Genomic DNA, 57,671 nt, shown 5'->3' with positions numbered 1-57,671 from the left:
CCCTCGGGGTTCGCCAGGCGCAGGCGCACCGTGTCGGTGGGCGGCGGGGCGTGCCCCGTCCCGAAGGCGTACTTGCCGAAGAGGCCGAGGTGGATGTGGATCCGGTCGCCGCCGCCGAAGTCGAGGAAGAGGTGCTTGCCGTGGGCCTCGGCGGTCTCCAGGGGGCGGCCGTCGAGGAGGGCGGCGCCGTCGGAGAACTTCCCCTGGGGGCTGGTCACGCGGACGGTACGGCCCGCGAACATGGCGCGGTGGTCAGCCGCGAGGCGGTGGATCGTATGCCCTTCGGGCAAGGCGGTGCCTCCTGTGCGCTTCCGCGGGCGGGCCTCTTTCTTCCCCGACCCGCCCCTTCCCGCTGCGTCCGATATGCGGCTTCCGCCGCATGGCGCTTCCGGGCGCCGGGCGGGCTGGGATTCCAGCTCGCCCGGCGCCCGGAAGGAAAGGGTCAGTCCTGCTGCGGGTGGTGGGCCGGGATCGCCGGGAGCTCGCCCGTCGTCTCGTAACGGGCCAGCATCTCGATGCGGCGGGTGTGCCGCTCCTCGCCGGAGTACGGCGTCGCCAGGAAGATCTCGACGAACTTCGTCGCCTCCTCCTGGGTGTGCATCCGGCCGCCGATGCTGATCACGTTGGCGTCGTTGTGCTCACGGCCGAGCGCCGCGGTCTGCTCGCTCCAGGCGAGGGCCGCCCGGACGCCCTTGACCTTGTTCGCGGCGATCTGCTCGCCGTTTCCGGAGCCGCCGATGACGATGCCGAGGCTGTCGGGGTCCGCGGCGGTCTTCTCCGCGGCGCGGAGGCAGAACGGCGGATAGTCGTCCTGGGCGTCGTAGATGTGCGGACCGCAGTCGACGGGCTCGTGGCCGTGGGCCTTGAGCCACTCGACGAGGTGGTTCTTGAGTTCGTAGCCGGCATGGTCGGAGCCGAGATACACGCGCATGCGACCGAGTGTGGCACGACTCCGGACCCGGATCCGCCACAGGGCGCCCCCAAGTGCAGGTGAACGTCAGGCAACGTCAGCCGATCACAACGATACGGATTCGGACCTTCCTAAACACGCCATCGAAAAGTTCTAATGCGGGGGCTCGTAACCCGAGAACCTAAGGAACGTGCACATGGGCGCGACACCGCCGACTATGACAAAGGCGTCGACCTCCGGCGACCCCGGGCAGGCCGCCGCGTCTGGCCAGGACGGCCTCAAGGCCGGGCTCAAGAACCGCCACCTGTCGATGATCGCCATCGGCGGTGTGATCGGCGCCGGTCTCTTCGTGGGTTCCAAGAGCGGCATCGCCGCCGCCGGTCCCGCCATCCTGATCTCGTACGCACTCGTCGGCGCGATGGTCGTCTTCGTGATGCGGATGCTCGGCGAGATGGCCGCCGCGAACCCGACCTCCGGCTCCTTCTCCGCCTACGCGGACCGGGCGCTGGGCCGCTGGGCCGGTTTCACCATCGGCTGGCTGTACTGGTTCTTCTGGGTCGTCGTGCTGGCGGTCGAGGCGACCGCGGGCGCGGAGATCCTCGAGGGCTGGATACCGGCCGTGCCGCAGTGGGCCTGGGCGCTGATCGTCATGGTGGTCCTCACCGTCACCAACCTCGGCTCGGTGAGCTCCTACGGTGAGTTCGAGTTCTGGTTCGCGGGCATCAAGGTCGTCGCCATCTCCGCGTTCGTCGTGATCGGCGGGCTGGCCATGTTCGGCCTGCTGCCGGGCTCGGACAACCCGGGCGCCGGCCTGGACAACCTGACCGCGCACGGCGGGTTCCTGCCCAACGGGCCGGGCGCGATCCTCGCCGGTGTGCTGATGGTCGTCTTCTCCTTCATGGGCAGCGAGATCGTCACCCTGGCCGCCGGTGAGTCCGAGGACCCGCAGCGCGCGGTCACCAAGGCCACCAACAGCGTGATCTGGCGCATCGGCGTCTTCTACCTGGGCTCGATCCTCGTCGTGGTCTCCCTGCTCCCGTGGGACTCCAAGGAGATCGCCGAGAAGGGCAGCTACGTCGCGGCCCTCGACTCGATCGGCATCCCGCACGCCGGCCAGATCATGAACGTCATCGTCCTGACCGCCGTGCTGTCCTGCCTGAACTCGGGCCTCTACACCGCCTCCCGCATGGCCTTCTCGCTCGGCCAGCGCGGGGACGCGCCGAAGTCCTTCGCCCGTGCCAACAAGAAGGGCGTGCCGCAGGCCGCGATCCTCGGCTCGGTCGTCTTCGGCTTTCTGTCGGTGTTCTTCAACTACATGTGGCCGGACACCGTCTTCAAGTTCCTGCTGAACGCCTCGGGCGCCGTCGCGCTCTTCGTCTGGCTGGTGATCTGCTTCACGCAGCTGAAGATGCGGGGCATCATCCAGCGCGAGACGCCGGAGCGGCACGTCGTGAAGATGTGGCTCTTCCCGTACCTGACCTGGGCCACCATCGGCATGATCACCTTCGTTCTGGGCTACATGGTCTACGACGGCGGCGACAACCGTCAGCAGGTCCTGCTGTCGACGGGCCTGGGCGCGCTCGTCCTGGTCATCGGCCTCGTCCTGGACCGCCGCCGGCGGGCGCAGGGCGCCGCTCAGCGGTAACCACCTCCCGGCGGGCGCGTCAGGAGGTCTCGAAGGACTTCTTGGCGCGCTCGTACACCGCGAGGGCGGTGGACTCGGCGGAGTCGGCGTACCAGACGCTCACCTGGTACGTCCGGCCCCCCTTCTCGAAGCCGAGCTGCCGCCCCTGGCGGGGCTTCCCGCCCTGGAGGAACGCGTACTCCCAGACCACCGCCGGATCACCGGAGAAGGTGGTCTTCTCCAGTTTCCGCTTCCGGTAGCCCGGGGTGCCGTGGAAGCCCTGCTCGAACCGCTCCCAGTGGGTCAGCAGGTCCTCCGTCGTACGGCCCTGCTTGGCGGAGAGCTCGATCGCGCCGTCCTTCGAGGTGTAGGTCACGTCGCTGGGCGTCTGCTGTGTGCGGTTCCAGTCGGCCGGCGGTTCCCAGCTGAAGCCGTCCTCGGTACGGCGCTCCCCCCGCGCGGCCCCACCGGTCCCCTTCCCTCCGGACCCCTTCTCCCCTGTCTCTTCGCGTCCGGTCGCCGGGTCCGCCGGTGCGGAGCTGGCGGGCGGCCTGTCCGTACCGCCCGCCGTGGTGTCCCCTCCCTCTCCTCCCCCGGGGCCGCGCGCCACCAGGACGATCCCCACGGCCACGGCCGACACGGTCACGACCGCCCCGGCGGCGAGCAGCGCGGCCCGGCGGCGCGGCGGGCCGCCTCCCGGCGTGCCCCGAGCGGGTGCCTCCGGGGGCGGTACGGGCGCGGGGTCCGGCGGCGGCGCGGGCACCACCGGCGGCGGCCGCTCGGCGAGGACCGTCGGCGGGTGCGGGACCGGCTCGGCGAGGGCGGCCAGGGCCGCTTCCACCGCGTCGAGGGACGGCCGCCGTCCCGCTTCCTTGAGCAGCAGTCCGGCCAGCAGTTCCCGCAGCGGCCCGGCGGCGGCCGGGATCTCCGGCTGTTCGTAGAGGACGGCGTGCAGGGTGGCCAGGGTCGTCGCCCGGGTGAAGGGCGACCGGCCGGCGACCGCGGCGCACAGGGTCGCGCCGAGCGACCACAGGTCGGACGGCGGGCCCTGCTGCCTGCCCTCGATCCGCTCCGGGGCCATGTACTCCGGCGAGCCGACCAGGGTGCCCGCCATGGTGAGGGCCGCGGCGTCCTGCATGGCGGCGATGCCGAAGTCGGTGAGGACGATCCGGCCGCCCGCGGTGAGCAGGACGTTGCCCGGCTTGATGTCGCGGTGCAGCACCCCGACGGCGTGCACCGCGCGCAGGGCGCGGACCAGGCCCAGCCCGATCCGGGCGGCCTCGCGCGGGGTGACCGGGCCGTCGTGGCCCAGCGCCTGTTCCAGGGAGCGGCCGTCGACGAGCTCCATGACGATCCACAGCCGGTCGTCCTCCTCGGCGACGTCGTAGACCCGCACGACGTTCGGGTGGTCGATCCGGGCGGTGGCGCGGGCCTCGCGCAGACTGCGTTCCCGCTGGACGGCGCTGGCCTCTCCGACGAGCCCGTCGATACGGATCTCCTTGGCCGCCACGAGCCTGCCGAGGATCCGGTCGTCGGCCCGCCACACCCGGCCCATTCCACCGCGCCCGATCAATTCCAGCAGCCGGTAGCGCCCCACCACCAGGCGCTGCCCCCGCACCTCGTCGCTCGAATTCCCCACCAGGCCCGCCCCCATTGCGGAATTACCGTTCCGCACCCTCGGACATTGGAATCTTGTGGTACCTATTCAAATACCTCCGCAGGGAGCGGAGATAGGGGGGAGCGAAAATGTTCCGAAGTATTCGACGGAGGCGTCGCCGGGTGCCGCCGGCGCTTCCGGTGCCGGTGGCGCTGGCCGCTTCGGCGTCCTTGGCGGCGGCGCTGCTGCTGCCGTCCGTCGCCGCCGCTCAGGGCGCGGCCGAGCCCACGCCCGGCAGCAGCCAGGGCGGCAGCCCCGGTCCGAGCGTGCCGTCCGGGTACAAGGTCACGACCGGTCTGCCGGCCAAGATATCCGTGGACAAAAAGACGGGGAACACCAGTCTGAATGCCACTGTTCGTAATGGCGAGGCCAAGGAACTCGGGGCGGTCCGGCTGAAGGTGGTCGGGTTCGAGGGAATGCAGATCACCTCGGTCGAGGGCTGCTCCCGCATCCCGTCCGGAGAGCTGCCGGAGGGTTCGAACAGCGGATTCTCCTGCGCCGTCGACAAACTGGGCGCGGGTCAGAGCCGGGAATACCGGGTCACGGCGCGCTTCGACCTGGGGAAGACGGGCCGGATCTGTCTCCCGGTCACCTTGGGCGACACGAAGACGCTGCTGTGGCAGCAGGGCCCGGTCCACTTCGGGACCACCGACACCAGCTCCGACGCGCCGGACACCCCGCTGCTGCTGGGCACCAAGAACGTCCCGTCCGGCGGGGCGGCCACCCCGGGCGGCGGCACGGCGAGCGCCCCGCCGGCGGCCGGGAAGTCCGGCGGCCCGGGCGGCGGCACGGTGAGCTCCTCGCCGTCGACGGGCAAGGGCGAGGACGGCCACAAGGGCAAGGGCAAGGACACGGCCCCGACACGGAGCGCGGACGGCGCGGCGCCCGCGACGAGCGAGTCGCCGGGCGAGCTGCCCCGTACGGGCTCCCCGTCGGCGCTGCCGCTGGCGGGCGCGCTGGCCGGCGCGCTGCTGGCCGCCGGCGCGGCCGGGATCTGGGTGACCACCCGCAGGCGGGGCCGCCACTGAGCTCCCGCCCGCCCTGGACGCGAACCGGGCCCGCACCCCCGCTAGAGGGGTGCGGGCCCGGCCCGTGCGGCGGAAGGCGGCGTCAGCCGCGCCGGCCCAGCAGCTTCCAGGCCGCGGGCAGGGCGCCCATGGCCAGGGCCGCCTTCAGGGCGTCACCGATGAGGAAGGGCGTCAGGCCCGCCGCGACCGCCTCGGTCAGGGAGATGTGGGCGTACAGGGCGAGGTAGGGGACGCCGACCGCGTAGATGATCGCGGAGCCGAGCGCCATGGTGCCCGCGGTGCGCAGGACGGAGCGGTCGGCGCCGCGACGGGCGAGCGCGCCGACGACGGTGGTGGCCAGCAGCATGCCGAGGACGTAGCCGAAGGAAGCGAAGGACGCGCCGGAGCGGCCCTCGGCGAACCACGGCACGCCGACCATGCCGACCACCGCGTACAGGGCGAGGGAGAGGAAGCCGCGACGGGCGCCGAAGGCGGTGCCGACCAGGAGCGCGGCGAAGGTCTGGCCGCTGACCGGGACCGGGGAACCGGGGACCGGGATCGCGATCTGGGCGGTCAGACCGGTCAGCGCGGCACCGCCGAGGATCAGGGCGGCGTCGCGGGCGCGGGCGCGCCCGGCGGAGGTGGCGGGGAGCAGATCGGCGAGGACCGTACCGGTCCGGGTGACAGAAGCAACGGCGGTGGCCATCGGTACTCCGCGAGATAGAGGTATAGGACAAGTAAGTAGGGACCAGGGCGACGTTAGCCGAGCGTCGCCGCCCGGGCACCGGGTGGCGATGACAAAGGCGGGGCGTCCGGGTTGGAGGCTTCCCCGTGTGGGCAGGATGGCGCGTGATGCTCGTCACTGGAGAGCGGCGAGGCTTGGCTCAGAGGACTCCGCCGGGAGAATGTGGAGTCACCTATACCTCTTTGCGCCCCGTGCGCAGCCCCCATGCGCCTCGTGCGCAGATCCGGAAGTACGAGCCCCATGCACGACGCACCGCCAGCCGCTGACACCCTCACCGGCGAGAGAGAACCGCTGTCGGCCGGGCTGAAGCAGCGGCATCTGACGATGCTGGGTCTGGGCGGCGTGATCGGCGCCGGCCTGTTCGTGGGCTCGGGCGCCGGCATCGCCGTGGCCGGCCCGGGGATCATCGTGTCCTATCTGATCGCGGGCGCGCTCGCGATGCTGGTGATGCGGATGCTCGGCGAGATGTCCTCGGCGATGCCCGCGTCGGGCGCGTTCTCCGTGCACGCGGAGCGGGCCCTGGGCCGCTGGGCGGGCTTCACGGTGGGCTGGCTGTACTGGTTCCTGCTGGTGGTCGTGCTGGCCGTGGAGGCGACGGGCGCGGCCCAGATCGCGAACGGCTGGGTGCCGTCGGTGCCCCAGTGGGGCTGGGTGCTGATCTTCATGGTGGTCTTCACGGCCGCCAACCTCGCCGCGGTGAAGAACTTCGGCGAGTTCGAGTTCTGGTTCGCCACGCTGAAGGTCGGCGCGATCGTCCTGTTCCTGGGGCTCAGCCTGCTGGCCATCTTCGGGGTGCTGCCGGACACCAGCGCGGTGGGCATGTCCAACCTCACCGGCCAGGGCGGCTTCCTGCCGCACGGCTGGAGCGGTGTGGTCTCCGGTGTGCTTGCGGTCGTCTTCGCCTTCGGCGGCCTGGAGGTCGTCACCATCGCGGCCGCCGAGTCCGACGACCCCGCGCGGGCCGTGGGCCGGGCGGTGCGCAGCGCCGTGTGGCGGATCCTCTTCTTCTACGTGGGCTCGATGCTGGTCATCGTGACCCTGCTGCCGTGGTCGTCCATGGAGCCGGGCAAGAGCCCCTACGTGGCGGTGCTGGACCACATCGGGGTGCCCGGGGCCGGGCAGATCATGAACATCGTGGTCTTCGTGGCGCTGCTGTCCGCCCTGAACGCCAACCTCTACGGCTCGTCGCGGATGGTGTTCTCGCTGGCCGAGCGGGGCGAGGCGCCGCGCTCGCTGCTCAAGGTGTCGGGCGGCGGCGTGCCGCGCCGGGCCGTGCTCGCCTCGGTCGCCTTCGGTTTCGCCTCGGTGATACTGAACCTCAAGTGGCCGGATTCGATCTTCCACTACTTGCTGAACGCCGTGGGTGCGGTACTGCTCTTCGTCTGGGGCCTGATCGCCGCCTCGCAGCTGCGGCTGCGGCGCCGGATCGAGCGGGAGATGCCGGACCGGCTGACGCTGCGGATGTGGGGCTTCCCCTATCTGACCTGGGTCGCTCTGGCCGCGATGGCCGCCGTGCTGGTCCTGATGCTCACCGACGAGGGCGCGCGTCCGCAGCTGCTGTGGTCCGCCGCGGCGACGGGCGCGGTGCTCCTGGTCGCCGGTGTGCGGGAGCTCCGGCTCCGCCGGGACCGCTGAGAAACCCTCTCCGGCTCTCTCTCAGGCCGCTGAAACCGCGGATTCGCATCGGTTCTGGCGAGACGTCAGGCACGTACAGTCACACTCTCGTCTGAATATCGGACAGGCGTGTCACAGGTGTTGTCCTGAGCGAACATGAACCCCACACTGAGGCCACTTTTCCGCTCTCACCCCACGGGACACACACGATCATGACTCGGACACCTGCGACCTCCGCGCCCTCGCGCGACGGGGTCACCCCCCAGGAGCCGGGCGGCACGGATCTGTCGCACGGCCTCAAGCAGCGCCATCTGTCGATGATCGCCCTCGGTGGTGTGATCGGCGCCGGTCTGTTCGTCGGGTCGGGCGCCGGTATCGCCGCCGCCGGTCCCGCCATCGTCCTCGCTTACGCGGTCTCCGGGCTTCTGGTGATGCTCGTGATGCGCATGCTGGGCGAGATGTCGGCGGCCAACCCGGCCTCGGGCACCTTCTCCGTCCACGCCAACCGGGCGATCGGCCCCTGGGCGGGGTTCGCCGCCGGCTGGATGTTCTGGGTGGAGCTCTGTGTGGGCATCGCCGCCGAGGCGATCGGCGCGGCGGCGATCATGCAGTCGTGGTTCCCGTCGACGGACTCCTGGATGTGGGTCCTCCTCTTCATGGCGCTCTTCTGCGGCACGAACCTGGCGGCGGTCGGCAATTTCGGTGAGTTCGAGTTCTGGTTCGCCGCGCTGAAGGTCGGTGCGATCGGCATCTTCCTGGCGCTGGGCGTGCTGGCCATCCTCGGTGTGCTGCCGGGCACCGAGGCACCGGGCAGCTCCAACCTCACCGGTCACGGCGGCTTCATACCCAACGGCGCCAACGGCCTGGTCGTGGGCCTGCTGGCCTCGGTCTTCGCCTACGGCGGCCTGGAGACGGTGACGATCGCGGCGGCCGAGTCCGAGCACCCGGTCAAGGGCGTCGCCCAGGCGGTCCGCACGGCGATGTGGCGCATCGCCCTCTTCTACGTCGGCTCGATGCTCGTGATCGTCACGGTGATCCCGTGGAACGACGAGTCGCTCACCGCCGACGGCCCGTACGTGGCCGTCCTGAAGTACCTCGACATCCCGGCCGCCGGGCAGATCATGAACGTGATCGTGCTGATCGCCCTGCTCTCCGCGATGAACGCCAACATCTACGGCGCCTCCCGGATGTCGCACTCCCTGGTGCTGCGCGGCCAGGGCCCCCGCTTCCTGGCCCGGACCAGCGGCGGCGTGCCCCGGCTGACGGTGCTGGCCTCCTCCGCCTTCGGTTTCTTCGCGGTGCTGCTGAGCTACTGGTGGCCCGACACCGTCTTCAAGTGGCTGCTGTACGTGACCGGCGCGGCCGTGCTGGTGGTGTGGCTGTTCATCGCCGTCACCCAGCTGGCCCTGCGGCGGAAGCTGGAGCGCGAGGAGCCGGAGAAGCTGGTCGTGAGGATGTGGGCCTACCCCGCTCTGACGTGGGTGGCCATCGCCGCGATCCTCGCGGTGCTCGGTCTGATGCTGCGGCAGGACGAGACCCGGGTGCAGCTGTTCGCCACGGCCGGCCTCACCGTCGCCCTCTGCCTCGTCGGGTACCTGCGCCAGCGCGCGGTGGCCGCCAAGGAGTCCGCCCGGAACTGACGCTCCACCATCACACCCCCCACGGAGGCGGGGTAGGTCCTGATCTTCTGGACCTACCCCGCCTCGGTCTTTGGTCGGAGACTCGTCAAATTAGGTAACCCTTCACCGCGCGTCGCAGGTTGTTACTGGTAGCGTCTACCTGCAAGTTAATTGCAATAAGCAGTCGGAGGGCTCGGCATGGCCATCTACACACTTCCTGAACTCCCCTACGATTACGCGGCGCTGCAGCCGGTCATCGATGCGAAGATCATCGAGCTGCACCACGACAAGCACCACGCCGCGTACGTCAAGGGCGCGAACGACACGCTGGAGCAGCTCGCCGAGGCCCGCGACAAGGACCAGTGGGGCGCGATCAACGGCCTCGAGAAGAACCTGGCCTTCCACCTGTCCGGCCACATCCTGCACAGCATCTACTGGCAGAACATGACCGGCGACGGCGGCGGCGAGCCCCTGGACAAGGACGGCGTGGGCGAGCTGGCGGACGCCATCGCCGAGTCGTTCGGCTCCTTCGCGAAGTTCAAGGCCCAGCTGACCAAGGCCTCCGCGACCACCCAGGGCTCCGGCTGGGGCGTCCTCGCCTACGAGCCGATCAGCGGCAAGCTGATCGTCGAGCAGGTCTACGACCACCAGGGCAACGTCGGCCAGGGCTCGGTCCCGATCCTGGTCTTCGACGCCTGGGAGCACGCCTTCTACCTGCAGTACAAGAACCAGAAGGTCGACTTCATCGACGCCATGTGGGCCGTCGTCAACTGGCAGGACGTGGCCAAGCGCTTCGCCGCCGCCAAGGAGCGCGGCAACCTGCTGCTGGTTCCGTAACACCCTGGACGCCCTGCTCGTGATCGTCTTCTCAACCTTCACGGGACAGGTGCCCGAGAGGCCCCCGCGCGGTCGATTCGCGCGGGGGCCTCTCCCTGTCTATCAGAGCTGTCGGCACCTCAGGGTCCCACTGCCGTAACGCACTTCTCAGACGTGTCCGAACGCCTCACCGGTGACCGTGAATTCCCGGGCGAGACCCGTCTCATGGAGCCGCGCGAACACAGCGAACGGAATCCCGTATTCGGATTCCCCTCGTGAGAAGTTACCGCTCTTACACACGGCAAAGCGATAGTCGACGTTCGTCGCGCCGTCGGCGGCCACCCGGACCGTGCCGGTCAGCCGGAATTCGACCCCGCGCAGGGCGAGCCACCAGTCCGCGCTCCCGCGCCGGGCCAGCCGCACCCCGCGCCATCCGCTGTCGGCGGGGTAGGCGGCCCGGGTGCGGGGCCCGCGCCGCCAGCGGGCCTGCGCCTCGGCGCGCCAGCGCGCGAGCTGCTCCTCGGCGGCGGACCGGACGGCCGGCAGGGCGAGCAGCTCCGCGGCGTCCACCCGGTAGGGCGCGCCGGTGCCGCGCAGATAGTGCCGCAGGACGTCCGCGGCCCGGCGCATGCCGAGCAGCGACCACAGCGCCGCCACGACCCGGCAGGCGATCTTGAGCAGCAGGTCGTACGGGCGCACGGGCAGCGCGGCGTAGCGGGCGCCGGCGTCCGACGGCCGCTCGTCGGCCCGGCCGCCGTCGCGGCCGAGCGGACGGGAGAGGTCGGTGCGGCCCATACCGGGACATTAAGGGACCTTGCCCCAGGGCGCCCGTCGAACCGCACCGACCGGTGCGGGCTAGTCGAAGACCGGGCCCTGCGTACGGGTGCGCTTGATCTCGTAGAACCCCGGCGTGGAGGCGACCAGCAGGGTGCCGTCCCACAGCCTCGCCGCCGCCTCGCCCTTGGGCGCGGGGGTGACGACCGGACCGAAGAAGGCGATCTGCTCGCCGTCGGCGCCCGGCACCGCGATGACCGGCGTGCCGACGTCCTGGCCGACCTTGTCGATGCCCTCCTGGTGCGAGGCGCGCAGCTCCGCGTCGAAGGCGTCGCTGAAGGCGGCGTCCGCCAGCTCCACGGGGAGGCCGGCCTCCTCCAGGGCGGCGGCGATGGTCTCGCGGTCGCGCGGCAGGCCCTGGAGGTGGAAGCGGTTGCCCAGCGCGGTGTAGAGCGGGCCGAGGACCTCCGGCCCGTGCTTGAGCTCGGCGGCGATGCAGACCCGCACCGGGCCCCATGCCTCGGTGCGCAGGACCTCGCGGATCTCCTCGGGCAGCTCGTCCAGCTTGTTCTCGTTCAGGACGGCCAGGCTCATCACGTGCCAGCGCACCTCGACGGGGCGCACCTTCTCGACCTCCAGCATCCAGCGGGAGGTCATCCACGCCCAGGGGCACAGCGGGTCGAACCAGAAGTCCGCGACGGTCTTCTCGGGAGCGGTCACAAGAATCTCCTCAAACGAGCTGATCACTGAGCGATTCAACAACGGCACCCCGTGCCATGATTCCTGATGTGTCCGAAATACGAGACGAAGTCGAGGGAGTCCGCGTCGTGCCCGGTGAGAACCTGACCCGTGAAGAGGCCCGCGAGCGGGCCCGGCTGCTTGCCGTGGACGCCTACGACGTGGCGCTCGATCTGCGGTCGGCGGTGGGAGCGGGGCCGGAGCCCCGGACGTTCCGGTCGGTGACGACGGTCCGGTTCCGGTGCGCCGAACCGGGCGCCGCCACCTTCGCCGACCTGATCGCGCCGTCGGTCGACACCGTCACGCTCAACGGCAGGGAGCTCGACCCGAAGACCGTCTTCGACGGCGCGCGCCTCGCGCTCGACGCGCTGGAGGCCGAGAACGTCCTGGTGGTCGACGCCCGCTGCGCCTACAGCCGCACCGGCGAGGGCATGCACCGCTTCGTGGACCCCGAGGACGGCGAGGTCTACCTCTACACGCAGTACGAGCCGGCCGACGCCCGCCGGGTCTTCGCGAACTTCGAGCAGCCGGACCTGAAGGCGCCCTTCACCTTCACCGTGACGGCCCCCGACGGCTGGACCGTGCTCGGCAACGGCGAGCGCACGGGCGACCCCGAGCCCGCCGAGGGCGGCGGCGCCACCTGGCGGTTCGTCCCCACGAAGCCCATCTCCACCTACATCACGGCCGTCGTCGCCGGCCCGTACCACGTCGTCCGCGACCACTACAGCCGTACGCTCGCCGACGGCACGGTCCTGGAGATCCCGCTCGGCGCGCTCTGCCGCAAGGGCCTGGCCCGGCACTTCGACGCCGACGACATCTTCACCGTCACCAAGCAGGGCCTGGACTTCTTCCACGACAACTTCGACTACCCGTACCCGTTCGGCAAGTACGACCAGGCGTTCGTCCCCGAGTACAACCTCGGCGCGATGGAGAACCCGGGGTGCGTCACCTTCCGGGAGGAGTTCGTCTTCCGCGGCAAGGTCACACAGTCCTCGTACGAGCGCCGGGCCAACGTGATCATGCACGAGATGGCGCACATGTGGTTCGGCGACCTGGTGACCATGGAGTGGTGGGACGACCTGTGGCTCAAGGAGTCCTTCGCCGACTTCATGGGCTCCTTCGCGACGGTCGAGGCGACCCGCTTCGAGAACGCCTGGATCACCTTCGCCAACCAGCGCAAGTCCTGGGCCTACCGCGCCGACCAACTGCCGTCCACCCACCCGGTCACCGCCGACATCCGTGACCTGGAGGACGCCAAGCTCAACTTCGACGGCATCACCTACGCCAAGGGCGCCTCCGTCCTCAAGCAGCTCGTCGCCTACGTGGGCCGGGACGCCTTCCTGGAGGGCGCGCGCCGCTACTTCAAGCGCCACGCCTACGGCAACACCCGCCTGGGCGACCTGCTGTCGGTGCTGGAGGAGACCTCCGGGCGCGACATGAAGGCGTGGTCCGCCGCCTGGCTCCAGACCGCGGGCGTCAACGCGCTGACGCCGCTGGTGACGTACGACGCGAGCGACCGGATCACCGAGCTGGCGATCCTCCAGGAGGCCGCCGACTCCCACCCGCGGCTGCGCCCGCACCGGGTGGCCGTGGGCCTCTACCGCCGCGCCGAGGCCGACGGGGCGCTGGTGCGCTACGCCCGTGCCGAGGTCGACGTCGACGGCGCCCGTACGGTCGTCACGGAGCTCGCGGGGGCCGAGCGGCCCGAGCTGGTCCTGGTCAACGACGAGGACCTCACGTACTGCAAGATCCGCTTCGACGAGGGCTCGCTGGCCACCCTGCGCAAGCACCTGGGCGACCTCACCGACCCGCTCGCGCGGGCCCTGTGCTGGTCGGCGCTGTGGAACCTCACCCGCGACGGCCTGATGCCCGCCCGCGACTTCCTGGACCTCGTGGAGCGCTTCGCCGGCGCCGAGACCGAGATCGGCGTCCTCCAGATGGTGCAGACGTGGGCGCAGACCGCCCTCGTCCACTACGCGGCGCCCGAGTCGCGCGCCCGGGCCGGCCGGTCGCTGGGCGGCGCCGCGCTGCGCGAACTGCGGCTGGCCGAGCCGGGCGGCGGCCACCAGCTGGCGTGGGCGCGGTTCTTCGCCCAGCTGGCCACCACCGACGCCGACCTCCAGCTGCTGCGCGGGCTGCTGGACGGCTCCGGGAAGATCGACGGGCTGGAGGTCGACCAGGAGCTGCGCTGGGCGTTCCTGGCGACGCTCGCGGCCCGGGGCGCGGCCGACGAGTCGGCGATCACCGCCGAGCTGGGCCGGGACAACACCGCCTCCGGCAAGCGGCACCAGGTGCGCTGTCTGTCCTCGCGGCCGTCCGCCGAGGTCAAGGCGGAGGCGTGGGCGGCGGTCGTGGAGTCCGACACGCTCTCCAACGCGCTGGCCGAGGCGACCATCGCGGGCTTCGACCAGCCGGGGCAGCGGGAGCTGCTGGCGCCGTACGCGCGGCCCTACTTCGAGGTGATCGAGCGCGTGTGGCGCGAGCGGTCCATCGAGATCGGCATGGCCGTGGTCCGGGGCCTGTACCCGGCGCTCCAGGACGACACCCGGACGCTGGACGCGACGGACGCCTGGCTGGCGGAGCACGAGGACGCCGCTCCGGCGCTGCGGCGACTGGTGCTGGAGGCCCGGGACGACCTGGCGCGGGCGCTGCGTGCGCAGGCCGCCGACGTGGCCGCCGCGGGCTGACCGCCCTCACCCGGGAGTGTCCTCCACCGCCGGGCGGGCGTGAAGGCCCGCCCGGCGGGGCACCCTCCGGCGGTGGGGAGCGGCGGCCGGGCCGCTCCTCCCCCGGCCGAAACCTTCCCTCGGCCGTTCAACCCTCCGTCTTGAGGGCGAAGTTGTCCGGGTTTGCCTACGGGCCTGTAACAGCGGTTAGGGGGCGGGCGCGGGGCGGGAATGGGGCGGGCATGAACCCCGACACCCCGCTCTCGCCGCGCCCCCTGCACCACCTCTCCGACGTCCGGACCCGGGTACTGACCTCCCGTCAACTGCGGGAACACGGTGTGCCGGGGGCGGCCGTGACGGAGCGCTGCCGCCCGGGAGGACCCTGGCAGCAGCTGCTCCCCGGCGTCTTCCTGCTCCGCACCGGCCCGGCCACCAGCGAGGAGCGGCTGCACGCCGCGCTGCTGTACACCGTGCCGCGCACCCAGGGCCCGCCCGCCCAGGCCGGGCCGGGCACGGCCACGGCCGCCGCGCGGGCGGCGGCCGGCGACCCCTACGGCGAGGCGATGATCACCGGGCCGGCCGCGCTGGCCCTGCACCGCTTCACCTCCGTGCCGCCGCTGCTCTCGCTCGACCGCATCGACGTGCTGGTGCCGCGCACCCGCCGGCTGCGGACGACCGGCTTCGTACGGCTGGTGCGGGCCCCCGCCCTGCCGCGGGCCGGACGGCTGACGGGGATCCCGGTGGCGCCCGTGCCGCGCGCGGTCGCCGACACCGTGGCCCTGCTGACCGACGCCGCCGCGGTGCGCCGGGTGCTGACCGAGGCGGTGCGCGGCGGGCACTGCGAAGCGGCGGCCGTGGTACGGGAGTTGACGCGCGCCCGGCTGCTGGGGCGGGCGCATGTGACGGAGGCCGTGGACGCGCTGCTGACCGAGAGCCGGGCGGTGGCCGAGGGCCGGCTGTACGACCTGGTGCGCGAGCACCGGCTGCCCGCGCCGCTGTGGAACGTGGACCTGCGGCTGCCCGGCGGGCCGCACCTCGGCCGGGTGGACGCCTTCTGGCCGGAGCACAGCGTGGCGCTGGAGATCGACTCACGGGCGCCGCGGGAGGACGACGAGGCGCTGTGGTCGGAGCAGTACCGCAAGCGGGAGCACCTGGAGCGGCTGGGCATCACGGTCGTGCACGTCACGCCCAAGAAGCTGCGCGACACCCCCGAGCAGCAGGCCGCGGTGGTCCGGACCGCCCTGATGGCGTCGGCCGACCGCGACCCGGCCGCTTATCTCGTCGTCCTGCCCAGGTGAGCGCCGGGCGGCGGGGCGCCGGGGGCGCCCGGGCCGGTCAGCGCCTGGGGAGCAGCAGCTCGGTGTTGCGGTCGCCGGCGGCTCCGGCGAGGGAGCCGTCGGCGCCCGGGGCGTTGTAGGCCAGCTCCCGGTAGAGGGAGGCGAGGCCGGTCTGGGAGAGGTCGCCGAAGTCGGTGCGGTAGGGGGCGGCGGACTCGATGAGGGTGGTGAAGAGCGAGACCGTGCCGTCGTGGTTGTCGGTGACCTCGATGACGCGGGCCAGCTGCGGGTAGTCCACGTGGGAGGCGGTGGCGATCTCCCAGAAGGTGCCGCGCGGCCTGATGCGGTTGCGGTGGCTGTGGCCGTTGATCCAGGCCAGGACGTTGTTGTGGTTCTGGAGGACGGAGATCAGCTCGTTGCCGTCGTGCCGGTCCTCGCCGGGGCGGGCGGGGTCGGGGGTGAGGTTGTCCATGCTCCAGCTGGGGTGGTGGCTGAAGACGAGCGCGTACTTGTCCTCGTAGCGCTTCAGGGTCCGCTCCAGCCAGCGGATCTGGCCGGTGCCCAGGGAGCCCTGGTAGTGGCCGCCCGGGTCGGTCGAGTCGAGGCTGATGCCGACGACGCGGTCGGAGATCCGGAAGGAGTAGTAGAGGCTGCCCGTGTCGAGGTTGTCGCGGGTGTAGCCGTGGCCGACGGGGCCGCGGCCCTTGTAGCGCGGGTCGAGGTGGGCGGAGATGTACTGGCGGGCGGTGAGCGGGGCGCGGCGGGGGTCGGGGGTGACGGTGCGCATCTCCTTGCGGTGCGCGCGCAGCATCTCCCGGATCCGCTCGCCCTTGGGGTCGTCGCCCTTGGCCTCGCCCTCCATCAGCCATTTCGCCTCGGCGGCGGGGATGATCTGGAGCTTCTTGTTCCCCACGGCGACGTCGTGGAGGAAGGTTCCGGCGGCGGGGTAACAGCCGCCCGAGAGCAGGTCGTGGTTGCCGAAGGTGGAGTACCAGGGGATGTTGAGGCCGGGGCTGGTCACGCGGCGATTGGCAGCGTCGAGGTAGCCGTCGATGCGCGGGAAGCCGCGCTGCTTGTCGTCGTCGCGCAGGGCCGTGTCGGGGTGCCAGTAGAGCTTGAGGCCGCTGTTCTGCACCCCTTCGTAGTGGCGCGGGTCACCGGTGTTGGGGTCCATCCGGCCGCCGCTGAGGGCGGTGAGGAACCACTCGACCTCGATCCGGGCGTTCTCGTCGCCGTTGTCGCCGGTGGTGATGGCGAAGCCCAGCGGGGCGCCGGTGGCGGGGCCGCGGCGCAGCTTGTTGACGCGCTCGACGAGGGAGACGACGCCGGGCAGGGTGAGCGCCTCGTGCGGCCGCCAGGCGCCGGGCTCGCCGGCGCGGAAGAACTCGTAGCGCAGCGGGTGCTGGACGTCGGTCAGGTGGATGTCGGTGAACTGCACGAAGGAGGCCAGGGCGGTGCGCCGGTCCTGCCGGCCGCCCTGGGCGGCGGCCAGCTCGGAGCGGACGAGCCGGGGCCAGCCGGGGCCGTCGCCGAGCCGCCGGTAGCCGCCGGTGCCCCGGGGGGCCGCGACGGAGGCGAGGGTGGTGCCGGCGGGGGACGGTGCGCCCGCCGCGGCCTTGGCGGCGGCGACGTCCTCCGGGCCGGCGGCGGTGGCCGGCCGGTCGGGGCCCAGGGCCATGCCGATGCCGGTGGCGGTGGTCACGGCACCCGCCGCGGCGAGGAACGTACGGCGGTCGAGGCCGGAGGCGACGGATCTGTCAGATCTGCGATTCATGCGGTCTCCCCGAGTGCGAACGCGAAGGGCGAGCGGGCAGCTGTGGTGCGGTGCGGTCCGTGCCGGCAGTGCTTCTGTCACTGAGGATCGTTGGCAGGACGGATGACCTGGGCGTGAACACGGCCGCAACGGCCGCCACCGATCACCTCACATCGATCTTGGCGAATGCGAACGGACATAAAGCACTCGTCCCCTGGCGGGCTGACGCTCACTCAGCGTTCACTCTCGGGGGAAAGCCCTGCCGGTCCTGGGGCCGCTGGTGTAGTCCGTTTGCTCTACACCCTCTGAGCTGCGGGAACGCCTCTGACCGCTTCACGCCCTTCGGCACGCTTCCTCCCGAGTGGCGGATGGCGGGTTTACGCCATCCTTACGTTCCCTCTCCGACAACTCTCCCCAAACCCCCGTCACTTCCATAAAAGTGATCGGTCATCCGGCTCCGATTTCCGGACGCCCGCAGTTCAGCGGGGCTTTACCGTCAACCCAGCTAGGGATGTTCATGACCCCCGAATCCCCCAACGCGCCGTTCGGCGGCGGCAGACGCGCCGTGCGAATAGCCGTCGCGGCCGGTCTGGTGGCCGCGCTCACCGCCGCGGGCGCCGCGCCCGCCCTCGCCGACGGACCCACCCCCGCCCCGGGGTCCGTCCCGCCGCCCAACTCGGCGGCCGCCAAGCTCGGTTCGCAGGACGCCTCCCTGCTCGCCGAGGCCAAGGCGGACGGCGACAAGACCGTCACGATGATGATCGCGACCGCCCCGGGCCGGACCGGCCAGGTCGCCGAGAAGCTCGACGCCATCAAGGGCGCCTCCATCGGCCAGGCCTACGACAAGCTCGGCTACGTCCGGGCCACTGTGCCGACCGCCAAGGCCGACGCCGCGATCGCCGAGGCGCAGAAGCTTGACTCCGTGCACGGCATCGACCTCAAGCAGGAGATACCGCTCCCGGACCCGACGCCGCGGGCCGACTCCGTCCCCGGCGCGCGGGGCGCGAAGGCGGGCGCCTACCCCGCCCCGGGCAAGGGCACCCCGGCGAAGAACCCCTACCAGCCGGCCTTCGAGACCGGCGCCGTCGACTTCGTCGAGGACCACCCGAAGGCCGACGGCCGCGGCGTGACCATCGGCATCCTCGACTCCGGCATCGACCTCGGGCACCCGGCGCTCCAGAAGACCACCACCGGCGAGCGCAAGATCGTCGACTGGGTCACCGCGACCGACCCGCTCGCGGACAAGGACGGCACCTGGCTGCCGATGACCACCGACGCGGCCGGCCCGTCCTTCTCCTTCAACGGCCGCGCGTACACCGCGCCCACCGGCTCGTACCAGGTCTCCCTCTTCCGCGAGAGCGAGACCGCGGGCGGCGACATGAAGGGCGACCTCAACCGCGACGGCGACACCACCGACAGCTGGGCGGTCCTCTACGACAAGGCCCGGGGCACCGTCCGCGTCGATCTCGACGACGACGGGAACTTCGGCGACGACGAGGAGCTGAAGCCGTACAAGGACGGCTTCCAGGTCGCCTACTTCGGCAAGGACAACCCCGACACCCCGATCGCCGAGCGCATCCCCTTCGTCGTGCAGATCCGCAAGGACGTGCCGATGGACCCGAAGGGCGGCGACTGGATCGGCAAGAAGGCCGACTTCGTCAGCATCGGTGTCATCGAGTCCGAGCACGGCACGCACGTGGCCGGCATCACCGCCGCCAACGGCCTGTTCGGCGGGAAGATGAACGGCGCGGCGCCCGGCGCCAAGCTCGTCTCCTCGCGCGCCTGCACCTGGACCGGCGGCTGCACCAACGTCGCGCTCACCGAGGGCATGATCGACCTGGTGGTCAACCGCGGCGTCGACATCGTCAACATGTCGATCGGCGGCCTGCCGGCGCTCAACGACGGCAACAACGCCCGCTCGGAGCTCTACACCCGTCTGATCGACACCTACGGCGTCCAGCTGGTGATATCCGCCGGCAACAGCGGCCCCGGCGTCAACACCATCGGTGACCCCGCCCTGGCCGACAAGGTCGTCAGCGTGGGCGCGTCGATCTCCAAGGACACCTGGGCCGCGAACTACGGCTCGGAGGTGAAGACCAAGTACGCGATGATGCCCTTCTCCTCCCGCGGCCCGCGCGAGGACGGCGGCTTCACCCCGACCCTCACCGCCCCCGGCGCCTCGGTCAACACCACGCCGACCTGGGAGCCCGGCGCCCCCGTCAAGGAGTCCGGCTACGAGCTGCCGCCCGGCTACGGCATGCTCCAGGGCACCTCGATGGCCTCCCCGCAGGCCACCGGCGCCTCCGCGCTGCTGATCTCGGCCGCCAAGCAGAAGCGCGTGAAGCTCACCCCGGCCGATCTGCGGACGGCGCTGACCAGCACCGCCAAGCAGATCAAGGGCGCACAGGCGTACGAGCAGGGCGCCGGTCTGATCAACATCGAGGACGCCTGGGACGCGCTGCGCGACCGCGCGACCGCCCACGAGTACGCCGTCGAGGCACCCGTCTCGACGATGCTCTCGGGCCGGCTCAAGAAGCCCGGCTTCGGCACCGGCGTCTACGACCGCGAGGGCGGCCTGAAGGCCGGCGAGACCCGGACGTACGACGTCACGATCACCCGTACCTCCGGCCCGGACAAGGCCGTGTGGCACGAGCTGAAGTGGAAGAACAACGACGGCACCTTCAAGCTCGCCGGTGACGACGAGGTGAAGCTGCCGCTGAACAAGCCCGTGACCGTCAAGGTCAAGGCCAAGGCGAAGACCGGCGGCCTGCACAGCGCCGTCCTCACCGTCGACGACGACCGCACCGAGGGCGTCGACAAGCAGATCCTCACCACGGTCGTGGTCGCCGAGCCGCTCACCGGCCCGGCGTACACGCTCGAGAAGTCCGGCAAGGCCACGCGCAACGCGACGACCTCGTACTTCGTGACCGTGCCCAAGGGCGCGAAGTCGCTGGAGCTGGCCATGGGCGGCCTCACGGCGGGCAGCCAGACCCGCTTCATCGCCATCAGCCCCTACGGCCTCCCGGCCGACCCGACCTCCACGATCAACTGCTACCCGAACTACCCGAACCCGGAGAACACGTGCCGCCCCGACCTGCGCACGTACAAGAACCCGCTGCCGGGCGTCTGGGAGATCGAGGTGGAGTCGCGGCGCACCTCGCCGCTGCTGGAGAACCCGTACACCCTGAAGATCAAGGCGGACGGCGTCACCGGCTGATCACCGGCTGACCCGTGACGGACGGGCGGGGCGGGCACACGGTATGGGCGCCCGCCCCGCTCTCTGTTCGGCTGCCGCACCCGGCGCGGATCCCGCCGGGTGCGGCAGACTGGCATGAAGCGTGGCCGCCGGTGGATACCGAAGGAGACCCAGCTTCGTGAGCGCACAGCCCGTACACCGTCACGATCCCGACGAACCGCTGTTCCCCATGCCCCCGCTGACGGAGGCGGCGCTGCGCGTGGCCGTCACCACCCTCGACCTGTCCTCCGCCGTACGTTTCGAGCGGGAGTTCCACGCGGCCTGGCAGGAAGCCGTACAGACGGACAGCACCGTCCCCATGCACACCTTCCTGCACCGGTGGGGGGTGTTCGTGGCACTGCGACGACACCCGGCCCGCGCCGCCAGGCTCGCCGAGCTGGAAAGGGCCGTGGCCCGGGCGGGCGACCGCGAGGAGGCCCGCGCCCTGTCCTCGGAGATCGCCGCCCTGCTGGACGAAGCGGCGCGCGAGGTCACCGGATGACCGACTGGACGTGGGAGTACCTGCCCGATGCCGAGCAGGTGGTCGGCGGCCTCGACCCCGAGGTGAAACAGGACGTCGAACGCCTGGCGGGCAGGCTGGCCGATGCCGCCTCGGTGAGACATCTCGGCGACCCCCGCATCGAGGAGTCAGGGGTCTCACGCCTGCTGGACCACGCGGAGGGCCGTCTCATCGTCTGGTACCAGGAGCACCGCCGCCTGGCCGTGGTCTTCGTCGTCAGGGTGCAGCACTGGCCCGCCGATCCCCGGCCGTGATCCCGGCCGCGCCCGCCCGCGTCCCGGCCACCGGACAATGGATTGGACTTTTGGTGCGGGTAGCACCACATGATGGAACTGTGCGGTCAGGTGACCCCGTCCCTGGCAGTGACAGATGTGGTGTACATGAGTAAGGGAGCCCCCGTGAGGATCGGAATCGTCGGAGCCACCGGCCAGGTCGGCGGAGTAGTGCGCAAGATCCTCGCGGAGCGCGAGTTCCCGGTGACGCGGCTGCGGCTGTTCGCCTCGGCGCGCTCCGCCGGTTCCACGCTGCCCTGGGCGGGCACGGAGATCACCGTCGAGGACGCCTCCACCGCCGACTACACCGGCCTGGACATAGTGATCTTCTCGGCCGGCGGCGCCACCTCCCGCGCGCTCGCGGAGAAGGTCGCAGGCCAGGGCGCCGTCGTGATCGACAACTCCTCCGCCTGGCGGATGGACCCCGAGGTCCCGCTGGTCGTCTCCGAGGTGAACCCGCACGCGGTGGCCGACCGCCCCAAGGGCATCATCGCCAACCCGAACTGCACCACCATGGCCGCCATGCCCGTGCTGCGCCCGCTGCACGAGGAGGCCGGCCTCACCGCCCTCGTCGCCACCACCTACCAGGCCGTGTCCGGCTCCGGCGTGGCCGGCGTCGCCGAGCTCGACGGCCAGGTCCGCGCGGTCGCCGACCGGGCCACCGAGCTCACCCACGACGGCGAGGCCGTCGAGTTCCCCGAGCCCGGCGTCTACAAGCGCACCATCGCCTTCAACGTGCTGCCGCTGGCCGGCAACATCGTCGACGACGGCAGCTTCGAGACCGACGAGGAGCAGAAGCTCCGCAACGAGTCCCGCAAGATCCTGGAGATCCCGGAGCTCAAGGTCTCCGGCACCTGCGTCCGCGTCCCCGTCTTCTCCGGCCACTCCCTCCAGGTCAACGCCCGCTTCGCGCGCCCGATCGGCGTCGAGCGCGCCTACGAGCTGCTGAAGGGCGCCCCGGGCGTCGAGCTGTCCGAGATCCCCACCCCGCTCCAGGCCGCCGGCAAGGACGCCTCGTACGTCGGCCGCATCCGCGTCGACGAGACCGTCGAGCACGGCCTCTCGCTGTTCCTCTCCAACGACAACCTCCGCAAGGGCGCGGCGCTCAACGCCGTCCAGATCGCGGAGCTGGTCGCGGCGGAGCTGCGCGGCTGATCCCGGCCCTCCCCGGCGCCAGGCCGTGCCCGGCCGCGCGTACACGGCGCGGCCGGGCACGGCGCTGTTTTCTGCTGGCGGAATCCGGTCATCGTGCGCCATTTCGGTGGCAGAGTTCGATCATGACCCGGATAGCAAAGGGCGCCAATCTGCCCGTACCCGTCGAACTCCTGCACATCGCCGTCAGCTGGCGTGCCGACGCCGGGGTGCCCGACGTGGATCTCTCCGCACTGCTCCTCGACGCGACCGGCAAGGTCCGCGGCGACGCCGACCTCGTCTTCTACAACCAGCCCGCGCACCCGTCGGGCGCGGTGCGCCACCTGGGCAAGTCGGACGGCGCGGGCGGCGTCCGGGCCGACTGGCTGACCCTGGACCCGGCCGTGGTGGAGCCCGGCGTCGAGCGGATCGTGGTCTCGGCCTCGGCGGACGGGGGCGCCTTCGGGCGGGTGCCCGACCTGGACATCCGGGTGGCGACCGCCGCCGGCGCGGCCGTCGCGCACTTCCCGGTCGGTGACGCGACGACCGAGACGGCCTTCGTCTTCGGCGAGTTCTACCGGCGCGCGGGCGGCTGGAAGTTCCGGGCCGTCGGGCAGGGGTACGCGTCCGGGCTGGCCGGGCTCGCGACGGACTTCGGCATCGTCGTGGACGGCGACGAACCGCGGGACGCCGCGCCGCAGCCGCCCGTGCCGCCCGTGCCCGCCGCGCCGCAGCACCTCCCGACCTTCGCGCCGCCCGTCGCCGAGGTGCCGCGCTTCCCCACCTTCGCCCCCGTGGTGCGCCACGGCCGCGGCAACGAGACCGTCACCTTCGACCGGACGCTGCCGCCGGGCCGGGTCCTCCTCCAGATGGAGACCCGCGACAACATCTCCGTAACCGTCTCGGACTGCGACGCCTACGGCCGCACCGACAACTCCCTGCTCTTCTACTACGCCGACGCCCCGCTCCGCGGCCGCACGGTCGCGGAAGTGCCCGCCGACCGCCCGCTGACCCTGCGGATCGAGGCCGAGCGGGCCTGGACCCTCGCGGTGCTCCCCGTCGACGCCGCCCGGCAGCTGACCACCGCCCCCGTCGAGGGCCGCGGCCCCGACGTCCTGGTCCACCACGGCGCCGAGGGCGTCGGCTCCTTCGCCCACCGCGGCGAGCACAACTTCACGGTCGAACACCTCCCGCACGATCCCGAAGGCTGGGACGACCTGCTCGTCAACGAGATCGGCCGGATCGAGGTCGGCGCCCCGCTGCCCGGCCCGGGGCTGCTGAAGATCGAGGCGGACGGCCCCTGGACGTGCGCCCTCCGCCGCTGAACCCCCTGCCCGTTGATCCACACCCGTCCGGCCGCCGTGGAAGGATGGCCGGAAAGTCACGATGTCAAGGAGATGCCCAGGTGCCTGGAACGAACCTGACCCGCGAAGAGGCGCAGCGGCGCGCGCGCCTGCTCACCGTCGACTCCTACGAGATCGACCTCGACCTCTCCGGCGCCCAGCAGGGCGGTACGTACCGCTCCGAGACCGTGGTGCGGTTCGAGGCGGCCGAGGCGGCGGAGTCCTTCATCGACCTGGTGGCGCCCGCCGTGCACGAGGTCGTGCTGAACGGGACCGCCCTGGACGCCGCCGAGGTGTTCCGGGACAGCCGCATCGCGCTGCCCGGTCTGCTGCCCGGACGCAACGAGCTGAAGGTCGTCGCGGACTGCGCGTACACCAATACGGGTGAGGGTCTGCACCGCTTCGTCGACCCGGTCGACCAGCAGGCCTACCTCTACACGCAGTTCGAGGTGCCGGACGCGCGACGCGTCTTCGCCTCGTTCGAGCAGCCCGACCTGAAGGCGACGTTCCGGTTCACCGTGAAGGCGCCGGAGGGCTGGACGGTCATCTCCAACTCGCCCACGCCCGAGCGCCCGGCCGACAACGTCTGGCGCTTCGAGCCGACCCAGCGCATCTCCACCTACATCACCGCGCTGATCGCCGGCCCGTACCACAGCGTGCACAGCTCTTACGAGAAGGACGGCCGCAGCATCCCGCTGGGCATCTACTGCCGTCCCTCGCTGGCCGAGTTCCTCGACGCCGACGCGATCTTCGAGGTGACGCGGCAGGGCTTCGAGTGGTTCGAGGAGAAGTTCGCCTACGACTACCCCTTCCCCAAGTACGACCAGCTGTTCGTGCCGGAGTTCAACGCGGGCGCGATGGAGAACGCCGGCGCGGTCACCATCCGCGACCAGTACGTCTTCCGGTCGAAGGTGACGGACGCGGCCTACGAGACGCGGGCCGAGACCATCCTCCACGAGCTGGCCCACATGTGGTTCGGCGACCTGGTCACCATGGAGTGGTGGAACGACCTCTGGCTGAACGAGTCGTTCGCCACGTACACCTCCATCGCCTGCCAGGCCGCGGCACCGGGCTCGAAGTGGCCCCACTCCTGGACCACCTTCGCCAACTCCATGAAGACCTGGGCCTACCGGCAGGACCAGCTGCCGTCGACCCACCCGATCATGGCGGAGATCCGCGACCTCGACGACGTGCTCGTCAACTTCGACGGCATCACCTACGCCAAGGGCGCGTCCGTCCTCAAGCAGCTCGTCGCCTATGTGGGCGAGGACGCCTTCTTCCGGGGCGTCCAGACCTACTTCAAGGCGCACGCCTTCGGCAACACCCGCCTCACCGACCTGCTGGGCGCGCTGGAGGACACCTCCGGGCGCGACCTGAAGACGTGGTCGAAGGCGTGGCTGGAGACGGCCGGCATCAACATCCTGCGCCCCGAGATCGAGGTCGACGGGGAGGGCGTCATCACGTCCTTCGCCGTCAAGCAGGAGGCCCCGGCGCTGCCCGCCGGCGCCAAGGGCGAGCCCACGCTGCGCCCGCACCGCATCGCCGTCGGCCTCTACGAGCTCCAGGACGGCAAGCTCGTCCGCACGGACCGCGTCGAGCTGGACGTCGACGGCGAGCTGACGGCCGTCGAGGAGCTCGTCGGCCGCAAGCGCCCGGCGGTCGTCCTCCTCAACGACGACGACCTGTCGTACGCCAAGGTGCGTCTGGACGAGGAGTCGCTGCGGGTCGTCACCGCGCACCTGGGCGACTTCGAGGCGTCGCTGCCGCGCGCCCTGTGCTGGGCCTCGGCCTGGGACATGACCCGCGACGGCGAGCTGGCCACCCGTGACTACCTCGCGCTCGTCCTCTCGGGCGTCGCCAAGGAGTCGGACATCGGCGTCGTCCAGTCCCTCCAGCGGCAGGCGAAGCTCGCCCTGGACCTCTACGCGGCCCCCGAGTGGCGCGAGAGCGGTCTGGCCCGGTGGACGGAGGCGACGCTCGCACAGCTGCGCGCCGCCGAGCCGGGCAGCGACCACCAGCTGGCCTGGGCGCGCGCCTTCGCGGCCACGGCCCGCACGGAGGAGCAGCTCGACCTGCTGGCCGCGCTCCTCGACGGCACCGAGACCATCGAGGGCCTGGCCGTGGACACGGACCTGCGCTGGTCGCTGCTGTCCCGCCTCGCGGCGACCGGCCGCGCGGACGAGCCGGCGATCGCGGCCGAGCTGGAGCGCGACAAGACCTCCGCGGGCGAGCGGTACGCCGCCTCGGCGCGGGCCGCGCGGCCGACCGCCGACGCCAAGGCCGAGGCGTGGAAGGCCGTCGTCGACTCCGGTGACCTGCCCAACGCGGTGCAGGAGGCCGTCATCGGCGGCTTCGTCCAGGCCGACCAGCGCGAGCTGCTGGCACCGTACGCGGAGAAGTACTTCGCCGTCGTGAAGTCGATCTGGGAGTCGCGCAGCCACGAGATCGCCCAGCAGATCGCGGTGGGCCTCTACCCGTCGCTGCTGGTCTCCCAGGAGACCCTGGACGCCACGGACGCCTGGCTGGCCTCGGCCGAGCCGAACGCGGCCCTGCGCCGGCTGGTGACGGAGGCCCGCGCGGGCGTGGAGCGTGCCCTGAAGGCCCAGGCCGCGGACGCGGCCGCCGCCTGACGCCCCTCCTGACACACGGGGGTGCCCCCGGCCGTTCGTGCGGCCGGGGGCACCCCTGTCTTTCGTTCCCGGTGCGCTCAGGCCTTCTCGGCCCGCGCCTTGCGGCGGGCCAGCAGGGCCTCCCGGCGCTCGTCGAACCGCGTCGCCTCGCCGTCCAGGCCGTTCATGAACATGCCGAGCTCCTCCTGGGCCCGCAGGCCGTCCGGGCCCAGCCCGGTGATCTCCAGGACCTTGAGGAAGCGGAGGACGGGCTGGAGCACGTCGTCGTGGTGGATGCGCAGGTTGTAGATCCCGCCGATGGCCATCTGGGCCGCGGCCCGCTCGAAGCCGGGGATGCCGTGGCCGGGCATCCGGAAGCCGACGACCACATCGCGCACCGCGGCCATGGTCTGGTCGGGCGCCAGCTCGAAGGCCTTCCCGAGCAGATTGCGGTAGAAGACCATGTGCAGGTTCTCGTCCGTGGCGATCCGGGCGAGCATGCGCTCGCAGACCGGGTCGCCGGAGTGCTTGCCGGTGTTCCGGTGCGAGATGCGGGTGGCCAGCTCCTGGAAGGCCACGTAGGCGACCGAGTGCAGCATGCTGTGCCGGTTGTCGGACTCGAAGCCCTCGGACATGTGCTGCATCCGGAACCGCTCCAGCGCCACCGGGTCCACGGCCCGCGACGTCAGCAGGTAGTCCCGCATGACGATGCCGTGCCGGCCCTCCTCCGCCGTCCAGCGGTGCACCCAGGTGCCCCAGGCGCCGTCGCGGCCGAAGAGAGTGGCGATCTCGTGGTGGTAACTGGGGAGGTTGTCCTCGGTCAGCAGGTTGACGATGAGGGCGGTACGCCCGATGTCGGTCACCTTGGACTGCTCCGGCGCCCACGCCTCGCCGCCCATCACCCCGTCGAAGTCGCGCCCGTCGCTCCAGGGCACGTACTCGTGCGGCATCCACTCCTTGGCGACCTTCAGATGCCGGTTGATCTCGGTCTCGACGACCTCTTCCAGCGCGTACAGCAGGCGGCTGTCGCTCCATACGGCCCGAGCGTGGTGACGAAGGGGGGCGATGGTCACAGACAGCTCCTGATGGGGGGACGATCTTACTTACGGCTCCGTAGGTTACGACACCGTAGGTTAAGCGGACCGTAAACGCCAAACGCCCCAGGTCGCGACCGGTGTCACTCGGCCCCCGCGCCCGCGAGCGGCGGGCACGGGGGCCGGGATACTTCCGGGTGCGGGCCGGTGCGGCCGCTCACCGAGCGGAGTCGGCGGGCCGCGCATACGTGTACGCACCGGCGCCCCTATATAGGGGGAGGTGCTTGCATATACGGGGACAGGAGAGGTGATGCGGAGCTTTCACAGCTCCTGGGCGGCGCGGTGGATGAGTTTCCGTGACTCCTCAGGCCGGAGCGCGCTCCGCGCCAGGGAGTCGAACAGCTCGCGGTACATGGTCACCAGGGCGTAGGCGTCGACGAACCCGCCGCCGAAGGCGCTGTCGATCTGTACGGTGTCCAACTGCGGTACGGGGCCCACCGCGTAGAGCATCGACTGGGCGGTGCCGATGAGGTCGTCGGTGTCGAAGGGGATGACCCGCAAGGTGACGTGCGGCCACCGCGCGACGTCCGTGAGGAACTCCAGCTGCCCCCGCTGGACGGCCCGGCTGCCGTAGCGCATCCGCAGGGCGGCCTCGTGGACCACCACCTCCGTCTCCGGCGCCGGGGTCCGCGCGAACACGCGCCTGCGGCTCACCCGGTGCGCGACGCGGGCGCGCAGCTCCCGCTCCGGAAGCCTCGGCCGGGCGCCGGCGAAGACCACCCGGGCGTAGTCCTCCGTCTGGAAGATCCCCGGCACATGGGTGAGCTGCATCAGCCGCAGGGCGGTGGCGTGGTGCTCCAGCTCCGAGACGTCGAGGAAACCGGGGGCCAGGACGCCCCGGAACTCCTCCCACCAGCCGCGCCCGCGCTCCTCGGCCATCGCGCACAACTCGCCGACGAGCCGTTCGTCAGCCGCCCGGTAGTGCGCGGCGAGGCGGCGCACCCGCTCGGCGCTCACCCCCCAGCGCCCGGCCTCGATGTGGCCGATCCCCGCCGCGCCGCCGCCGAGCAGGGCGCCGGCCTCCCCCGCCGACATCCCGGAGGCCTCCCGCAGCTTCCGCAGCTCGGCGCCTAATCGGGCCTGGCGCGCGGTCGGGTTGCTTCTCGGTGGCATGGGTACGGCCCTCCGCTTCGACGCCCATGGGTCTCCCCGGCCACCCTCCCACAGGTGCGCGCGCCCGGAGGCGGGCGCGAAGGGGACACCGCACGGGTGTGTGGTGCGGGGGCGGGCCGGCGGTGCCGGGTACCCGGCGGCGGCTTCCGGAAACAGCGCCGCCCGGCGCCCCTGCGTCCTTACGGATCGAGGGGGCCGGGCGGGAAGGCTTGTGTCAGCGGCTCGGCGGCCGTCGTCGAGACGGTGTCAGCGCGTACGCGGGTGGTGGGTGTTGTGCGCGTGCGTGGCGGGGTTGTCCGAACCACGCGCGGCGACCATCGTGATGCCCGCGATGACCAGGAACAGCACGATCGGCGCGGCGACATAGAGGCCGAGCGTGTTGATCACGCTCAGGCCCGGACCCGGGTCGTCGCCGTCGTCGCGGGTGAGCGCGAACGCGGGGGACGACATCAGCAGCATCAGCATCGTGCCGGTGGCGATGGCACCGGCACGCACGGCGTTCTTGTTGACCTTATTGCTCACGGGCTCAACGTATCGGACAGCCGCGCGCCCCGCGCGCCCGGGGTGGCCTATCGGCGGCCCTCCGGCGGGCCGCCGTCCTCGCGCGGGCGGCCGCGGACCGCCTCCATCAGCGTGTGCAGCCTCGGTGAGACGGTCAGCTCCTCCAGGGAGACGGGCCGCCCCGAGGCGTCGGCGATGGGCAGCCGCCAGTTCGGGTACTCGTCCCAGGTGCCCGGCAGGTTCTGCGGACGGCGGTCCCCGACCGCGTCGGGGAGCCAGACGCCGGTCATCCGGGCGGGGGTCATCAGGAGGTAGCGGTGGACGGCCCGGACGGCGGCCTCCTCGTCGTACGGCCCCTCGGGGAGCAGGCCCAGCCGGCCGAAGAGGGCGAGCCACTCCGCGACCTCCCGGGCGTCCTCGCGCTGCTCCTCGGCGAGCGGCCGGCCGAGCAGGCCCAGCCGGTGGCGCAGCTCCACGTGCTCGCCGGTGAGCCGGGCGGCGGTGCTCGGGAGGTCGTGGGTGGTGGCGGTGGCCAGGCACTCGGTGCGCCAGCGCGCCGGCTCCAGGGGCTCCGCCGGGCCGCCGCCGGCCGCCCGCCCGTAGTCCCGCTCGAACCACAGGACGGAGGTGCCGAGCACGCCGCGCTCGGCGAGCTCCTCGCGGACGCCGGGCCCGACCGTGCCGAGGTCCTCGCCGACCACGGCCGCGTTCGCCCGGTGGGCCTCCAGGGCGAGGACGCCGAGCATGGCCTCCGGGTCGTAGCGGACGTACGTGCCCCGGGCCGGCTCCATGCCCTGCGGCACCCACCACAGCCGGAAGAGGCCCATCACATGGTCGACGCGCAGGGCGCCCGCGTGCCGCAGCAGGGCCCGCAGGAGGTCGCGGTACGGGCCGTAGCCGGTGGCCTCCAGGGCGTCGGGGCGCCAGGGCGGCAGGCCCCAGTCCTGGCCCCGGGAGTTGAAGGCGTCGGGGGGCGCGCCGACGGACATGCCGGCGGCGAAGGCGTCCTGCTGGGCCCAGGCGTCGGCGCCCGAGGGGTGCACGCCGACGGCCAGGTCGTGGACGAGGCCCACGCGCATGCCCGCCTCCCGGGCGGCCCGCTGGGCGGCGGCCAGCTGCTGATCGGTGAGCCAGGCGAGCCAGCAGTGGAAGTCGACGCGGTCGAGGAGCTCGCAGCGGGCCTGTGCGGTGCGGGCGGAACGGGGGTCCTTCAGGCCGCCGGGCCAGGACCGCCAGTCGGGGCCGTGCACCTCGGCGAGGGCGCACCAGGTGGAGTGGTCGTCGAGGGCCTGGCCCTGGCCCGCGAGGAAGGCGTCGTAGGCGGCCCGCCGGCCGGGGGCCATCGGGACGGCGCGGACGAGCTCCAGGGCGCGGCGCTTGAGGGCCCAGACGGCGTCCCGGTCGATGAGCTCGCCGTCGGTCAGGACGGCCTCGCGCAGGGCGGCGGCCCGGGTCAGGAGCTGGTCGGCGCGGTCCCGGTGGGCCCCGGTCAGATAGGCGAACTCGGTGACGTCCTCGACGCGCAGGTGCACGGGGTCGGGGAAGCGCCGGGAGGAGGGCCGGTAGGGCGAGGGGTCGGTGGGGGCGCCGCCGGTGCCCGGCACGGCCGCGTGCAGGGGGTTGACCTGCACGAAGTCGGAGCCGAAGGCGCGGCCCGACCAGGCGGCGAGCTCCGCCAGGTCACCGAGGTCGCCCATGCCCCAGGAGCGGGCGGACAGCAGGGAGTACAGCTGCACGAGGAAGCCGTGGCCGCGCCCGGGGGGCGTGGGCAGCCGCCGGGGGGCGACGATCAGGGAGGCGGTGGCCGTACGGCCGTCGGGGGCGTGGGCGCGCAGCAGGTGGCGGCCGAGCGGGAGCTCCGGGGCGGCGGCGTCCCCGTACGTCCACGGGAGGCTGCCGCCGTCCTCGGTGTCGACGCGCAGGGCGGTGCCCTCGGGGAGCGCGCGCAGCGCGGACGCGGGTGCCGTCCCGCGCGCCCCTTCGGGGGCCCGCGAGCGGAGCACCACCGTGGCGGGCAGCAGCCGGTGCCGCTCCGCCCGGTCGTGGGCCTCCAGGGCGTCCCGGACGGACCGGGGGGTGGAGGCGTCGACGCCGAGGGCGGCGAGGACCGCGACGACGGTGTCCTCGGGCACCGGCACACCGTCGCCGGGCGAGGGTTCGTAGGAGGTGGCGACGCCGTGCAGGGCGGCGAGTCGCGCTCGGCCCATTCAGACCTCCGTGTGCTCCGTGCCGGATGCCGCGACCACGGCCGGTTCGCTGGTGAGGGGCGGTTCGGTGGTGAGCGGGGGCTCGCTGGTGAGGGGGGTGGCGGCGGCGAGGGGCGGCTCGCTCGTCAGCGGGGCGTCGGCGGGGCCGGGCGGGCAGGCGGCGCCGGTGAGGCCGGAGAGCAGGAGTTGAGCGGACGCGGCCACGGGGGCCTCCTGGGATGACGGCGGTGGGTCACGTCTGCCCTACCCACTCACGGCGGGCCCAGACGTGCGGATCCCGAGAAGCGGATTTTGGGGCGGAAGTCCAGGTGACACCCCATCTTTGACCCTTTCTGCACCCTTCGAAACTACGTCCACACGCCGACGCGCCGGGCAATACAGGCACTTCGGTCACGTCCGTTGACACCTTCATCCGCTGGTGATGGGCTCGACCCCCGAATGAGCTCGACAGAGTGGGACAGAGCTCGGCGAGGAGCCCTACGGAGGGCTCCGGCGAGGGGCCCGGCTTCGGGCCCGTCCCGCGCCAGGCGGAACGCCGGTGCCGGGGCAGCGCGACATCCGAGGGCGAGGAGACGGCCGTGCACTTCCGGGGCGACGACACCTCTCCTTCCTCTCCCTCCCCGCACACGGCCGGTGCGGGCCCGGGTTCCGGTTCGGGTTCCGGTTCCGGCTCAGGTTCAGGGGCTTCCTTCCCCCACCCCCGCCGGGCCGGCGTCACCATGCTGGCCGCCGCGCTCCTCGGCGGGCTGCTCGGCGGCTCCCCCGACGCCCTCGCCACGCCCCGCCCGGACGGCACCGCCACGGCCGCCCCCGACCGCGAGGGCGAGACCGCCCTGCCCCCGGTCTGGCCGCGTCCGCAGAGCGCGCGGGCCCGGGGCCCCTACGCCCGGATCGGCGACGAGGTCACGGTGATGGCCGACCCCGGCACCGACCCGTACGCCGTCGAGGCGCTCCGCGACATCCTGCGCGGCCTCGGCGCCCGCACCGTCGTCGACGCCGCGCCGGGCGGCACCCCGCCGCCGAACGGCCTCATCGTCTACGCGGGCGGGCAGGCCGCCGAGAAGGCCCTGCGGGCCCTCGGCGCGCCCGAGGCCGGAGACCTGCCCCGGGGCGGCTACCGCCTGGCGACCGGGCAGGTCGACGGACGTCCCGCGGCGGCCCTGGCCGGCACCGGCGAGGACGGGCTGTTCCACGCCGCCCAGACGCTGCGCCAGCTCGCCGTGGACACCGGGGAGCCGGGCGGCGGCCGCGCGTTCGCCGGCGCCGTGGTGCGGGACTGGCCGGGCGCCGCCGTGCGCGGACTGACCGAGGGCTTCTACGGCACGCCCTGGTCGCGGGAACAGCGGCTGGCACAGCTGGACTTCATGGGCCGCACCAAGCAGAACCGCTATCTGTACGCGCCGGGCGAGGACCCGTACCGCCAGGCCCGCTGGCGCGCCCCCTACCCCGCCGAGGCGCGCGCCGACTTCCGCGCCCTGGCCGAGCGCGCCCGCCGCAACCACGTGACCCTCGGCTGGGCGGTCTCGCCGGGGCAGTCGATGTGCTTCTCGTCCGCCGAGGACCTGCGGGACCTCAAGCGGAAGGTCGACGGGATGTGGGCGCTGGGCGTCCGCGCCTTCCAGCTCCAGTTCCAGGACGTGAGCTACAGCGAGTGGCACTGCGACGCGGACGCCGAGGAGTTCGGGCGCGGCCCCAAGGCGGCGGCGAAGGCCCAGGCGAAGGTCGCGGGAGCGCTGGCCGCGCACCTGGCGGCCAAGGGGCCCGGGACCGCCCCGCTGTCGCTGCTGCCGACGGAGTACTACCAGGACGGCGGGACGGCCTTCCGCAGGGCGCTGGCCGACGCGCTGGACCCCCGGGTGGAGGTGGCCTGGACCGGCGTCGGGGTGGTGCCGAAGACCATCACCGGCGGTGAACTGGCGGACGCCCGCGCTGCCTTCGGGCACCCGCTGGTGACGATGGACAACTACCCGGTCAACGACTTCGCGCAGGACCGTATCTTCCTCGGGCCCTACACCGGCCGGGAGCCGGCCGTGGCGACCGGCTCCGCGGCCCTGCTGGCCAACGCCTCCGCACAGCCGACCGCGGCCCGGATCCCCCTGTTCACCGCCGCCGACTACGCCTGGAACCCCCGCGGTTACCGCCCCCAGGAGTCCTGGCGGGCGGCCGTCGACGACCTGGCGGGCCCGGACGCCCCGGCCCGCGAGGCGCTCCGGGCGCTGGCGGGCAACGACGCGTCGTCGGTGCTGGGAAGCGACGAGTCGGCGTATCTGCGGCCGCTGCTGGACGGCTTCCTGGAGGCGCTCTCGGGCACGGACCGGGGCCGGGTCACCGAGGCGGCCGACCGGCTGCGCGCCGCGTTCCGCACCATGCGGGAGGCGCCCGGGCGGCTGGCGCGCACGCTGGACGGCTTCGAGGACGAGGTCGGGCCGTGGCTGGAGCAGCTGGCGCTGCACGGCGAGGCGGGCGGCCGGGCCGTGGACATGCTGACCGCCCAGGCGGGCGGCGACGGCGGGGCGGCCTGGCGGGCCCAGCTCGATGTGCAGCGGCTGCGCGAGCGGATCGTGAACGGCCGGGCGACGGTCGGCAAGGGCGTCCTCACGCCCTTCCTGGACCAGGCGCTGGCCCGCGCGAACGGCTGGACGGGCGTGGACCGGCCGGTGCGCGGCGCGGGGCTGTCCACCGACGGCGACCCGGCCACGTCGGTGGCGCCCGCGCCGGGCGGGCCGCTGACCGTAAGGCTGACGCGGGCCCGCCCGCTGACCGCCGTCACGGTGCTGACCGCGCCCGCCGCCGGGGTGCGCGGCAGGGTCGAGGCGCACGACCCGGCCCGGGGCTGGCAGCCGCTGGGCACGGTGTCGGACGGCGGCTGGACGCAGTCGCCGGGCAAGGGGCTGCGGGCGGACGCGCTGCGGCTGGTGTGGACCGGTGGCGGTACGCCGCCCGATGTGCACGAGATCACCCCGTGGTTCGCGGACACGCCCTCGGCCGACTTCGAACTCACCCACCAGGACGCGGACGCGGAGATCGGCGGCCGGCCGGCGGCCGTGACCGCCCGGATGATCAACCGGCGGCCGGAGCCGGTGCGCGAGAAGCTGACCGTAAGGGCGCCGGCGGGGGTGACGGTGAAGGCCCCGGCGGAGCTGACGGTGGCGCGCGGCGGGGTGGCCACGGCCCGGATCGAGCTGTCGGTGCCGGCCGGCGGCACGGCCCGGACGTTCACGGTGCCGGTGCGGCTGGGCGACCAGGAGCGGACGCTGACCGTAAGGGCGTACCCGGCGACGGACGGGCCGGACCTCGCGCGCGGGGGACGGGCGAGCTCCTCCGGAGACGAGGGGGCGCGCTTCCCGGCCTCGGCGGCCGTCGACGGCGACCCCCGGACGCGCTGGTCCTCACGGCCGGCGGACGACGCCTGGTGGCAGCTGGAGCTGGCACGCCCGGCGCGGCTGGGGCGGCTGGTGCTGCACTGGCAGGACGCGCACCCCTCCCGCTACCGGGTGCAGGTCTCGCCGGACGGGCGCACCTGGCGGGACGCGGCGGTGGTGGCCGCGGGCAAGGGCGGTACGGAGACGGTCCGGATGGACGCCCCGGACGCCCGGTTCGTCCGTGTGCAGGGCGAGCGGCGGGCGACGGAGTTCGGTTACTCGCTGTGGGCGGTGGAGGCGTACGCGGTGCGGGACGAGGGCGCGCCGAAGCCCTGACGGGGCCGGGCGGGCCCGGGGCGGGACTCGGACCGGGCCCTGACCGGGCCCTGACCGGACTCGCCGGGCCGGACCGGGGCCGGGCGGGACGGGACCGGGCCGTCACCGTATCCGCGCGCGCCCGCGCCCCGATACGACGACGGCCCGGTCGACTCAGGCGGAAATGCCGTCGATCCGGGCCATCGCGTCCTCCGCGCCGAATGCCTCGAGATAAGGCAGCCAGCGCGGATCCCTATGCCCCGTGCCGATGATGCGCCACGCCAGGCCGGACGGCGGCGCCGGCTGATGGCGCAGCCGCCAGCCCAGCTCGGCGACGTGCCGGTCGGCCTTGACGTGATTGCAGCGGCGGCATGCCGCCACCACGTTCTCCCAGGCGTGCTGTCCGCCGCGACTGCGCGGAACGACGTGATCGACGCTGGTTGCGACGCCACCGCAGTACGCGCAGCGCCCGCCGTCACGGGCGAACAGGGCGCGGCGGGTGAGCGGAACGGGCCCCCGAAAGGGCACCCGCACGAAGCGCTTCAGCCGGACGACGCTGGGTGCGGGGACGGTGCAGGTCGCGCTGTGCATATAGGCGCCGGAATCCTCAAGGCTGATCGCCTTTTCGTTGAGGACGAGTATGAGCGCGCGGTGGAGCGGTACGACGCCGAGCGGCTCGTACGACGCATTGAGGACCAGGACATGCGGCACGGGTGCCTCCTTGTACGCCGGCGGCGCGTGGCTCGCGCCGGGACGATCTCCTGCAAGTGTCCCCCGGCCCCTGGTCGGAGCGCCACCATCACCAGGTAACGGGCCACGGGTGTTTTGGAACACACCGTGTTCATCCCCCGCCCAAGACCTGTCCCATCTCGAACAGAACAACGGAGGATCTTCGCTGCCCCGTTAGTGTGGTGAGTCTGCCCGCGCCGCCCCTCGCCGCGGGCGTGTCTTCACGGAGGGTTCCTGCTGTGTTCTGGTCCGCTGCCCTGGCCGCCGACTCGACGCCCCGCCCCACCTCGCTCGACGAGGCACAACGGACGGCGAACGACGCCGCGGGCTGGGTGGAGGAGAACTGGTCCGTCTGGCTCAGCAACGGTCTCCGCATGATCCTGATCGTGGTGATCGCGGTCGTGATGCGCTCGCTGATCCGCCGGGCCATCACCAAGCTGATAGCGCGGATGAACCGCACCGCGCAGGCCGTCGACGGCACGGCGCTGGGTGGACTGCTCGTCAACGCCGAACGACGCCGGCAGCGCTCGGAGGCCATCGGCTCGGTGCTGCGCAGCGTCGCCTCGTTCCTGATCATGGGTACGGCGGCGCTCACCGTGCTGTCCGTGCTCCAGATCAATCTGGCGCCGCTGCTCGCGAGCGCGGGTGTGGCGGGCGTGGCCATCGGTTTCGGCGCCCGCAATCTGGTGACGGACTTCCTGTCCGGCGTGTTCATGATCCTGGAGGACCAGTACGGCGTCGGTGACGAGGTCGACGCCGGGGTCGCCACCGGCACGGTCGTCGAGGTCGGGCTGCGGGTGACCAAGCTGCGCGGCGCCAACGGCGCCATCTGGTACGTGCGCAACGGCGAGGTCAAGCGGATCGGCAACCTCAGCCAGGGCTGGGCCACGGCCGGCGTCGACATCCAGGTCCGTTCGGACGAGGACCTGGACCGGGTGCGCGCGGTCATCGAGCGCGTCGGCGAGGAGATGCACAAGGAAGAGCCGTGGCACGAGCGGCTGTGGGAGCCGGTCGAGGTGCTCGGCCTGGACGCGGTCTACCTCGACTCGGTGGTCATCCGGGTGTCGGCGAAGACCATGCCGGGCGTGGCGCTCGGTGTGGAGCGCGAGCTGCGCTGGCGGATCAAGCGGGCGCTGGACGCGGAGGGCATCCGCGTCGTGGGCCGGCCGGCCGACGCGGACCTGGAGACGGAGACACCGGCCGACCCGGCGGCGGCCGTCGCGGCCCCGTCCGCGCTGGCGAACCCCACGTCCCCGCAGTCGCAGGCGACGACCCCGATACCGCCCGTGCAGACGGTGCCGGGGCCGGCGCTCGGCAAGTGAGGACCCGGCGGGCCTGAGGGCTCTCCCCCGCCCGGCCGGGCGTGCGGGAAGCCTCAGGCCGCCGGTACGTCCGCCGTCCGGAACACCTTGTCCAGGAAGTCGTCGAGGTTCACGGCCATCCGCGTGAGCCGCTCCTCCTCGGTGAGCGACTCCTGGTACCGGGCCGTGAGCAGCGGCTTCCGCTTGCCCCGTACGTAGAGCGGGCAGGCGAGGTCCGCGCACATATAGGCGCCGACGGTGTTGCCGTCGCGGCCCGCCGCGCCGACCTTGCGGGCGGCCAGCAGGGACACGCCGGACGCCACGTGCCCGGTCAGGCAGATCGAGCAGATCGACGACTTCATCATGCTCCGGGGCCCGCTCTGCGGGACGCGCAGCGTGACACCGACGAGCCTTCCGGCCCGCTCGGCGACGACATAGCCGCGGTCGGGGGCGCCCGGGTCCCGCCAGCCCAGGAAGTCCAGGTCCGCCCAGGGGAGCTCGGCCAGCCCCCGGGGCAGGGAGATCCTGCTCGCCTCGCCCTTCGAGCAGTTCACGAAGGAGGCACGGATCTCTTTGTCGCTCAGCGGTTCCATGGGTCATGAAGCTAACAGTGGGACAAGCCGGGCGTCGCATGATTTTCCCGCGCGCGGAGCATTGACGCCGCGTTGACGTGCCCTTACGGTCCTGTCCATCGATAGGAAAGTTTCCTAACAGACAGCGACAGGCAGGCGGTGCCATGGCCGGGACCCCGGGTACCCCGCGCGTGCTACGGGCCATGAACGACCGCGCCGCGCTCGATCTGCTGCTCGCCCACGGCCCCCTGACCCGCACCCGCCTCGGCGAGCTGACCGGGCTGTCCAAGCCCACCGCCTCCCAGCTCCTCGGCCGCCTGGAGAGCGCCGGCCTGGTCCGTACGACCGGGAACGTCACCGGCCGGCCGGGCCCCAGCGCCCAGCTGTACGAGGTGGACCCGGGCGCCGCCCATGTCGCCGCCCTCACCGTGGACCCCGAGGGGATCACCGCGGCCGTCGCCGACATCACGGGCCGCGTCCTGGGCGAGCACCGCGTCGCGGCCGTGGCCACCGCCGAGGACGTCCGGGACCGCACCGCCCACCTGGTCGCCCGCGCCGTGGACGGCGCCCTCGCCGCCGCGGGGCTCCGCCCCGGAGCCCTCCACCGCACCGTCATCGGCACCCCCGGCGCCCTCGACCCGCACACCGGGGCCCTGCGCTACGCCCCGCACCTGCCGGGCTGGCACTCCCCCGCGCTCCTCGACGAACTCGCCGCGGCACTCGGCACCCCCGTCGCCCTCGAGAACGACGTCAACCTCGCCGCGCTCGCCGAGCGGCACGCCGGCACCGCGCGGGACACCAGCGACTTCGTCCTCCTCTGGGCCGACGAGGGAGTGGGCGCCGCCGTCGTCATCGGCGGCACCCTGCTGCGCGGCGCCACCGGCGGCGCCGGCGAGGTCGGCTATATGCCGCTGCCCGGCGCCCCGCTCACCCGCGGCGGCGGCCCGCGGGACGTCGGCGGCTTCCAGCGGCTCGTCGGCGCCCCCGCCGTCATCGAGCTCGCCCGCGCCCACGGCCTCGGCGCGGCCACGGCCGGCGACGCGCTGCGCCTCGCGGCCGCCACCCCGGGCGCCGGTGACGCGGTCCTCGCCGAGCTGGGCCGGCGGCTCGCCCTGGGGCTCGCGGCGATCGTCGCCGTCGTCGACCCCGAACTGGTCGTGCTCTCCGGGGACGTGTGCCAGGCCGGCGGCGAACGGCTGCGGGAACTGGTCGAGGACGGACTGACCGGCCTCGCCCTGCCCCGGCCGCGGCTCCGGCTGAGCACGGTCGAGGGCTCGCCGATCCTGACCGGCGCCCTCCACACGGCCCTGGCCGCCGCCCGGGACACGGTCTTCGACACCACCGCGGCACCGGCGCTCCGCACCGGACCCCGGTCCTCGTCCGCCGCGAAGGAGCCCCCATGCCCCACCCGCGCACCAGACCCCGCCCCGGCCGCCGCGCGCTCGTCCCCCTCCTCGCCACCGCCGCGTTACTCCTGAGCGGCTGCGCCAACCCCTCCACCGGCAGCGCCGAGGACGACCCCACCGCCCCCGTCACCCTCAGGTTCTGGCACGGCTGGTCGGAGAAGAACGAGGTCAAGGCGATCGACGACTCGATCGCCCGGTTCCGGGAGCTGCACCCGAACATCCGGGTGAAGACCACCGGGAACGTCACCGACGCCACCGTCAACCAGGCCCTGCGGGCGGGCGGCGGCAACGCCCCCGACGTGGTCTCGTCCTTCACCACCGACAACGTCGGGCAGTACTGCTCCTCGGGCATGTGGGCCGACCTCGACCCCTTCCTGAAGAAGTCCGGCATGGCGAAGGAGCGGATCTTCCCCGAGGTCCTGCTGGACTACACCCGCTACCGGGGAAAGCAGTGCGCGCTGCCGCTGCTCGCGGACTCCTTCGGGATGTACTACAACAAGGACGCCTTCGAGCGGGCCGGCATCACCCGCCCGCCCCGCACGATGTCCGAACTCCGGCGCACCGCCGTGCGGCTCACCGAGCGGACCGCCGACGGCTCGTACCGGCGGCTCGGCTTCATGCCCGACTTCCGGCTCTACCAGAACAGCCCGGACCGGCTCTTCGCCCAGTGGGGGCCTGCCTACTTCGACGAGGACGGCAGGTCCCGGCTCGCCCGGGGCGGCGCGGCGAAGGACTTCCTCACCACACAGCGCGACATGGTCACCGCACTCGGCGGTTACGGCGCGCTGGAGAAGTTCCGCACCACCTTCGGCGACGAGATGTCCTCGCAGAACGCCTTCCTCACCGGAAAGCTCGCCATGCACATGGACGGTGAATGGCGCGGCCTGATGCTCGACGCCGCGAAGCCCGGCTTCCGGTGGGGCACGGCCCCCATGCCCGTCCCCGACGACCAGGCCGACGCGTACGGGCGCGGCTACCTCACCGGCACCGTCGCGGGCATCGCGCACAGCAGCAGGCACCAGAACGCCGCCTGGGAGCTGGTGCGGTTCCTGACCGCCGACACCGATCAGGTGGTCGCCTTCGCCAACGCGATCCACAACGTCCCCTCGACCAAGGCCGCGCTGGCCTCGCCGAAGCTGGCGCGCGACCCCGCCTTCCGCACCTTCCTCGACATCGCGCGGCACCCGCGCAGCGTCAGCATGCCCCCGTCCGTCAACGGCGGGAGGTACATCGTCTCGCTCCGGGACTTCGCCTACCGGACCGAGGCGGGCCGGGTCCCCGACCTGGAGAAGGGCCTGCGCCGCCTCGACCGGCAGATAGACGAAGACAACCTCCAGTCCCGGAACTGACGGAGTCCGCCATGGCGACACCCCTGGCCCACCGGCCGGCCCCCGCGCTGCGCCGCAGACACACCCGCGAGCGGCTGCGCACCCTCGGCTTCCTCTCGCCGTGGCTGATCGGCTTCACCGTCTTCTTCGGTTATCCGCTGCTCGCCACGGTCTATTTCTCCTTCATGCACTACAACCAGATCCAGGCGCCGACCTTCGTCGGCCTGCGGAACTGGACCTATGTGCTGGGCCGGATGCCGCTCTTCGGCCCCGCGCTGTGGAACACCCTCTGGCTCGTCGTGGTGATGGTCGCCCTGCGGGTGGTCTTCGGCCTGGGCGTGGGCCTGCTCGTCACGAAGGTCAAGGCGGGCGCGGGGTTCTTCCGCACCGCCTTCTACCTGCCCTACCTGGCACCGCCCGTGGCCGCGACCGTCGCCTTCGTCTTCCTCCTCAACCCCGGCACGGGCCCGGTCAACGAGATCCTCGGCGCCCTGGGCGTCCCCGCGCCGAACTGGTTCAACGACCCGGCCTGGGCCAAGCCCTCCCTGGTGCTGCTCTCCCTGTGGGGCATCGGCGACCTGATGGTCATCTTCATGGCCGCCCTGCTGGACGTGCCCAGGGAGCAGTACGAGGCCGCCGAGCTGGACGGCGCGGGCGCCTTCGCGAGGTTCCGGTACGTCACCTGGCCGTCGATCACCCCCGTCGTGATGTTCGCGGTGGTCACGGGCGTGGTGCAGACCATGCAGTACTACACGCAGGCGCTCGTCGCCGGGAAGCTCGCGTCGGGCGTCAGCGTCGGCCCCGGCACGGTGATCCAGCCCGGCTACCCCGACGGCTCGACGCTCACCGTGCCGCAGCTCGTCTACTCGCTCGGCTTCCAGAACTTCGACACCGGTGCCGCCTGCGCGCTCTCGCTCGTCCTCTTCGCGGTCGCCATGGCCGTCACCTCCCTGCTGATGCGCCGGCGCGCCGGCCTGCTGGGCGCGGAGGACTGAGCCATGACCCCCACGACCAGCGCGGCCCCGCCGGCGCCCCGTACCCGCACCGCCCTGCACTGGATAGCGGTCCACACCACCGCCGTGGCCGCCGCCCTGTTCTTCGTCCTCCCCTTCGTCTTCGTCCTGCTGACCTCCGTGATGAGCGACGCGCAGGCGATGAGCGGCGAGCTGTGGCCGCACGAATGGCGCTGGTCGAACTACGCGGAGGTGTTCCGCACCCCGGGCTTCCTCACCTGGTGGCGCAACTCCCTGCTCTACGCGGGCCTCGGCACGCTCCTCACGGTGTGCTCCTCGGTCCCGGTGGCCTACGCGCTGGCCAAGTTCCGCTTCCGCGGCCGGCGGCCCGCGCTGCTGCTCGTCGTCGCCACGATGATGCTGCCGCCCCAGGTGATCGTCATTCCGATGTACCTGGTGTGGGCGCAGCAGCTGCACCTCTCGGGGTCGCTGTGGCCGCTGATCGTGCCGCTGGCCTTCGGCGACGCCTACGCCGTATTCCTGCTGCGGCAGTTCCTGCTCACGATCCCCCGGGAGTACCTGGAGTCGGCGAAGGTCGACGGGTGCGGGGAGCTGCGCACCCTGGTGCGGATCGTGGTGCCGATGGCGAAGCCGGGGATCGCCGCGGTCGCGCTGTTCCAGTTCTTCTTCTGCTGGAACGACTACTTCGGGCCGCAGATCTACGCGGCGCAGAACCCGGGCGCCTGGACGCTCAGTTACGGGCTGGAGTCCTTCAAGAGCGCGCACGGCGTCGACTGGAACCTGACGATGGCGGCGACGCTGCTGGTCATGGCCCCGGTCGTGCTCGTCTTCTTCTTCGCGCAGAAGGCCTTCGTCGAAGGCGTCACCCTCACCGGCGTGAAGGGCTGAACCCCCATGAAGGCCCCTATGGAACCGAGGTCCGCATGAAACTCACCGTGGTCGGCGGAGGCTCGACCTACACCCCCGAACTCATCGACGGATTCGCCCGGCTGCGCGGGACGCTGCCGGTGACGGAGCTGGTCCTCGTCGACCCGGCGGCCGACCGGCTGGAGCTGGTCGGCGGCCTCGCCCGGCGGATCTTCGCCCGGCAGGGCCACCCGGGCCGGATCACCTGGACCGCGGACCTGGACGCGGCCGTGGACGGCGCCGACGCCGTCCTGCTCCAGCTCCGCGTGGGCGGCCAGGCGGCCCGGCAGCAGGACGAGACCTGGCCGCTGACCTGCGGCTGCGTCGGCCAGGAGACCACCGGGGCGGGTGGGCTCGCCAAGGCGCTGCGCACGGTTCCGGTGGTGCTGGACATCGCGGAGCGGGTGCGGCGGACCAACCCGGGCGCGTGGATCGTGGACTTCACCAACCCGGTGGGGATCGTGACCCGGGCACTGCTCACCGCCGGGCACCGGGCCGTCGGGCTGTGCAATGTCGCCATCGGCTTCCAGCGGAAGTTCGCCCGGCTGCTGGGGGTGGACCCGGAGGCGGTCGCCCTGGAGCACGTGGGGCTCAACCATCTGACCTGGGAGCGGTCGGTGACGGTCGGCGGCCGGGACGTGCTGCCGGAGCTGCTCGCCGAGCACGGTGCGGCCGTGGCCGAGGACCTGCGGATGCCGCGCGCGCTGCTGGACCGGCTCGGCGTGGTGCCCTCGTACTACCTGCGCTACTTCTACCAGCACGACGAGGTCGTGCGGGAGCTGCGGGGCAAGCCCTCGCGGGCCGCCGAGGTGGCGGAGATGGAGCGGCGGCTGCTGGAGATGTACGGCGACCCGGCGCTGGACGAGAAGCCGGAGCTGCTGGGGAAGCGGGGCGGCGCCTTCTACTCGGAGGCGGCGGTGGCGCTGACGGCCTCGCTGCTGCGGCCCGCGGGCACCCACGGCGGCGCGGGGCCGGACGTCCAGGTGGTCAACACGTTCAACAACGGGGCGCTGCCGTTCCTCCCCGACGACGCGGTGATCGAGGTGCCGGCGGCGGTGGACGCGCGCGGCGCCCGGCCGCTGCCGGTGCGCCCGCTGGAGCCGCTGTTCGCCGGGCTGGTCGCGAACGTCACGGCCTACGAGCGGCTGGCCCTGGAGGCGGCGCTCGAGGGGGGCCGCGAGCGGGTGTTCGCGGCGCTGCTCGCGCATCCGCTGATCGGCCAGACCGAGCGGGCGGACCGGCTGACCGACGAGCTGGTGGCGCACAACCGGGAGCACCTCGCGTGGGCGTGAGCGGCCTGCTGCTCGCCGTCGACGCGGGCAACAGCAAGACCGACGTGGCGCTGGTGGGCCCCGACGGCGCCGTGCTGGGGCAGGCGCGGGGCGGGGGCTTCCAGCCGGCGGTGACGGGCGCCGCCCGGGCGGTCGCGGGCCTCGCGCCGCTCGTCGCGGAGGCGGCGGCGCGGGCCGGGTTCGCGGCGCCGCCGGTGGTGGAGCACGTCCAGGCGTGTCTGGCCAACGCCGATCTGCCGGTGGAGGAACGGGCGCTGGCCGCGGAGATCGGGGCCCGGGGCTGGGGTCGCGCGGTCACGGTCGTCAACGACACCTTCGCCCTGCTGCGGGCGGGGCTGCCCGACGGCGGGGCGGCGGCGGGCGTGGCGGTGGTGTGCGGCGCGGGCATCAACTGCGCGGGGCTGGCGCCGGACGGGCGGACCGCGCGCTTCCCGGCGATCGGCCGGATCTCGGGCGACTGGGGCGGCGGCGGGTTCCTCGCGGAGGAGGCGCTGTGGTGGGCGGCGCGCGCGGACGACGGCCGGGGCGAGCCGAGCGAGCTGGCCCGCGCGGTGCCCGCGCACTTCGGGCTGTCCGGGATGGCCGAGGTCATCGAGGCGCTGCACCTGGGCCGGGTGGCGGCGGCCAGGCGGCACGAGCTGGCGCCGCTGCTGTTCGCGGTGGCCGCCGGGGGTGACCCGGTCGCGCGGGCGATCGTCGCCCGGCAGGCGGAGGAGGTCGTCACGATGGCCGTCGTGGCGCTGGGCCGGCTGGGCTTGTCGGCCGCCCGGGTGCCGGTGGTCCTGGGCGGCGGGGTACTGGCGGCCCGTCATCCGCTGCTGCACGACCGGGTGGTGGAGCTGCTGGCCGAGCGGGCGCCGGAGGCCGTACCCCGGGTGGTGACCGCCCCGCCGGTGCTGGGCGCGGGGCTGCTGGCGCTGGACCGTGCGGGGTCGCGGCGAGGAGTGCGGGGAGAAGCGCGGGAAGAAGCGCCGCGGGAGGGGCTCCGGGAGGCACCCCTGGAGGCCCCTCTGGAGGCATGCGCGCGGTTGCGGGCGCACTTCGCGTAGGCCGCCGGGGGTGGCGGTCCCGTCTCTTCCGGGGCCGCCTCGGCCCTTACGGCAGGGGGCCGTCACCCATGGCCGAAATCCACGGGATCACCGCACTCTTCACGTCATGTTCACATCGTGAGAGGCGTCACCTCGGACCAGGATATTCCGGAGATCCTCCTGCCGGGGTCGCGCGGGAACGCGGATTTTCCTGACGTTGCGTCAATACGGCCATTCGCCAGAAATTCCTTCCCTGGCATTTGTTGACCTTTCATGCACCGAATGTCCGTAAAGCAGTCAACCGTTTCGCGCCCTCCTCGGCGGCGTGCAAGCATCCGGGCCGCACGGATTGATCACGAAATACAGGAAGCAACCGCCATCAAAAGGGATTTGCGGGTGCATTCCTGACCATCAGTGATCTTCCCGTCCCTGTTCATCCTTTCCGAGGGGGGTTCGACCCATGTCGTCCAACGTCACCCGACGCCTTGTGCTCAGAGGAACCGCCGTGGCCGTCGCCGGCGCCGCGCTCGCCGCGCCGACCGCCATGGCCGCGACCCGTACCGCCACGGCCGCCATGACCGACCACTCCGGCCACGGCGGCCACAGTGGTCCCGCGGCGTTCGACGAGGTCTACCAGGGCCGCCGCATCGTCGGTAAGCCCGCGACCGGCGAGCACGCCGCCCACGGCGGCTTCACCGCCTCGATCGACGGCAAGGAACTGCACCTGATGCAGAACGCCGACGGCACCTGGATCAGCGTCGTGAACCACTACGAGACGTTCGCGACCCCGCTCGCCGTGACCCGCGCCGCCGTCGACAAGCTCCGCGGCGCCACGCTGGTCCCGATCGCCACCTGAGTCACCGCTCTGCCGTTCCACCGACCCGACCCGAGAGGACAGAACCCCCATGGCAGTGCGTAAGAACCAGGCGACGCTCAGCGCCACCGAGAAGCGCAACTTCGTCAACGCCTTGCTGGAGCTCAAGCGCACCGGCGTCTACGACGGATTCGTGCGGACGCACAACGAGTTCATCATGAGCGACACGGACAACGGCGAACGCGTCGGTCACCGCTCCCCCTCGTTCCTCCCCTGGCACCGCCGCTTCCTGATCCAGTTCGAGCAGGAGCTCCAGAAGATAGACGCCTCGGTCACCCTCCCCTACTGGGACTGGACCGTCGACCGCTCGACCACGTCCTCGATCTGGGGCGCCGACTTCCTCGGCGGCAACGGCCGCAGCCGCGACTCCCAGGTGACCACCGGCCCGTTCGCGTACTCCACGGGCAAGTGGAACATCAACGTCAGCGTCGACAACCGCCCGTTCCTCCAGCGTGAACTGGGCGCCGGCGCCCAGCTGCCCACGCGCGCCCAGGTCGACGCCGTGCTCGCCATGACCACCTACGACATGGCTCCCTGGAACAGCGCCTCGGAGGGCTTCCGCAACAACCTGGAGGGCTGGCGCGGCCAGGGCCGCATCCACAACAGCGTCCACGTGTGGATCGGCGGCCAGATGGCCACCGGTGTCTCCCCCAACGACCCCGCCTTCTGGCTGCACCACTGCTTCATCGACAAGCTGTGGGCCGACTGGCAGCGCATGCACCCGACGTCGCCCTACCTGCCGGCCGCCGGCACCGCGAACGTCGTCGACCTCAACGACACCATGCGCCCCTGGAACAATGTGACCCCGGCCGACATGCTGGACCACACGAAGTTCTACACCTACGACCGCTGACGGTCGGCTCCGCCCCGCGGAGCGTGACGGTGCCCCACGGGCCCGTCCGGCGATCCCCGCCCACACGGCGCGGGAACCGGACGGGCCCGTCGCGCGTGGTGGGTACGGAGGCCGGCACGGGCCCGGGGGCGGATCGCGATCCGAACAAGATCGGGTCGGTACCGGTGTGTTTGTCAGCCCCTGCGGCCATACTGCTGGCCGGGGCTGCTGTTCGTCCGGGGTTCGTCCGGGGCTCTCCCGGCCACCCGGGGGACGGGCGCCCGCAGCGACCGAGGGGGAGGTCCCGTGTCATACCCGCAGCCGGCCGGCGGCGCCGCGCCACCGCCGCCCACGCCCGCCCTGCCCGCCGCCTGGCGGGAGGCGGCCGACCGCCTGCGGGCCGTGGCCACGACCGAGCCGGGGCGGCTGCGCGCCATCGGCGCCCTGCTGGCCCTGCTGCTGGTCGCGTTCGGCGCGGTGACGGCCTGGCAGGTCACGGACCGGGCCTCGGCCGCCGACGCCGTGGTGGGCCGCAGCCAGCCGCTCAGCGCCGACGCCGCCGACGTCTACCGCTCCCTCGCCGACGCCGACACCACGGCCGCCAGCGGCTTCCTCGCGGGCTCCCGGGAGTCCCCTGCGGTCCGGCAGCGGTACGAGAAGGACATCGCGCTGGCGTCCGGCCTGCTGGTGAAGGCCGCGGCCAGCGCCGAGGGCTCCGACACCGCCCGCCGGCAGATTTCCCGGCTGAACGAACTCCTCCCGCGCTACACCGGCCTCGTGGAGTCCGCCCGCGCCAACAACCGGCAGGGACTCCCCCTGGGCGGCGCCTATCTGCGCACCGCGGGCGACCTGATGCGCGACGGCCTGCTGCCCGCCGCCCGCGAGCTCTACGAGACGGAGACCGGACGGCTCGGCTCCGACTACGCCGACGCCAAGTCCTGGCCCTGGGCCTCGCTGGTCCTCGGCCTGGCCGCGCTCGGCGCGCTCGGCTGGGCCCAGCGGCGCACGTACCTCCGCACCCACCGCGTCTTCAACCACGGGATGCTGGCCGCCACCGCGACCGCCGTGGTGGTGCTGCTGTGGCTGGTCGTCGGGCACGCCCTGGCCCGCTCCGGCCTGGAGGGCTCCTCGGAGCACGGCGCCCGGTCGCTCCGGATACTCAACGAGGCCCGGATCGGCTCGCTCCAGGCGCGCGGCGACGAGAACCTCACGCTGGTGGCGCGCGGCGCGGTGCTCACGGAGAACAAGGACGACGCGTACGAGGCGAGCTACCGCGACGGGATGCGCAAGCTCGTCGGCGAGGGCCGCGGCGCCGCCGCGCCGGGCACCCTGCTGGCGCGGGCCCGGGCGCTCGCCGAGGACTCCGAGGGCCGGGCGGCGGTCGACGCCGTCGTCAAGGACGTCCGGGAGTGGCAGGTGCGGCACGCCGAGGCCCGCGCGGCGGACGACGGCGGGGACTACGACCGGGCGCTGCCGAAGGTGATCGGCGAGAAGGGCAGCACGGGCGAGTCCTTCGACCGGGTGGACGAACGGCTCCGGCGGGCCCTGGCCCATGAGCAGGGCGACTTCCGGGCGGCGGCCGACGACGGGCGCGGAGCCCTGGCCGGGCTGGCGGCCGGGGCCGTGGTGCTGGCGGTGCTGGGGGCGGCGGGCGCGGTGCTCGGGATCGGGCGCAGACTGTCGGAGTACCGGTGACGGGGGGAGGCGGGCCTGTGAACGGACAGGGGCGCGAACAGGGGAACGAGCAGGGGCACGGGCGGACGCACGGATCGGAGCACGGCGAGGGGCACGGGCAAGCGCACGGCCGGCCGGGGCGGACGGGCCGCGTGGCGCACGCGATACGGGCACGGCGGACGGGCCGGCCGGAGGCGCCACCGGGCCGGGAGGCCGCCCGGGGGCCGAAGTCGCCCGGGGTTCCAAGCCCTTCGCGCGGCCGGTCGCTCGCCCTGGCCGCGACGGCGGCCGTATGCGTACTCGCGGCGACGGCCACCGCGCCGGTGCCGGCCGGCCGGGAACACCCGGCGCGTACGGCGGAGATGGCGGCCGCCCCCCGGACCGCGGCCGTGGCCGACGCTTCCGATGCCGCCGGCACGGCCGACGCCTCCGGCACCGCCGAGGTGTCCGCCGCGGCACCCGCGACCTGCGCCGACCCGGAGGCGAGCCTGCGTCCGGGCGACGGCGCGGACGGCCCGGCGGTCCAGCGGATCAAGAACCGCGGGCGGCTGATCGCGGGCGTCGACCAGGACAGCTTCCGCTGGGGCTACCGCAATCCGTCCACCGGCGAGCTCAGCGGCTTCGACATCGACCTGGCACGCGCGATCGCCAAGGACATCCTGGGCGACGCCGACAAGGTGATCTTCCTGGCGATCCCCACCAGCCAGCGCATTCCCGCCCTGGAAAAGGGCAAGGTCGATCTCATCGCGCGCACCATGTCCATCACCTGCGACCGGATCCGACAAGTCGCCTTCTCCACCGCATACTTCGTCGCGGGCCAGCAGATACTTGCACCGAGGGGGTCTTCCGTCACCGCGTTCGACGACTCCCTGAAGGGGAAGAAGGTCTGTGCGGCCAAGGGGGCCACAGCGGAGTCGAAGATGAGGGAACAGCCGCACGGCGCGCGCCTGGTCACGGTGCCCAATCAGCTGGACTGCCTGGTCCGGCTCCAGCTCGGCCAGGTGGACGCGGTCCTCACGGACAACGCCCTGGGGGCCGGTCTGGCGGCCCAGGACCCGTCCGTGCAGCTCGTCGGAAAGCCGTTCACCACCGACCCGTACGGCGTGGCGATGAACCTCAAGGACGTGGACCTGGTACGCCGGGTCAACAAGGTGCTGGACGACTACCGCAGCGGCGGCGGCGACAGCCCGTGGATGCGGGCGTACACCAAGTGGCTGGCGGCCGACCTCAAGGGCTACACCGCGCCCCCGGCACCCAAGTACCGGGACTAGGGCGGCGCCGGGGCGGGCACCGGACAGCACCGGCCGGGCCCCGGCGGCGACACCGGCACGGGACGACGAGCACCACCGTTACGGACACGTCCGCGGCGCGCGCCGCGGACGGGAGAGGGGATCGATGGCGGTCGCGGGATCCACCGGGCCGGCCCTGAGCCGCGAGGAGGTGGACCGTGCGCTGGCGAGGCTCGGCGCGGAGCACGAGGCCGTGGAGTCCTCGCTGCTCGCCCTCCAGGACCACGCCGGCCGTCGCCTCCTGGAGGGCGCGGAACTCACCGGCGCGACCAGGAGCCGGTGGGCCGTCGCCGAGCGGCTCATCACCCGGCTGTGGGCGTACTTCGACGCGTACACCTCGGCCCTCACCGCGGCCCGGGCACTGCGCGGCAGGCGGCGCTGGCCCACCCAGGGCGAGCTGTCCGAGCTCACCGAGCTGCTGCGCGGCAGCGGGGTCACCCTGGCCGGGGGAGAGCACCTCCCCACGGCGGCCGAGGGCTCCCCGGCCGGGACGGCCGCCCGGCTCAGCGAGCGGCTCAGCCTCCAGGAGCTCCTCGAACGGATGAACGGCTGGTACGCCGAGGCGCTCGACGTGGTCGTCACCGCCGACGCCGTCTGGTCGGCGCTGCCCGCCCGGATCGACCTGCTCGCAGCCGAGCTCCAGCGCACCCGCTCGCTCGCCCACTCGGTGGGCGTGCGCCCCGGTGAGCACCCCGCCGGGGACGACCTGGAACACATCACCGGCGAACTGGCCTCGCTGCGCGCCGAGGTGATATCCGATCCGCTCGCCTTCTGGGCCGGCGCCTCGCCCAGCTCCGCGCCGGGCGGTGGCCGCCCCGACACCGGCCGCTACGACCGCGCCGCCCGCGCCCTGGAGGACGTCCGCCGCGAGGTCGAAGCCGTCCTGGACGTCCGGCAGGACGCCGAGCAGCGGCTGCTGCGGGTGCGCGACGTCCTCTCGCGCGCGGACCGCACGCTCAACGAGGCCCGCCAGGCGCGGACGGAGGTCCTCTCCAAGATCGCCGCCTCGGTGGTACCGGCCGTCTCCGGCCCGCCGACCGAGCTCTACGAACAGCTGTCGGCCGCGGCGGACCACCGCAGACACGCCCGGTGGCACCGGCTCTCGCCGCTCCTGGAGGACCTGGAGCGGCGCGCCGAGGAGGAGTTGCTGCGCGCCCGTGACTCGCTGACGGCCGTCACGGCGCCGCTGGCCGTCCGGGCCGAGCTGCGCGGCCGGCTGGACGCGTACCGCGCGAAGGCCGCCCGGCTCGGCTTCACCGAGGACACCTTCCTCGTCGAGCGCCACGACGCGGCGCGCCGGATGCTGTGGAGCGCGCCGTGCGACCTGATGGCCGCCGAACAGGCCGTGCTGCGCTATCAGCAGGCGCTGGCGGAGGCACTCGCCCCGCCGTCCGCGACCGGGCCCTCGGTGCCCGTCGACCGTAGGGGGAACCATGAGTGAGGCGGCCTGCCGGCGGCAGGGCTGCGGCGGCACGTACGAGGACGTCGGGGGCGGCGAGCTGTACTGCGACACGTGCGGGCTCGCGCCCGTGGTCCCGCCGGGCGGGATGCCGGCCCCGCCGGCCACGGGTGCCGCGAGCTCCGCGCTGACCCGGGTGTCGGGGGGCGCGTACGCGCCCGCCGCGCCGTCCCCGCCCCGTCAGCCGCTCCCACCGTCCCCGTCACCACGGCCGTCCCCGGCGTCCTCGGGATCAGGGGCGCCCTCGGGATCAGGGGCGTCAGGGTCGGGGGCCTCGGGATCAGGGTCTTCGGGGTCCTCCGGCTCGGGATCGTCGGGCTCCCGGTCCTCGTCGTCGCGGCCCTCGTCGGCGCGGTCCTCCTCGTCGCGGTCCTCGTCGTCGCGCCGCTCGGTGTCGGGGCGGCTGTCGGCGGGCGGCGAGGGTTCCACGGGCTCGGGGTCCCGCTCGGTGTCGGTGCGCAGCTCGCACTCGACGTCCGCGCCCTCCTCCGGGCGCGGCCGGCTGGGCGCGGGTCTGGTCACGGTGCCGGAGGTGCCGCGGCCCGACCCCCGTGCCGCGGTGCTGGCGAACCCCGAGGTGCCCGAGCGGAAGCGGTTCTGCAGCAAGGGCGACTGCGGCGCCCCGGTGGGGCGGGCGCGCGGTGACCGGAAGGGGCGCACGGAAGGCTTCTGCACCAAGTGCGGGCACCCGTACTCCTTCGTGCCCAAGCTGCGGCGGGGCGACGTGGTGCACGGGCAGTACGAGGTGGCGGGCTGTCTCGCCCACGGCGGCCTGGGCTGGATCTATCTGGCCGTCGACCGCGCCGTGTCCGACCGGTGGGTGGTCCTCAAGGGCCTGCTGGACACCGGTGACGAGGACGCCCTGGCGGTCGCCGTCTCCGAGCGGCGCTTCCTCGCCGAGATCGAGCACGCCAACATCGTCCGGATCTACAACTTCGTCGAGCACCTCGACCAGCGGACCGGCAGCCTCGACGGTTACATCGTCATGGAGTACGTCGGCGGCAAGTCCCTCAAGGAGATCGCCAACGAACGCCGGACCCCGGACGGCCGGCGGGACCCGCTGCCGGTCGAGCAGGCCTGCGCGTACGGCATCGAGGCCCTGGAGGCCCTCGGCCATCTGCACAGCCGCGACCTGCTGTACTGCGACTTCAAGGTCGACAACGCGATCCAGCAGCACGACCAGCTCAAGCTCATCGACATGGGCGCGGTCCGGCGGACGGACGACGACGAGAGCGCGATCTACGGCACGGTCGGCTACCAGGCCCCCGAGGTGGCGGAGGCCGGCCCGTCCGTCGCCTCCGACCTCTACACCGTGGCCCGCACGCTCGCCGTGCTGACCTTCGACTTCCAGGGCTACACCAATGTCTTCGCGCACAGCCTCCCGGAGCCGGGGAGCGTCGAGGTCTTCACACGGTACGAGTCCTTCTACCGGTTCCTGGTGCGGGCCACGGACCCGGACCCGGGCCGGCGGTTCGCGTCCGCGCGGGAGATGGCGGAGCAGCTGACGGGGGTGCTGCGGGAGGTCGTGGCGGTGCAGACGGGCCGGCCCCGGCCCGCGCTGTCCACGCTGTTCGGCCCGGAGCTGCGGGTCGTCGACAGCGGGCTGTTCGCGGAGACGGGCGGCGAGACGTCCGCGCTGGGCGGCAGAGCGGGCGCCCGCGAGGCCCCGCCGGAGGCGCGGGCCGCGGTGCCCGCGCAGCCGCCGGGCGGCGGCGCGGCCACGGCCCGGCTCACCCGCCCGGCGCCGACGGCGCACACGGGCCCGGCCGTCGCCGCGCTCGACGCCCCGGCCACGGCGCTCGCCCTGCCCGTGCCGCTCGTCGACCCGGCGGACCCCAACGCGGGCTTCCTCGCCGGTCTGCTCGCCTCCCGGCCCGCCGAGGTGTACGCGGCGCTCCAGGGGGCACCCGCCGAATCGCTGGAGCTGCGGCTGCGCCGGATACGGGCCCAGCTGGAACTGGGCGAGGGCGTCCAGGCGTCCAAGGCGATAGAGAGCCTGGAGGCCGCGCACCCGGACGACTGGCGGGTCGTCTGGTACCGCGGCCTGTACGCCCTGGCCTCCGGTGACCACGGGACCGCCGCCCTCGCCTTCGACGCCGTCTACGACGCGTTCCCCGGCGAGCCCGCGCCGAAGCTGGCGCTGGGCGTGTGCGCCGAGGTGCTCGGCCAGCTCGACAACGCCGCCGACTACTACCACCTGGTGTGGGCGACGGACCCGAGCTATGTGAGCGCCGCGTTCGGGCTGGCCCGGGTGCGGCTGGCCGCCGGCGACCGCACGGGGGCGGTCGCGGCCCTGGAGTCCGTACCGGAGGCGTCCATCCACTACACGGCGGCGCGGGTCGCGGGGGTACGGGCGAGGCTGCGGCAGCGCTCACCGGAGGACCCGCTGCTGGACGACCTGATGGCGGCCGCCGGCCAGGTGGAGCGGCTCACGGAGTTCGGACTGGACACGGTGCGCCGGGAGCGGCTGTCGACGGAGGTGCTGGGATGCGCGCTGGACTGGGTGCTCTCGGGCGCGCGGGGCGCGGCCGGGCCACCGGGCGCGGCGGCCGCTGCCACACTGCTCGGCAGCGGCCTGGAGGAGCGCGGGCTGCGCTTCGGGCTGGAGCGCTCGTACCGCGTGCTGGCACGGCTCGCCCAGCGCGGCGAGGAACGGATCGAACTGGTGGAACGGGCCAACCGTTTCCGCCCCAGGACATGGGTGTGATCGATGTCGCAACTGCCGCGACCCCCACAGCTGACGGCCTGTCCCGTCTGCCACGAGCCGCTGGAGCCGGGTGACAATTTCTGCGGCGGCTGCGGCGCCGACCTCTCGGCGCCGCGGCCCGGTGAGCGGTTCCCCGCGCCCTCCGGCGCACCGGCGGCGGCGCACCGGCCACCGCGCGGCCCGGCCGCCCCCGGGCCGCCCCCGGGCACCGACGCCTCCGGCACCCCCGACCCGCGCGACCCCCGCGCGTTCGGCGGGGTGCCCGCGCAGTCGGCGCACGGCGCCCTGGCGGCCGTGGGGGGAAGGCCGCGGCCGGACGGCGGTCACCCCGTGGTGAACGGCACCGGCCGCACCTGTGGGGCCTGCCGATCCGGCATGATCGACAAAGACGGGTACTGCGAACACTGCGGACATGCACAACCGCGCGAACGGGATCACATGGAGCACCAGTTGCCAGGCGTCGCGGCGGTCAGCGACCGCGGACTGCGCCACCACCGGAACGAGGACGCCTACGCGGTGTCCACCGTGCCTCTCGCGGACGGCGGCCCGGCCACCGTCGCCGTCGTCAGTGACGGCGTGTCCTCCGCGACCCGGCCCGACGAGGCGTCGGCCGCCGCCTGCGCCGCCGCGCGCGAGACGCTGGTGACGGCGCTCCCGCGGGGCACCGACCCGCGGCAGGCCACACACGACGCGATCGTCCGGGCCGCCGAGGCGGTCACCTCGCTCGCGACCCCGCCACCGCCGGCGAACGAGCCGCGCCAGCACGAGACGCACCGCCAGGAGAACGCCCCGGCCTGCACCATCGTGACGGCGGTCGTCACCGGTGATCTGCTGACGGTCGGCTGGATCGGCGACAGCCGCGCCTACTGGGTGCCGGAGGACCGCGCCACCCAGCCCGCCCGGCTCACCGAGGACGACTCCTGGGCCGCCCAGATGGTCGCGGCGGGCCTGCTGTCGGAGGCCGAGGCGTACGCGGACGAGCGCGCGCACGCGATCACGGGCTGGCTGGGCGCGGACGCCTACGAGGTCGATCCGCACACCGCGTCCTTCCACCCCGACCGCAAGGGCGTGGTGATCGTCTGCACCGACGGGCTGTGGAACTACGCCGAGTCCGCCGAGCGGATGGCCGAGATCACTCCGCCGGACGCCCGCTCCCGCCCTCTGGAATGCGCACGGCGGTTGCTGGCCCACGCCCTGGACGGAGGCGGCCACGACAACGTAACAGTGGCCGTACTGCCGTTCCCCCTGCCGCCCGAGGGGGCAGGATCGGCCTGACGGCCGACGTCCGGTCGCGCCGACGGGGGGATCACACCGGTGTCACGCCCGGCACCGCGTGCTCTTCCGCCCTGTCCGGCCGCCCGGGCGCGCCTCGTACGCCCTGACCGACGACAGCCACCGAGGAGCCGAACAGATGGCCAACTTCGCCAAGCCGAGCGTGCCCCGCTTCGCGGTCGAGGTGTACCAGAACGCGCACCTGCCCGAGGGCGGCCGTGAGGTGAACGCGATCGTGACGGTCACCGCCACCGGCGGGGGCACCACCGGGGAGACGCCCCTGGTGCCCCATCAGTCCACGGCGGGCGCCGGCGCGCGGCCCGCCGCGCCGGACGCGGCCGTGGTCGTCATGGTCGACTGCTCGGGCTCGATGGAATATCCGCCCACCAAGATGCGCAACGCCCGGGACGCCACGGCCGCCGCCATCGACACCCTGCGCGACGGCGTGGCCTTCGCGGTGGTGGCCGGCACCCACCAGGCCAAGGAGGCGTATCCGGGCGGCGGCCGGCTCGCGGTCGCCGACGCCACCACCCGGCACCAGGCGAAGGAGGCGCTGCGCAAGCTCACCCCGGGCGGCGGCACCGCCATCGGCACCTGGCTGCGCCTGGCCGACCGGCTGTTCGCCTCCTCGGACGTGTCGATACGGCACGGCATCCTGCTGACCGACGGCCGCAACGAGCACGAGGAGCCGGAGGCGCTGCGGACCACGCTGAACGCCTGCGCGGGCCGGTTCACCTGTGACGCCCGGGGCGTGGGGACGGACTGGGAGGTCAAGGAGGTCACCGGCATCGCCTCCGCGCTGCTGGGCACCGCGGACATCGTCGCCGATCCGGCCGGGCTGGCCGCGGACTTCACCCGGATGATGGAGTCCACGATGGGCAAGGAGGTCGCGGACGTGGCGCTGCGGCTGTGGACCCCGCAGGGCGCCGAGGTGCGGTACGTCAAACAGGTCGCGCCCTCGGTGGAGGAGCTGACCGGCCGTCGGGTGGAGTCGGGGCCGCGCACGGGCGACTACCCGACGGGCTCGTGGGGCGACGAGTCGCGCGACTACCACGTGTGCGTACGGGTGCCGGGCGCCTCGGTGGGCGAGGAGATGCTGGCCGCCCGGGTCTCGCTGGTCCTGCCCGCGCCGGACGGCGGCCCGCCGCAGGTGCTCTCGCAGGGGCTGGTCCGGGCGGTGTGGACGGACGACCTGGCCGCGTCGACGTCCATCAACCCCCAGGTCGCCCACTACACCGGGCAGGCGGAGCTGGCCCGGGTCATCCAGCAGGGCCTGGACCTGCGCAGGTCGGGGGACGTGGACGGGGCGACGGCGAAGCTGGGGCGGGCCGTGCAGCTGGCGAGCCGGTCCGGCAACGAGGACACCGCGAAACTCCTCGCCAAGGTGGTGGACGTGGTGGACGCCGCGACCGGTACTGTGCGGCTGAAGGCGAAGGTCTCCGCGGAGGCGCAGATGACGCTCGAAACGCGTTCGACGAAGACCGTGCGCGTGAAGAAGTAGCTCCGTCGCGCGCGAGCGCTCCACCGATCCGTCGCTCCACCGATCCATCGCTGTATTGCTCCACCGCTGTACTGCTCCACTGCTTCCACTGCTCCACCGATCGACTGCTCCACGACCGAAGACTTCGCGGTACCGAGGCGAAAGCCCGACGACGAACGGCACACGAGGGGGAATCAACCGACATGCCGACCTGCCCGAACGGCCACCAGTCGGCGGCCGACGACTGGTGCGAGGTGTGCGGCCACCGGATGTCGGCGACCGCCCCGGGCGCCGTGCCCCCGCCGCCCCCGCCCGCCGGTCCGCCGCTGAGCACGCCCGGCGGCTACGGCTTCGGCGACCCGACCGTCCAGGCCGAGCTGTGCCCGCGGTGCCGCACGCCCCGTGAGGCGCAGGCGCCCTTCTGCGAGGAGTGCCGCCACAATTTCGCGGCCACGGCGGGGGGTTCGTTCGGGCCGCCCCCGGTGTCGCAGCCGCAGGGTCTCCAGTCGGCCCCGCCGCCCCCGCCGCAGCACACCCAGCCGCCGCAGTCGTACGAGTACTACGGCTCGCGTCCGTCCCGGATCAATCGTCCGGCCGAGCCGCTCGCGCCGCAGAGCCACCCGCCGGCGCCGGCCTTCGACGACGCCGGGGACGACTGGCTGCTGTCCCCGCCGAGCGGCCGGCAGGCACCACCGCCCCCGCCCGTGGCCCCGCCGCCGTCCGCGCCGCAGTACCCGTACGAGCCGCACACGGCGGAGGGCGTGCCCTCGGGCGTACCGCCGCAGGCCGCGCCGCCCGTCCAGACGGCCGGCTGGGTCGCGGTGATCGCGCCGGACCGCGAGTACTTCATGGCGATGATGAACCGCAGCGGCCCCGAGGCGGCCGGGCTCAACCTCCCGGCGTACTCCCCCGAGCTGCGGCTGCCGCTCGCCGGCCACCAGGTGACCGTCGGCCGCCGCCGGCACAGCACGGGAGAGTCCCCGGACATCGACCTGTCCCGGCCGCCGGAGGACCCGGGCGTCTCGCACCAGCACGCGATGTTCGTCCAGCAGCCGGACGGCAGCTGGGCGGTCGTGGACCAGGACTCCACCAACGGCACCACGATCAACGGCTCGGAGGACCCGATCCAGCCGTATGTGCCGGTGCCGCTGAGCGAGGGCGACCGGGTGCACGTGGGCGCCTGGACGACGATCACCCTCCACCGGGGCTGACCGGGGGCGGTACCGCGCGGGCCCGGTCGCGTCAGTCCGCGGGCCCGTCCAGCGGCCAGCGCCAGGGGCTGTGCGGGGTGTCCAGCCAGGCCCACTGGCGGCCGTCGGCCACGGTCACGCCGAAGCGCTCGCGCGGCGGGCGGCCCTCGTCGCGCCAGAAGGCGAGGGCGTCCGCCGGGTCCAGCCGGCCGGCGGTCAGCGCCAGCAGGAACCGGAACCGATCGTTACGGAGCAGTCCGCAGGGGATGCCCCCGGTGCCGTACGAAGGCGGCGCCGGTGCCGGGGCGCCGCCCCTCAGGGGTACGAAGTAGGCGGGCGTCCGCAGGAAGCGTCCCTCCGCGTGCGTGGCGTCCCTGACCCGCAGGGCGATCAGGCCGGTGGCGAGCGGGGCGAGGATCAGCGCGTTCGGGCTGCTCTGCGCGAGCCAGGCGGCCG

General features: G+C 73.1%; 44 protein-coding genes and 1 pseudogene (2 of these 45 cut by a window edge). 30 read left to right on the top strand and 15 right to left on the bottom strand.

Annotation, left to right across the window (positions count from 1 at the left end; translation table 11 throughout):
* Window positions 1-290: the 5' portion of an Fpg/Nei family DNA glycosylase gene (locus LUZ64_RS01425; protein ID WP_095582540.1), read on the bottom strand. 520 nt of this gene lie to the left of the window's left edge; the window shows 290 of its 810 coding nt (coding positions 1-290); its start codon is at window positions 288-290; the stop codon falls past the left edge of the window.
* Between the two features lie 152 nt (window positions 291-442).
* Window positions 443-931: a ribose-5-phosphate isomerase gene (locus LUZ64_RS01420; RefSeq protein WP_095582541.1), complete on the bottom strand. Its 489-nt coding sequence runs from the start codon at window positions 929-931 to the stop codon at window positions 443-445.
* A 196-nt stretch (window positions 932-1,127) separates the two neighbouring features.
* On the opposite strand from LUZ64_RS01420, the gene LUZ64_RS01415 reads away from it, so the two are divergent.
* Entirely contained in the window at window positions 1,128-2,555 is a 1,428-nt protein-coding gene (locus LUZ64_RS01415) for an amino acid permease (RefSeq protein WP_232390575.1), read from the top strand.
* 19 nt (window positions 2,556-2,574) lie between these two features.
* Here LUZ64_RS01415 and LUZ64_RS01410 read toward each other — a convergent pair whose 3' ends face one another.
* Window positions 2,575-4,173: a serine/threonine-protein kinase gene (locus tag LUZ64_RS01410; protein ID WP_232390576.1), complete on the bottom strand. Its 1,599-nt coding sequence runs from the start codon at window positions 4,171-4,173 to the stop codon at window positions 2,575-2,577.
* 140 nt (window positions 4,174-4,313) lie between these two features.
* Between LUZ64_RS01410 and LUZ64_RS01405 the strand changes: the two genes are divergently transcribed.
* Window positions 4,314-5,219, top strand: coding sequence for a hypothetical protein (locus tag LUZ64_RS01405; RefSeq protein WP_095582544.1), 906 nt, complete (start codon window positions 4,314-4,316; stop codon window positions 5,217-5,219).
* Window positions 5,220-5,301: 82 nt separating this feature from the next.
* Here the strand turns inward: LUZ64_RS01405 and LUZ64_RS01400 are convergent, their stop codons facing one another.
* Window positions 5,302-5,904, bottom strand: a complete 603-nt coding sequence (locus LUZ64_RS01400) for a biotin transporter BioY (protein ID WP_095582545.1) — start codon at window positions 5,902-5,904, stop codon at window positions 5,302-5,304.
* Window positions 5,905-6,183: 279 nt separating this feature from the next.
* On the opposite strand from LUZ64_RS01400, the gene LUZ64_RS01395 reads away from it, so the two are divergent.
* The 3 genes from LUZ64_RS01395 to LUZ64_RS01385 all read left to right on the top strand — a co-directional run bounded on the left by LUZ64_RS01395 (window position 6,184) and on the right by LUZ64_RS01385 (window position 10,013).
* Window positions 6,184-7,578, top strand: coding sequence for an amino acid permease (locus LUZ64_RS01395; protein ID WP_095582546.1), 1,395 nt, complete (start codon window positions 6,184-6,186; stop codon window positions 7,576-7,578).
* 191 nt (window positions 7,579-7,769) lie between these two features.
* Window positions 7,770-9,197: an amino acid permease gene (locus tag LUZ64_RS01390; RefSeq protein WP_095582547.1), complete on the top strand. Its 1,428-nt coding sequence runs from the start codon at window positions 7,770-7,772 to the stop codon at window positions 9,195-9,197.
* 177 nt (window positions 9,198-9,374) lie between these two features.
* A complete protein-coding gene (locus tag LUZ64_RS01385; RefSeq protein ID WP_095582548.1) occupies window positions 9,375-10,013 on the top strand; it encodes a superoxide dismutase in 639 nt (212 codons plus the stop codon).
* 147 nt (window positions 10,014-10,160) lie between these two features.
* On the opposite strand, the gene LUZ64_RS01380 is transcribed toward LUZ64_RS01385, so the two are convergent.
* Complete coding sequence (locus tag LUZ64_RS01380; protein WP_095582549.1) at window positions 10,161-10,787, bottom strand: hypothetical protein; 627 nt, start codon at window positions 10,785-10,787, stop codon at window positions 10,161-10,163.
* A gap of 60 nt (window positions 10,788-10,847) precedes the next feature.
* Window positions 10,848-11,486: a DsbA family oxidoreductase gene (locus LUZ64_RS01375; RefSeq protein ID WP_095582550.1), complete on the bottom strand. Its 639-nt coding sequence runs from the start codon at window positions 11,484-11,486 to the stop codon at window positions 10,848-10,850.
* 107 nt (window positions 11,487-11,593) lie between these two features.
* Between LUZ64_RS01375 and pepN (LUZ64_RS01370) the strand changes: the two genes are divergently transcribed.
* Entirely contained in the window at window positions 11,594-14,191 is a 2,598-nt protein-coding gene (gene pepN / locus LUZ64_RS01370; RefSeq protein ID WP_095582551.1) for an aminopeptidase N, read from the top strand.
* A gap of 221 nt (window positions 14,192-14,412) precedes the next feature.
* Window positions 14,413-15,468 (top strand): putative endonuclease domain-containing protein, encoded by a 1,056-nt coding sequence (locus tag LUZ64_RS01365; protein ID WP_095583414.1) that lies wholly within the window; start codon window positions 14,413-14,415, stop codon window positions 15,466-15,468.
* 37 nt (window positions 15,469-15,505) lie between these two features.
* Here the strand turns inward: LUZ64_RS01365 and LUZ64_RS01360 are convergent, their stop codons facing one another.
* Window positions 15,506-17,221 carry a TIGR03767 family metallophosphoesterase gene (locus LUZ64_RS01360; RefSeq protein ID WP_095583413.1) on the bottom strand — a complete coding sequence of 572 codons (1,716 nt, stop codon included), beginning with the start codon at window positions 17,219-17,221 and terminating at the stop codon, window positions 15,506-15,508.
* 496 nt (window positions 17,222-17,717) lie between these two features.
* On the opposite strand from LUZ64_RS01360, the pseudogene LUZ64_RS01355 reads away from it, so the two are divergent.
* The 6 genes and pseudogenes from LUZ64_RS01355 to pepN (LUZ64_RS01330) all read left to right on the top strand — a co-directional run.
* Window positions 17,718-20,405, top strand: a pseudogene (locus tag LUZ64_RS01355) (S8 family serine peptidase); the annotation flags it as partial.
* A gap of 169 nt (window positions 20,406-20,574) precedes the next feature.
* On the top strand, window positions 20,575-20,937 hold the full coding sequence (locus LUZ64_RS01350; protein WP_232390577.1) for a DUF6247 family protein: 363 nt from the start codon (window positions 20,575-20,577) through the stop codon (window positions 20,935-20,937).
* Window positions 20,934-21,209: a hypothetical protein gene (locus tag LUZ64_RS01345; protein ID WP_095583412.1), complete on the top strand. Its 276-nt coding sequence runs from the start codon at window positions 20,934-20,936 to the stop codon at window positions 21,207-21,209. Before LUZ64_RS01350 ends, LUZ64_RS01345 begins: the two co-directional genes overlap by 4 nt.
* Window positions 21,210-21,353: 144 nt before the next feature.
* Window positions 21,354-22,382, top strand: a complete 1,029-nt coding sequence (locus LUZ64_RS01340) for an aspartate-semialdehyde dehydrogenase (RefSeq protein WP_095583411.1) — start codon at window positions 21,354-21,356, stop codon at window positions 22,380-22,382.
* A gap of 122 nt (window positions 22,383-22,504) precedes the next feature.
* Entirely contained in the window at window positions 22,505-23,683 is a 1,179-nt protein-coding gene (locus LUZ64_RS01335; RefSeq protein WP_095583410.1) for a TerD family protein, read from the top strand.
* Window positions 23,684-23,763: 80 nt separating this feature from the next.
* On the top strand, window positions 23,764-26,331 hold the full coding sequence (pepN, locus tag LUZ64_RS01330) for an aminopeptidase N (protein WP_095583409.1): 2,568 nt from the start codon (window positions 23,764-23,766) through the stop codon (window positions 26,329-26,331).
* A 77-nt stretch (window positions 26,332-26,408) separates the two neighbouring features.
* Here the strand turns inward: pepN (LUZ64_RS01330) and LUZ64_RS01325 are convergent, their stop codons facing one another.
* The 5 genes from LUZ64_RS01325 to LUZ64_RS01305 form a co-directional block, all read right to left on the bottom strand.
* Window positions 26,409-27,383: an acyl-ACP desaturase gene (locus LUZ64_RS01325; protein ID WP_095583408.1), complete on the bottom strand. Its 975-nt coding sequence runs from the start codon at window positions 27,381-27,383 to the stop codon at window positions 26,409-26,411.
* A gap of 282 nt (window positions 27,384-27,665) precedes the next feature.
* The gene (locus LUZ64_RS01320; protein WP_095583407.1) at window positions 27,666-28,517 is read right to left on the bottom strand and encodes a DUF5753 domain-containing protein; all 852 of its coding nucleotides are present in this window, start codon (window positions 28,515-28,517) and stop codon (window positions 27,666-27,668) included.
* 246 nt (window positions 28,518-28,763) lie between these two features.
* On the bottom strand, window positions 28,764-28,982 hold the full coding sequence (locus tag LUZ64_RS01315) for a hypothetical protein (RefSeq protein ID WP_248287972.1): 219 nt from the start codon (window positions 28,980-28,982) through the stop codon (window positions 28,764-28,766).
* Window positions 28,983-29,086: 104 nt separating this feature from the next.
* Complete coding sequence (malQ, locus tag LUZ64_RS01310) at window positions 29,087-31,225, bottom strand: 4-alpha-glucanotransferase (protein ID WP_095583405.1); 2,139 nt, start codon at window positions 31,223-31,225, stop codon at window positions 29,087-29,089.
* Window positions 31,226-31,429 carry a hypothetical protein gene (locus LUZ64_RS01305; RefSeq protein WP_372472081.1) on the bottom strand — a complete coding sequence of 68 codons (204 nt, stop codon included), beginning with the start codon at window positions 31,427-31,429 and terminating at the stop codon, window positions 31,226-31,228. It lies immediately after the preceding gene.
* A gap of 515 nt (window positions 31,430-31,944) precedes the next feature.
* Between LUZ64_RS01305 and LUZ64_RS01300 the strand changes: the two genes are divergently transcribed.
* Window positions 31,945-34,923, top strand: coding sequence for a glycoside hydrolase family 84 protein (locus tag LUZ64_RS01300; protein WP_095584043.1), 2,979 nt, complete (start codon window positions 31,945-31,947; stop codon window positions 34,921-34,923).
* Between the two features lie 153 nt (window positions 34,924-35,076).
* Here the strand turns inward: LUZ64_RS01300 and LUZ64_RS01295 are convergent, their stop codons facing one another.
* Window positions 35,077-35,613, bottom strand: coding sequence for an HNH endonuclease (locus LUZ64_RS01295; RefSeq protein WP_095584044.1), 537 nt, complete (start codon window positions 35,611-35,613; stop codon window positions 35,077-35,079).
* Between the two features lie 257 nt (window positions 35,614-35,870).
* Between LUZ64_RS01295 and LUZ64_RS01290 the strand changes: the two genes are divergently transcribed.
* The gene (locus tag LUZ64_RS01290; RefSeq protein WP_095584045.1) at window positions 35,871-36,953 is read left to right on the top strand and encodes a mechanosensitive ion channel family protein; all 1,083 of its coding nucleotides are present in this window, start codon (window positions 35,871-35,873) and stop codon (window positions 36,951-36,953) included.
* Between the two features lie 53 nt (window positions 36,954-37,006).
* On the opposite strand, the gene LUZ64_RS01285 is transcribed toward LUZ64_RS01290, so the two are convergent.
* Window positions 37,007-37,525: an FBP domain-containing protein gene (locus LUZ64_RS01285; RefSeq protein WP_095584046.1), complete on the bottom strand. Its 519-nt coding sequence runs from the start codon at window positions 37,523-37,525 to the stop codon at window positions 37,007-37,009.
* Between the two features lie 182 nt (window positions 37,526-37,707).
* Between LUZ64_RS01285 and LUZ64_RS01280 the strand changes: the two genes are divergently transcribed.
* From LUZ64_RS01280 to LUZ64_RS01210, 15 genes are all read left to right on the top strand, one after another.
* Window positions 37,708-38,982 carry an ROK family transcriptional regulator gene (locus LUZ64_RS01280; RefSeq protein WP_232390578.1) on the top strand — a complete coding sequence of 425 codons (1,275 nt, stop codon included), beginning with the start codon at window positions 37,708-37,710 and terminating at the stop codon, window positions 38,980-38,982.
* Window positions 38,904-40,259 (top strand): ABC transporter substrate-binding protein, encoded by a 1,356-nt coding sequence (locus LUZ64_RS01275; RefSeq protein ID WP_232390579.1) that lies wholly within the window; start codon window positions 38,904-38,906, stop codon window positions 40,257-40,259. The genes LUZ64_RS01280 and LUZ64_RS01275 overlap by 79 nt, the downstream gene beginning before the upstream one ends.
* Before the next feature lie 11 nt (window positions 40,260-40,270).
* On the top strand, window positions 40,271-41,233 hold the full coding sequence (locus LUZ64_RS01270; RefSeq protein WP_095581860.1) for a carbohydrate ABC transporter permease: 963 nt from the start codon (window positions 40,271-40,273) through the stop codon (window positions 41,231-41,233).
* 3 nt (window positions 41,234-41,236) lie between these two features.
* Window positions 41,237-42,100: a carbohydrate ABC transporter permease gene (locus LUZ64_RS01265; protein ID WP_095581861.1), complete on the top strand. Its 864-nt coding sequence runs from the start codon at window positions 41,237-41,239 to the stop codon at window positions 42,098-42,100.
* Between the two features lie 35 nt (window positions 42,101-42,135).
* Window positions 42,136-43,410: a 6-phospho-beta-glucosidase gene (locus LUZ64_RS01260; protein WP_095581862.1), complete on the top strand. Its 1,275-nt coding sequence runs from the start codon at window positions 42,136-42,138 to the stop codon at window positions 43,408-43,410.
* Window positions 43,401-44,459, top strand: coding sequence for an N-acetylglucosamine kinase (locus tag LUZ64_RS01255; protein ID WP_095581863.1), 1,059 nt, complete (start codon window positions 43,401-43,403; stop codon window positions 44,457-44,459). The genes LUZ64_RS01260 and LUZ64_RS01255 overlap by 10 nt, the downstream gene beginning before the upstream one ends.
* A gap of 439 nt (window positions 44,460-44,898) precedes the next feature.
* On the top strand, window positions 44,899-45,294 hold the full coding sequence (gene melC1 / locus LUZ64_RS01250; RefSeq protein WP_095581864.1) for an apotyrosinase chaperone MelC1: 396 nt from the start codon (window positions 44,899-44,901) through the stop codon (window positions 45,292-45,294).
* Window positions 45,295-45,343: 49 nt separating this feature from the next.
* Window positions 45,344-46,165 (top strand): tyrosinase MelC2, encoded by an 822-nt coding sequence (gene melC2 / locus LUZ64_RS01245; RefSeq protein ID WP_095581865.1) that lies wholly within the window; start codon window positions 45,344-45,346, stop codon window positions 46,163-46,165.
* A 285-nt stretch (window positions 46,166-46,450) separates the two neighbouring features.
* Entirely contained in the window at window positions 46,451-47,839 is a 1,389-nt protein-coding gene (locus LUZ64_RS01240) for a GlnX family signal transduction membrane protein (protein ID WP_372472013.1), read from the top strand.
* 341 nt (window positions 47,840-48,180) lie between these two features.
* Window positions 48,181-49,089: a glutamate ABC transporter substrate-binding protein gene (locus LUZ64_RS01235; protein ID WP_095581866.1), complete on the top strand. Its 909-nt coding sequence runs from the start codon at window positions 48,181-48,183 to the stop codon at window positions 49,087-49,089.
* 124 nt (window positions 49,090-49,213) lie between these two features.
* Window positions 49,214-50,548, top strand: a complete 1,335-nt coding sequence (locus tag LUZ64_RS01230; protein ID WP_095581867.1) for a coiled-coil domain-containing protein — start codon at window positions 49,214-49,216, stop codon at window positions 50,546-50,548.
* Window positions 50,541-53,273 (top strand): serine/threonine-protein kinase, encoded by a 2,733-nt coding sequence (locus LUZ64_RS01225; protein ID WP_232390275.1) that lies wholly within the window; start codon window positions 50,541-50,543, stop codon window positions 53,271-53,273. Before LUZ64_RS01230 ends, LUZ64_RS01225 begins: the two co-directional genes overlap by 8 nt.
* A gap of 3 nt (window positions 53,274-53,276) precedes the next feature.
* Window positions 53,277-54,548 carry a protein phosphatase 2C domain-containing protein gene (locus LUZ64_RS01220; RefSeq protein WP_095581236.1) on the top strand — a complete coding sequence of 424 codons (1,272 nt, stop codon included), beginning with the start codon at window positions 53,277-53,279 and terminating at the stop codon, window positions 54,546-54,548.
* 136 nt (window positions 54,549-54,684) lie between these two features.
* Window positions 54,685-56,046 carry a vWA domain-containing protein gene (locus tag LUZ64_RS01215; protein ID WP_095581237.1) on the top strand — a complete coding sequence of 454 codons (1,362 nt, stop codon included), beginning with the start codon at window positions 54,685-54,687 and terminating at the stop codon, window positions 56,044-56,046.
* A 182-nt stretch (window positions 56,047-56,228) separates the two neighbouring features.
* On the top strand, window positions 56,229-57,236 hold the full coding sequence (locus tag LUZ64_RS01210; RefSeq protein ID WP_232390276.1) for an FHA domain-containing protein: 1,008 nt from the start codon (window positions 56,229-56,231) through the stop codon (window positions 57,234-57,236).
* A gap of 31 nt (window positions 57,237-57,267) precedes the next feature.
* Here LUZ64_RS01210 and LUZ64_RS01205 read toward each other — a convergent pair whose 3' ends face one another.
* Window positions 57,268-57,671, bottom strand: the 3' end of a protein-coding gene (locus LUZ64_RS01205; RefSeq protein ID WP_095583289.1) for a methyltransferase domain-containing protein. It continues 562 nt past the right edge of the window; only the last 404 of its 966 coding nucleotides appear in the window; its start codon lies beyond the right edge, outside the window — the gene reads right to left on this strand; the stop codon is at window positions 57,268-57,270.

It is taken from the genome of Streptomyces albireticuli, from assembly GCF_021228125.1.
Taxonomy (GTDB): domain Bacteria; phylum Actinomycetota; class Actinomycetes; order Streptomycetales; family Streptomycetaceae; genus Streptomyces; species Streptomyces albireticuli.
This window is presented reverse-complemented; position numbering and strand designations above follow the sequence as displayed.

Bases quoted from the DNA above. Each gene is read 5' to 3' on its own strand.
- LUZ64_RS01420 (WP_095582541.1), bottom strand. From the start codon at position 931: ATGCGCGTGTATCTCGGCTCCGACCATGCCGGCTACGAACTCAAGAAC.
- LUZ64_RS01415 (WP_232390575.1), top strand. From the start codon at position 1,128: ATGACAAAGGCGTCGACCTCCGGCGACCCCGGGCAGGCCGCCGCGTCT.
- LUZ64_RS01400 (WP_095582545.1), bottom strand. From the start codon at position 5,904: ATGGCCACCGCCGTTGCTTCTGTCACCCGGACCGGTACGGTCCTCGCC.
- LUZ64_RS01395 (WP_095582546.1), top strand. From the start codon at position 6,184: ATGCACGACGCACCGCCAGCCGCTGACACCCTCACCGGCGAGAGAGAA.
- LUZ64_RS01390 (WP_095582547.1), top strand. From the start codon at position 7,770: ATGACTCGGACACCTGCGACCTCCGCGCCCTCGCGCGACGGGGTCACC.
- LUZ64_RS01385 (WP_095582548.1), top strand. From the start codon at position 9,375: ATGGCCATCTACACACTTCCTGAACTCCCCTACGATTACGCGGCGCTG.
- LUZ64_RS01380 (WP_095582549.1), bottom strand. From the start codon at position 10,787: ATGGGCCGCACCGACCTCTCCCGTCCGCTCGGCCGCGACGGCGGCCGG.
- LUZ64_RS01365 (WP_095583414.1), top strand. From the start codon at position 14,413: ATGAACCCCGACACCCCGCTCTCGCCGCGCCCCCTGCACCACCTCTCC.
- LUZ64_RS01360 (WP_095583413.1), bottom strand. From the start codon at position 17,221: ATGAATCGCAGATCTGACAGATCCGTCGCCTCCGGCCTCGACCGCCGT.
- LUZ64_RS01345 (WP_095583412.1), top strand. From the start codon at position 20,934: ATGACCGACTGGACGTGGGAGTACCTGCCCGATGCCGAGCAGGTGGTC.
- LUZ64_RS01335 (WP_095583410.1), top strand. From the start codon at position 22,505: ATGACCCGGATAGCAAAGGGCGCCAATCTGCCCGTACCCGTCGAACTC.
- LUZ64_RS01320 (WP_095583407.1), bottom strand. From the start codon at position 28,517: ATGCCACCGAGAAGCAACCCGACCGCGCGCCAGGCCCGATTAGGCGCC.
- LUZ64_RS01315 (WP_248287972.1), bottom strand. From the start codon at position 28,982: ATGCTGATGCTGCTGATGTCGTCCCCCGCGTTCGCGCTCACCCGCGAC.
- malQ (WP_095583405.1), bottom strand. From the start codon at position 31,225: ATGGGCCGAGCGCGACTCGCCGCCCTGCACGGCGTCGCCACCTCCTAC.
- LUZ64_RS01300 (WP_095584043.1), top strand. From the start codon at position 31,945: ATGCTGGCCGCCGCGCTCCTCGGCGGGCTGCTCGGCGGCTCCCCCGAC.
- LUZ64_RS01285 (WP_095584046.1), bottom strand. From the start codon at position 37,525: ATGGAACCGCTGAGCGACAAAGAGATCCGTGCCTCCTTCGTGAACTGC.
- LUZ64_RS01280 (WP_232390578.1), top strand. From the start codon at position 37,708: ATGAACGACCGCGCCGCGCTCGATCTGCTGCTCGCCCACGGCCCCCTG.
- LUZ64_RS01275 (WP_232390579.1), top strand. From the start codon at position 38,904: ATGCCCCACCCGCGCACCAGACCCCGCCCCGGCCGCCGCGCGCTCGTC.
- LUZ64_RS01270 (WP_095581860.1), top strand. From the start codon at position 40,271: ATGGCGACACCCCTGGCCCACCGGCCGGCCCCCGCGCTGCGCCGCAGA.
- LUZ64_RS01265 (WP_095581861.1), top strand. From the start codon at position 41,237: ATGACCCCCACGACCAGCGCGGCCCCGCCGGCGCCCCGTACCCGCACC.
- LUZ64_RS01260 (WP_095581862.1), top strand. From the start codon at position 42,136: ATGAAACTCACCGTGGTCGGCGGAGGCTCGACCTACACCCCCGAACTC.
- melC1 (WP_095581864.1), top strand. From the start codon at position 44,899: ATGTCGTCCAACGTCACCCGACGCCTTGTGCTCAGAGGAACCGCCGTG.
- melC2 (WP_095581865.1), top strand. From the start codon at position 45,344: ATGGCAGTGCGTAAGAACCAGGCGACGCTCAGCGCCACCGAGAAGCGC.
- LUZ64_RS01235 (WP_095581866.1), top strand. From the start codon at position 48,181: ATGGCGGCCGCCCCCCGGACCGCGGCCGTGGCCGACGCTTCCGATGCC.
- LUZ64_RS01230 (WP_095581867.1), top strand. From the start codon at position 49,214: ATGGCGGTCGCGGGATCCACCGGGCCGGCCCTGAGCCGCGAGGAGGTG.
- LUZ64_RS01225 (WP_232390275.1), top strand. From the start codon at position 50,541: ATGAGTGAGGCGGCCTGCCGGCGGCAGGGCTGCGGCGGCACGTACGAG.
- LUZ64_RS01220 (WP_095581236.1), top strand. From the start codon at position 53,277: ATGTCGCAACTGCCGCGACCCCCACAGCTGACGGCCTGTCCCGTCTGC.
- LUZ64_RS01215 (WP_095581237.1), top strand. From the start codon at position 54,685: ATGGCCAACTTCGCCAAGCCGAGCGTGCCCCGCTTCGCGGTCGAGGTG.
- LUZ64_RS01210 (WP_232390276.1), top strand. From the start codon at position 56,229: ATGCCGACCTGCCCGAACGGCCACCAGTCGGCGGCCGACGACTGGTGC.